The 57,671-nt window shown below is 54.7% G+C and carries 40 protein-coding genes, 5 tRNA genes and 3 rRNA genes (1 of these 48 running past the window's edge); 14 read left to right on the top strand and 34 right to left on the bottom strand.

From position 1 onward, the window contains the following. Together F4555_RS00245 and F4555_RS00240 are read right to left on the bottom strand one after the other, a co-directional pair. On the bottom strand, nt 1-1,079 hold the 5' portion of the coding sequence (locus F4555_RS00245; RefSeq protein WP_004013250.1) for a selenium-binding protein SBP56-related protein. It extends 376 nt beyond the left edge of the window; the window shows 1,079 of its 1,455 coding nt (coding positions 1-1,079); the start codon lies at nt 1,077-1,079; its stop codon lies beyond the left edge, outside the window. Between the two features lie 15 nt (nt 1,080-1,094). Beyond that, the gene (locus F4555_RS00240; RefSeq protein WP_004013251.1) at nt 1,095-2,225 is read right to left on the bottom strand and encodes a cysteine peptidase family C39 domain-containing protein; all 1,131 of its coding nucleotides are present in this window, start codon (nt 2,223-2,225) and stop codon (nt 1,095-1,097) included. 507 nt (nt 2,226-2,732) lie between these two features. On the opposite strand from F4555_RS00240, the gene F4555_RS00235 reads away from it, so the two are divergent. The 5 genes from F4555_RS00235 to dhaM all read left to right on the top strand — a co-directional run bounded on the left by F4555_RS00235 (nt 2,733) and on the right by dhaM (nt 7,401). Then, the gene (locus F4555_RS00235) at nt 2,733-3,821 is read left to right on the top strand and encodes a sensor histidine kinase (protein ID WP_260399976.1); all 1,089 of its coding nucleotides are present in this window, start codon (nt 2,733-2,735) and stop codon (nt 3,819-3,821) included. 3 nt (nt 3,822-3,824) lie between these two features. Further along, on the top strand, nt 3,825-4,499 hold the full coding sequence (locus F4555_RS00230) for a response regulator transcription factor (protein ID WP_115325613.1): 675 nt from the start codon (nt 3,825-3,827) through the stop codon (nt 4,497-4,499). Between the two features lie 263 nt (nt 4,500-4,762). Then, nucleotides 4,763-5,755, top strand: coding sequence for a dihydroxyacetone kinase subunit DhaK (dhaK, locus tag F4555_RS00225; protein ID WP_115325614.1), 993 nt, complete (start codon nt 4,763-4,765; stop codon nt 5,753-5,755). A 4-nt stretch (nt 5,756-5,759) separates the two neighbouring features. Continuing rightward, nucleotides 5,760-6,383 carry a dihydroxyacetone kinase subunit DhaL gene (dhaL, locus tag F4555_RS00220; RefSeq protein ID WP_004013255.1) on the top strand — a complete coding sequence of 208 codons (624 nt, stop codon included), beginning with the start codon at nt 5,760-5,762 and terminating at the stop codon, nt 6,381-6,383. An 88-nt stretch (nt 6,384-6,471) separates the two neighbouring features. Continuing rightward, nucleotides 6,472-7,401, top strand: a complete 930-nt coding sequence (gene dhaM, locus F4555_RS00215) for a dihydroxyacetone kinase phosphoryl donor subunit DhaM (protein WP_115325615.1) — start codon at nt 6,472-6,474, stop codon at nt 7,399-7,401. Nucleotides 7,402-7,576: 175 nt separating this feature from the next. Here dhaM and F4555_RS00210 read toward each other — a convergent pair whose 3' ends face one another. Beyond that, the gene (locus F4555_RS00210; RefSeq protein ID WP_004013257.1) at nt 7,577-7,951 is read right to left on the bottom strand and encodes a hypothetical protein; all 375 of its coding nucleotides are present in this window, start codon (nt 7,949-7,951) and stop codon (nt 7,577-7,579) included. A gap of 740 nt (nt 7,952-8,691) precedes the next feature. Between F4555_RS00210 and F4555_RS00200 the strand changes: the two genes are divergently transcribed. Next, nucleotides 8,692-10,191, top strand: a complete 1,500-nt coding sequence (locus F4555_RS00200; protein WP_004014003.1) for an alpha/beta hydrolase — start codon at nt 8,692-8,694, stop codon at nt 10,189-10,191. Nucleotides 10,192-10,516: 325 nt separating this feature from the next. Here F4555_RS00200 and ppdK read toward each other — a convergent pair whose 3' ends face one another. The 11 genes from ppdK to F4555_RS00145 all read right to left on the bottom strand — a co-directional run bounded on the left by ppdK (nt 10,517) and on the right by F4555_RS00145 (nt 26,474). Continuing rightward, nucleotides 10,517-13,258 (bottom strand): pyruvate, phosphate dikinase, encoded by a 2,742-nt coding sequence (gene ppdK / locus F4555_RS00195; RefSeq protein WP_004013260.1) that lies wholly within the window; start codon nt 13,256-13,258, stop codon nt 10,517-10,519. Between the two features lie 174 nt (nt 13,259-13,432). Then, on the bottom strand, nt 13,433-15,262 hold the full coding sequence (locus tag F4555_RS00190; RefSeq protein WP_115325616.1) for a hypothetical protein: 1,830 nt from the start codon (nt 15,260-15,262) through the stop codon (nt 13,433-13,435). A gap of 104 nt (nt 15,263-15,366) precedes the next feature. Then, complete coding sequence (locus F4555_RS00185; protein WP_004013262.1) at nt 15,367-15,861, bottom strand: RNA polymerase sigma factor; 495 nt, start codon at nt 15,859-15,861, stop codon at nt 15,367-15,369. 161 nt (nt 15,862-16,022) lie between these two features. Continuing rightward, on the bottom strand, nt 16,023-18,770 hold the full coding sequence (locus F4555_RS00180) for an ATP-dependent Clp protease ATP-binding subunit (protein WP_004013263.1): 2,748 nt from the start codon (nt 18,768-18,770) through the stop codon (nt 16,023-16,025). Between the two features lie 81 nt (nt 18,771-18,851). Then, nucleotides 18,852-19,337 carry a D-aminoacyl-tRNA deacylase gene (dtd, locus tag F4555_RS00175; protein WP_004013265.1) on the bottom strand — a complete coding sequence of 162 codons (486 nt, stop codon included), beginning with the start codon at nt 19,335-19,337 and terminating at the stop codon, nt 18,852-18,854. A 60-nt stretch (nt 19,338-19,397) separates the two neighbouring features. Beyond that, nucleotides 19,398-19,754 carry a DUF2516 family protein gene (locus F4555_RS00170; protein WP_004015855.1) on the bottom strand — a complete coding sequence of 119 codons (357 nt, stop codon included), beginning with the start codon at nt 19,752-19,754 and terminating at the stop codon, nt 19,398-19,400. After that, complete coding sequence (gene ygfZ, locus F4555_RS00165; protein WP_004014000.1) at nt 19,751-20,998, bottom strand: CAF17-like 4Fe-4S cluster assembly/insertion protein YgfZ; 1,248 nt, start codon at nt 20,996-20,998, stop codon at nt 19,751-19,753. Before ygfZ ends, F4555_RS00170 begins: the two co-directional genes overlap by 4 nt. 57 nt (nt 20,999-21,055) lie before the next feature. Continuing rightward, nucleotides 21,056-22,093 (bottom strand): beta-carotene 15,15'-monooxygenase, encoded by a 1,038-nt coding sequence (locus F4555_RS00160; RefSeq protein WP_255312827.1) that lies wholly within the window; start codon nt 22,091-22,093, stop codon nt 21,056-21,058. A 258-nt stretch (nt 22,094-22,351) separates the two neighbouring features. Beyond that, nucleotides 22,352-23,371, bottom strand: coding sequence for an NUDIX hydrolase (locus tag F4555_RS00155; protein ID WP_004013269.1), 1,020 nt, complete (start codon nt 23,369-23,371; stop codon nt 22,352-22,354). Beyond that, the gene (locus F4555_RS00150; RefSeq protein WP_114989925.1) at nt 23,368-25,839 is read right to left on the bottom strand and encodes an RNA degradosome polyphosphate kinase; all 2,472 of its coding nucleotides are present in this window, start codon (nt 25,837-25,839) and stop codon (nt 23,368-23,370) included. Before F4555_RS00150 ends, F4555_RS00155 begins: the two co-directional genes overlap by 4 nt. Continuing rightward, entirely contained in the window at nt 25,839-26,474 is a 636-nt protein-coding gene (locus tag F4555_RS00145) for a hypothetical protein (RefSeq protein ID WP_004013271.1), read from the bottom strand. The genes F4555_RS00150 and F4555_RS00145 overlap by 1 nt, the downstream gene beginning before the upstream one ends. 159 nt (nt 26,475-26,633) lie before the next feature. Between F4555_RS00145 and F4555_RS00140 the strand changes: the two genes are divergently transcribed. Further along, nucleotides 26,634-26,706 (top strand) — tRNA-Lys (locus tag F4555_RS00140). 206 nt (nt 26,707-26,912) lie between these two features. After that, on the top strand, nt 26,913-27,527 hold the full coding sequence (locus F4555_RS00135) for an isochorismatase family protein (RefSeq protein ID WP_004013272.1): 615 nt from the start codon (nt 26,913-26,915) through the stop codon (nt 27,525-27,527). A 71-nt stretch (nt 27,528-27,598) separates the two neighbouring features. Here the strand turns inward: F4555_RS00135 and F4555_RS00130 are convergent. From F4555_RS00130 to F4555_RS00120, 3 genes are all read right to left on the bottom strand, one after another. Continuing rightward, nucleotides 27,599-27,674 (bottom strand) — tRNA-Phe (locus F4555_RS00130). 30 nt (nt 27,675-27,704) lie between these two features. After that, nucleotides 27,705-27,778, bottom strand: a tRNA-Asp gene (locus tag F4555_RS00125). A gap of 28 nt (nt 27,779-27,806) precedes the next feature. Then, nucleotides 27,807-27,879, bottom strand: a tRNA-Glu gene (locus F4555_RS00120). A gap of 146 nt (nt 27,880-28,025) precedes the next feature. Here F4555_RS00120 and F4555_RS00115 point away from each other — a divergent pair. Both F4555_RS00115 and F4555_RS00110 read left to right on the top strand, forming a co-directional pair. Continuing rightward, complete coding sequence (locus F4555_RS00115; protein ID WP_004013999.1) at nt 28,026-29,639, top strand: mechanosensitive ion channel family protein; 1,614 nt, start codon at nt 28,026-28,028, stop codon at nt 29,637-29,639. After that, entirely contained in the window at nt 29,636-30,739 is a 1,104-nt protein-coding gene (locus F4555_RS00110) for an endonuclease/exonuclease/phosphatase family protein (RefSeq protein WP_004018293.1), read from the top strand. Before F4555_RS00115 ends, F4555_RS00110 begins: the two co-directional genes overlap by 4 nt. Before the next feature lie 62 nt (nt 30,740-30,801). Here F4555_RS00110 and eno read toward each other — a convergent pair whose 3' ends face one another. From eno to F4555_RS00085, 5 genes are all read right to left on the bottom strand, one after another. Beyond that, nucleotides 30,802-32,082: a phosphopyruvate hydratase gene (gene eno, locus F4555_RS00105; RefSeq protein ID WP_004013277.1), complete on the bottom strand. Its 1,281-nt coding sequence runs from the start codon at nt 32,080-32,082 to the stop codon at nt 30,802-30,804. Nucleotides 32,083-32,256: 174 nt separating this feature from the next. Beyond that, entirely contained in the window at nt 32,257-32,805 is a 549-nt protein-coding gene (locus F4555_RS00100) for a hypothetical protein (protein ID WP_004013997.1), read from the bottom strand. A gap of 56 nt (nt 32,806-32,861) precedes the next feature. Beyond that, the gene (mfd, locus tag F4555_RS00095; protein ID WP_004013279.1) at nt 32,862-36,380 is read right to left on the bottom strand and encodes a transcription-repair coupling factor; all 3,519 of its coding nucleotides are present in this window, start codon (nt 36,378-36,380) and stop codon (nt 32,862-32,864) included. A 54-nt stretch (nt 36,381-36,434) separates the two neighbouring features. Further along, on the bottom strand, nt 36,435-37,058 hold the full coding sequence (gene pth / locus F4555_RS00090; RefSeq protein ID WP_004013280.1) for an aminoacyl-tRNA hydrolase: 624 nt from the start codon (nt 37,056-37,058) through the stop codon (nt 36,435-36,437). A gap of 78 nt (nt 37,059-37,136) precedes the next feature. Then, nucleotides 37,137-37,763, bottom strand: a complete 627-nt coding sequence (locus F4555_RS00085) for a 50S ribosomal protein L25/general stress protein Ctc (RefSeq protein ID WP_004013281.1) — start codon at nt 37,761-37,763, stop codon at nt 37,137-37,139. A 266-nt stretch (nt 37,764-38,029) separates the two neighbouring features. Here F4555_RS00085 and F4555_RS00080 point away from each other — a divergent pair, with 266 nt between their 5' ends. Further along, nucleotides 38,030-38,776 carry a nitroreductase family protein gene (locus F4555_RS00080; protein ID WP_004013282.1) on the top strand — a complete coding sequence of 249 codons (747 nt, stop codon included), beginning with the start codon at nt 38,030-38,032 and terminating at the stop codon, nt 38,774-38,776. A 32-nt stretch (nt 38,777-38,808) separates the two neighbouring features. Here the strand turns inward: F4555_RS00080 and F4555_RS00075 are convergent, their stop codons facing one another. The 3 genes from F4555_RS00075 to F4555_RS00065 all read right to left on the bottom strand — a co-directional run bounded on the left by F4555_RS00075 (nt 38,809) and on the right by F4555_RS00065 (nt 41,501). Next, nucleotides 38,809-39,780 (bottom strand): ribose-phosphate diphosphokinase, encoded by a 972-nt coding sequence (locus F4555_RS00075; RefSeq protein WP_004013283.1) that lies wholly within the window; start codon nt 39,778-39,780, stop codon nt 38,809-38,811. A gap of 42 nt (nt 39,781-39,822) precedes the next feature. Next, nucleotides 39,823-41,325, bottom strand: a complete 1,503-nt coding sequence (gene glmU / locus F4555_RS00070) for a bifunctional UDP-N-acetylglucosamine diphosphorylase/glucosamine-1-phosphate N-acetyltransferase GlmU (protein ID WP_004013284.1) — start codon at nt 41,323-41,325, stop codon at nt 39,823-39,825. A 105-nt stretch (nt 41,326-41,430) separates the two neighbouring features. Beyond that, nucleotides 41,431-41,501 (bottom strand) — tRNA-Gln (locus F4555_RS00065). Between the two features lie 146 nt (nt 41,502-41,647). On the opposite strand from F4555_RS00065, the gene F4555_RS00060 reads away from it, so the two are divergent. Next, nucleotides 41,648-42,169 (top strand): MarR family winged helix-turn-helix transcriptional regulator, encoded by a 522-nt coding sequence (locus F4555_RS00060; protein WP_004013285.1) that lies wholly within the window; start codon nt 41,648-41,650, stop codon nt 42,167-42,169. On the opposite strand, the gene F4555_RS00055 is transcribed toward F4555_RS00060, so the two are convergent. From F4555_RS00055 to F4555_RS00030, 6 genes are all read right to left on the bottom strand, one after another. Continuing rightward, nucleotides 42,163-43,182 carry a 4-(cytidine 5'-diphospho)-2-C-methyl-D-erythritol kinase gene (locus tag F4555_RS00055; RefSeq protein WP_217490407.1) on the bottom strand — a complete coding sequence of 340 codons (1,020 nt, stop codon included), beginning with the start codon at nt 43,180-43,182 and terminating at the stop codon, nt 42,163-42,165. The genes F4555_RS00060 and F4555_RS00055 overlap by 7 nt on opposite strands. 11 nt (nt 43,183-43,193) lie before the next feature. Then, nucleotides 43,194-44,105 (bottom strand): 16S rRNA (adenine(1518)-N(6)/adenine(1519)-N(6))-dimethyltransferase RsmA, encoded by a 912-nt coding sequence (gene rsmA / locus F4555_RS00050; protein WP_004018296.1) that lies wholly within the window; start codon nt 44,103-44,105, stop codon nt 43,194-43,196. A 22-nt stretch (nt 44,106-44,127) separates the two neighbouring features. After that, nucleotides 44,128-45,300 carry a resuscitation-promoting factor gene (locus tag F4555_RS00045; protein WP_115325618.1) on the bottom strand — a complete coding sequence of 391 codons (1,173 nt, stop codon included), beginning with the start codon at nt 45,298-45,300 and terminating at the stop codon, nt 44,128-44,130. Between the two features lie 83 nt (nt 45,301-45,383). Then, complete coding sequence (locus F4555_RS00040) at nt 45,384-46,364, bottom strand: TatD family hydrolase (protein ID WP_004013289.1); 981 nt, start codon at nt 46,362-46,364, stop codon at nt 45,384-45,386. A gap of 7 nt (nt 46,365-46,371) precedes the next feature. Continuing rightward, on the bottom strand, nt 46,372-48,186 hold the full coding sequence (metG, locus tag F4555_RS00035; protein ID WP_004018295.1) for a methionine--tRNA ligase: 1,815 nt from the start codon (nt 48,184-48,186) through the stop codon (nt 46,372-46,374). Between the two features lie 15 nt (nt 48,187-48,201). Continuing rightward, complete coding sequence (locus tag F4555_RS00030) at nt 48,202-49,980, bottom strand: dolichyl-phosphate-mannose--protein mannosyltransferase (RefSeq protein ID WP_376698550.1); 1,779 nt, start codon at nt 49,978-49,980, stop codon at nt 48,202-48,204. A gap of 74 nt (nt 49,981-50,054) precedes the next feature. Here F4555_RS00030 and rsmI point away from each other — a divergent pair, with 74 nt between their 5' ends. Both rsmI and F4555_RS00020 read left to right on the top strand, forming a co-directional pair. After that, complete coding sequence (rsmI, locus tag F4555_RS00025; RefSeq protein ID WP_004013292.1) at nt 50,055-50,927, top strand: 16S rRNA (cytidine(1402)-2'-O)-methyltransferase; 873 nt, start codon at nt 50,055-50,057, stop codon at nt 50,925-50,927. 74 nt (nt 50,928-51,001) lie between these two features. Beyond that, nucleotides 51,002-51,847: a Sir2 family NAD-dependent protein deacetylase gene (locus tag F4555_RS00020; RefSeq protein ID WP_004013293.1), complete on the top strand. Its 846-nt coding sequence runs from the start codon at nt 51,002-51,004 to the stop codon at nt 51,845-51,847. Nucleotides 51,848-52,171: 324 nt separating this feature from the next. On the opposite strand, the gene rrf is transcribed toward F4555_RS00020, so the two are convergent. From rrf to F4555_RS00005, 3 genes are all read right to left on the bottom strand, one after another. Then, nucleotides 52,172-52,288 (bottom strand): 5S ribosomal RNA (rrf, locus tag F4555_RS00015). Between the two features lie 233 nt (nt 52,289-52,521). Beyond that, nucleotides 52,522-55,644: ribosomal RNA gene (locus F4555_RS00010) — 23S ribosomal RNA — on the bottom strand. 272 nt (nt 55,645-55,916) lie between these two features. After that, nucleotides 55,917-57,454, bottom strand: a 16S ribosomal RNA gene (locus F4555_RS00005). Together the 16S, 23S and 5S rRNA genes form the textbook arrangement of a ribosomal RNA operon. Between the last annotated feature and the right edge of the window lie 217 nt (nt 57,455-57,671).

Below are 57,671 nucleotides of genomic sequence, written 5' to 3'. Positions count from 1 at the left end.
TTAGGATTCCCTTCTCCCCAAGTTACATACTTGCCGTTACCGTAGATAAACGCTATCGTCGGCGTAATGGAATGGTCTAGAGCTTTGATGACCTTATTTTTGGGAAAATCAGTGAAACTAGTTTGCCGAAACTCTACAGCATGATTCCGTATGGTTTTGGGAGTGTCTCCTTTGCAAGCAAATTCTTTACACCCCCATTGTCCGACAAACACCATGTCGCCGGATTTTTGCCACACAAAATCGTATGCACTCGGAGAATCCGTAATCAGGGTCTCACTCTTTACCGGATTCTGGCTCATATCCAGATGCAACAGCGAAAACGTCCCCTCTGGGTATCCTTCCTTATCGGTATTAACGGAATACCAACATAAAAGCTGTCTACCGTGAACCGAATGGGGATTGCATTCTAATGCGGTTTGGCCACTATTTTCCTCATAGAGAATTTGAGGCCTGCAATTGTTTATATCCTGGCAGGCTTTGATACGCCACGGTGTCCACATGCTGTCATCACCATTCCCACGCTCTACATTCATGGCTTCCGCCCAGCCAATGCCCTTAGCACCGTACGGAAAAATATGAATGATACTCCAGGCAGCGTCACCGGTATCCACAATTTTCCGAATCTGGTCACGCTCCGGTTCCACCAAAACCAAATCAGTAGGCAGCGGCTCATTCGCACCGGCAGAATACGGGTGACAATCCTGCAGACACGTTGCCAGATAAATCCCAGCCGAAGTCGCTAGCAAAGCCTCCGCCCGGTAAGTGGGAAGCGTCATCTGGATATGCTGTTTTACTCGTAACGAAGGCACATCATGGCGATGTTTTTCTACCAAGTGACGAGAAAAGAAACGTGGCTGGGAGAGCTTCTTGTCGAACCACTCAGTTTCGAAGCGTTCGGAAAGCGGCTGGGACGCATCACGCGCCACATCCTCATCTGGCTCCGCTATCTTGGAAGCCTGCTTTGAGTCGCCCGCCTGCCCCTTTCCTGAAGCCGACTCGACCGAGTTAACGGGAACACACCCCGCTAAGGCCGCACCTACCACCAGAACCAACGCCGAAATCTGCTTCCGTAAACTCATCTCCCAGCCCCATCTCTACTTCGTGGAATATACAACATACCCTGGATTACTTGTGACCATCTTGTACACGTTCCCAGCAGGTTCCCAGTGAAATGGTCCTTCAGGATTATCCACATTCTGTTTACCATAGACCTCCCCGACCAGAATCTTGTTATTGTTGTAGTTAACACCGATTCCCACATCATAATGTCCCCTGGACCCGCTACTACCTCTCCAATAAGAGAGCTTCCTTGTAGGGACACCGTCAAGGATCACGGCTTTGCCCCAATGTTGGTTAATCGCGGTGTGAATAGTACTTATCAAGTCAGACACGCTTGATGGTGTTTTATAAGTCCAATGCCCATATCCATTAAATTGCACTTCATTAAGATAGTCAATAACTTGATAAAGGTAAGTGCTACCTCCATGCGTTATTCCCCATTTAGATGCTAATCCAGACTGCGGGATGTTCCAACTTCCTTTTGTAAAACCGTGGACTAGATTTCTCGTAGACGCTGGCCCGCACCACCAGTCACGCTGTTGTTCTTGGAAATCAGAAATAGCTGTAGTTATCACACCAGGGTTGGATACTCTAGTGGATTCTAGGATTTTTGTTCTGGTAAGTCCGTTGTGATAGCCAATCAAAGAGAGCATACTGGGATTATCATCGAAAAATAACTCTCCTTCCCAAGGACAATTCTGAATCCCGTTGATATCAGGGTCGCATGGTTGATTCGTTAAAGAGGCTCTTATTTTCGCATCACGCGCTTTGTTCTCGGCTATCATTTCTCGCCATTCCCGCAGCATTTGTGGCTTTAACCTATCCAGCTCAGCTTGCGCTTCCGTTTCGGTAAGAGTTGCTTTGCTGTCCATTACTGAACGAGCTTCTCGAAGTTCTGCCGCCTGTGGCAAGTTGTTAAATTGCGGCGACATCTTAGCCATTTCTTCTAACTCATCAACATAGTAGCGGTACAGCTCTGTCGCACTTGCATCGGGAGCCGGTGGCGGAGGTACATTATCTTGCCTAGTTCCCGCGATGCTGTAGCTTTTAGGCTGCTGAGAACTGGAATCCTGATTTGAATCGCCATACGCCACGACACCGGCACTGCTTATCACTAGCGTAGCTACAACCGCGTAGGCACACGCCAAACCCACCTGTTTTCGCATAACATTCTCCCTTGAATCATACCAAGCTTCCTAGAGCTGGATTACTGTGATGCCGGCTGGCACCGGCAGCGAATTTTTCGATGACACTCTTAGTGAATCACACCCCCAACCGTCGTCGCTACCGTCATGTGTCGGTATTTTTATACCGACACATGACGGTACCCAGCGTCCGTTCGCTCCGTTAGAATGCAGGTAAGCCCTCGATTTTTTGACGAAAGAACTAGTTACCATGAGATTTACAGCCCTTGCCAGCATGATTTTAATGGCAGCGACCATCTGTTTTTCGGGTGCGACTGAAGTGAAGCCACAGTTCACTAGTAGTCCCACACATGCAACCGTCCTACCTACGATACTACAATGCATACTCAATCCGACATTACCGGAATGCCGTGGAAAGTAACCAGGCTAAGGGCTACGTGAATGCTAAGCTTCACTGACAGATTCTTCCCACGTTTTTCTTTAGACACCAAGAATTTAGCTCTACTCTACCTGTCTACAGCTGGTTTTATGATACTGTTTGATTTCGGTTCTGGGGTGGTCTCTAGCCAAGGGTTGCCGGATTCTAAATTCTTAGTGGCTCTGTTCTTGTTGGCGTTGACGCTTCCACTGTGCGCAATACATCCCCCTCTTTTTGAGCTGCTTTACATCACCATCTTCCTCACCAGCGCGTATATTGGGTTACAGCAGTCCTTGACTTCACCTGTAGTCGGGGCATACGTTCTGGTCGGGGTGTGGCTGGTGCGGTCTTGGATAATACCGGGGTTGTTACTACTGGTATTGACTGAGGCCAGCCTGGTTGTAGTGTCCCCGTATCCGGGGCTACAGGCAATTGGGGCTCTGTTCGGTTCTGGGATAACCATTGCCCTGAGCCTAGCCATCCGCTACTTGCGGCTAAAAACCGCTAAAGCCAACACGCTAGCAGAGCACAACCGCAAGCAAGCCGAGCAAGCACGCCTAGAGGCAGAGCAGGCAAGGCGGGAAGCACGACACGCCAGCAGTCTGGTACGTAAACAGTTGGCTGCCCAGTTGCATGACACAATCGCCAAGGACTTGGTGCATCTCGCTATCGATGCCCAACAGCTAAGCCTACAAGGCACAGCTAGCGCGACCGAGCTTACTGCGCTAGCCGAGCGGGCTATCGCCACCTCGAAACGCATCAAACCTACCATTCTGCAACTCGATACCGAATCCGGGAGAGCCAACATCACCGAAACCGTATCCCTGGTAACCAAAATGCTCTCTACCAGGAACATCACCCTACAAAACGACGTGAGTGAAAACCTCGACCCACAGGTTACCCGCCAGCAAGCCCTCCTGGCCTGCCTAGTCATCCGCGAGGCCGCCACGAATATCCTAAAATACGCCCCCACCGACACCACCGCCAGCCTGGAAGTAACCCGAGAACCGGACGGAGCCATCACCATCACGACCAGCAACACTATCGGTGATTCGCCTGCAAACATAGGAACCACCGGGGGCTTTGGCCTAGCCAACCTCGAACACCAAATTACCCTTCATGGAGGCGAACTAGAATACAGTCATACCCCCGCCCGCTGGATACTGTGGGCTACAATCCCCACCGGAGGAAAGGAGTAGCTAATGAGTGAGGACATCCGCGTACTCATAGCCGACGACGACCCGATAATCCATGACAGCTTCGCTAGGCTCCTTGACAGCCAGGACGGCATCAAAGTCGAAGCCACCGCCCCCAACGGAGCCGAAGCCCTCACCAAGATGACCCGGAGTATCGACGTGGCACTCATCGACGTAGACATGCCCATCTTGGATGGCATCGAGGCCGCGAAACTCATCCGCAAAAGCTACCCCCAAACCACCATCATCATGCTCACCGCTTTTGAACACGAGGATTCCTTGGCCCAAGCCCTCGCAGCGGGAGTCCAAGGCTTCCTCACCAAAAACACCACGCCAGCTGAGGTGGCTGAATATATCAAAAAGGCTCTGTCCGGACAGACCGTCTATGACTCGCGACCCACGGATATCCTCACCCAGTCTTACACCGAAAAATCCCTGACCCAAACCCAATATCAAGACTTCATCGACGCGGTGGACACCCTGCCTGGACGCTTTAAATCGGTATTCACCCAGCTACTCGACGCCAAAACCAACAAAGAAATCGCCCAAGAACTACACATGTCCCCCACCACCGTCCGTTCCTATGTCTCTGAAATACTTGCCCACACTGGATGCAAAAGCCGCGGGCAACTGGCCATCACCGCCGCCCGCACTGGATTCAACATCCCGTATGACGACTAGCACCTCATGAACCCCAGAAACCCCCGCCGCACCGGCCGATGTACCGGAGTCGGGACAAAATGCACAAAATACGCCCAAAAACCGAGCTTTTAAGCAAATTCTCCCGATTCCGGTACGCCCCAGCCACCAGCACCCCCAAAAAAATTCCCGCAGACCAAAACCCCAAGACAAAATCCCGTTTTGCCGCTAATCTAAAGAAGGGGCAAGACCCACTCTCCGTTCCGGAGAGGAATCAACGAAGATACTCTAAATAAGGGGGACAAATGAAGAAACTAATCAACGGTGTTGAAGACGTCATCACGGATACTTTACGTGGGGTAGCCGCAGCCGACCCGCGTGTTGAAGTGGACGCAGACTTGAAGGTCATCTATCGCAAGGCGATGAAGTCCGGCAAGGTCGGCCTGGTGTCCGGCGGCGGTTCGGGTCATGAGCCGCTGCACGGGGGCTATGTCGGACACGGTATGTTGGACGCGGCCGCAGCCGGCGAGGTATTCACTTCCCCCACCCCGGAGCAAGTCCTGCTGGCCACCCAAAAGGCCGACCAAGGCGCGGGTGTGTTGCATATTGTCAAGAACTATACCGGCGATGTGATGAACTTCGATATGGCTGCCGAAATGGCCGACGCCGAGGACATCAAGGTGAAGTCCATTGTGGTCGCCGATGATGTGGCGGTGCAAGACTCGCTTTACACGGCCGGGAGGCGCGGAGTTGGCCTGACGGTGTTGGTTGAAAAAATCGTGGGCGCGGCCGCCGAAGCGGGTCGTGACCTGGATGGTTGCCTGGCGGTGGCACAGAAAGTCTGTGACCGGGGTCGTTCCATGGGTATGGCGTTGACCAGTTGCACGGTTCCCGCTGTGGGGCATCCGACCTTTGACCTGCCCGCTGACGAGATGGAAATCGGCATCGGGATTCACGGCGAGCCGGGACGCGAACGCGTCAAGCTGGAGGATGCCAAGTCGATTGCCCGACGCCTGGTAGAGCCGATTCTTGAGGACTACGATTTCAGCGACGACCCGGTGATTGTGTTGATGAACGGCATGGGCGGCACGCCCCTGTCAGAATTATATTTGATGTACGCCGAGGTCAAAGCCCTGTTGGACACGAAGGGTATCGAAGTGGCACGCGTGTTGGTGGGTAACTATATAACCAGCCTGGACATGGCGGGCTGCTCGGTAACTTTGCTGTCGGCAGATACGGAGTTGTTGGAACTGTTTGATGCTCCGGTGGACACCGCCGGGTTGCGTTGGGGGATGTAAGTTCATGAGTAGCTTCTCTATAGACACCGCGAAAGCCTGGATGCAGGCCTATGCCCAGGTGTTAGAAGAAAACAAGGAATATCTCACCGAGTTGGACTCGGCTATTGGGGACGCGGATCACGGCACCAATATGGCACGCGGCATGAACGCGGCGGTGGAACCCGCGAATCTCGACCAGCCAGATTTGGCTACTTTATTCAAAAAGGTCGGCCTGGCTTTGGTTTCCAAGGTCGGCGGCACAGCTGGTCCGCTCTATGGCACATTCTTTATGCGGGCTGCCAAGGAAACTGGGGATGCGGGAAGCCTGGACGCTGCCGGTTTGTCGCGCGTGTTGCACGCCGGATTGCAAGGGGTGTTGGATCGCGGCAAGGCCGAGCTACAGGACAAAACCATGGTCGATGCTATGACCCCTGCCCTGGAGGCTTTCGATGCGGCGGCGGCCACAGGGTTGACGGCGGCCGCCACCGCTGCCGGAAAAGCCGCCCGCGCTGGTGCCGAGGCCACCACGCCACTGCTGGCACGTAAAGGGCGTGCGTCCTATCTGGGTGAACGCTCGGTGGGACACCAAGATCCGGGGGCTACTTCCAGCGCGTATCTCTTCGAGACGCTTGCGAAAGTCGTAAGCTAAACCAGAACCGTTTCGGGGTGTCCGCTGGTGGTTCCGGTGGGCACCCCGGTATTTAGCGCCAAATCATAACTGTTAGCAAGGAGGAATAATGACTCAGGTCGGTCTGGTGGTTGTCTCGCATTCCCGCGCCTTGGCCGAGGCCGCCGTGGAGCTGGCTCTCATTATGGTGCACGGGGATAAACCGCCGCTAGAAATCGCCGCTGGCACGGATGATGGTGGTTTCGGTACAGACGCGGTGGCGGTGATGGAGGCCATAATGTCTGCTAACCAAGGCGATGGGGTCGCGGTGTTTACCGACTTGGGTTCCGCGTTGACCTCCACGGATATGGCTCTGGAAATGCTAGCGGACATGGGAGAAGAAATCGAGGTGCGCGTGTTGCCAGCGCCTTTTGTCGAGGGGCTGACTGCCGCCGTGGTTCGGGCGGCTCTCGGGTCAGACCTCGACACGATAGAGTCCGAGGCGGTAAACAGCTTGGCTCCAAAGTTGGAACACTTGGGGGTAGCGGAGCCACCGGTTGCGGGAGCGTTGCCAGGCGCGGCGTCATTAGGCGCCAGCGATTCGGAAGCCCCTCATGAAACCCCACCTGACGCCCAACAGCTTGTCCAAGTGGTGAACCGGGACGGGCTGCACGCCCGCCCCGCTGCGGCTGTGGCTTCCCTGGCGCAAACTTTCCCTGGTGAAGTCATGCTGGATAAATCCGGGCGCCGTGCCAACGCTAAGAGTCCCATCAGTATCGCCACTCTCGCGGTGGCTTGCGGGGATAATGTCCAGGTTTTGGGCTACGGGGAACAAGCCGAGGCGGCCGTGACAGCCATAACCAAGCTAATCGCCAGCGGTTTTGGCGAGGAACGCGGCAAAATCCCCCTCCCAGACACCACCTCTAATTCCACCCCGGACACGACCCCGGCGGCTGTCCCGGCCGCAGAACCCGACTCAAAGCCAGGAACAAAAACTCCAACCCCGCCACGCCCCGTCTGGCACGCCCCTTGGGAAACCCCCACAGCCCTAAAACAATAAAATCAGCGACAAAACCCAAGGTCAAAGACCATCGACCCGCGCTGCCTCCAGGGTATTGCCAGAGTCCGGTGCCCTGCCGACGCGAATATCTCGACCAGGAACTTCAAGGTCGGGAGCTAGGCGTGGTTAAAACCTGGGGAAAATCCGCACCACCTCGAAATTCATACTGAATTCTTCATAAGGATTGTATTTTCTTTGCTGAAATCAAATATGCTATTCCCAGCGCCACGGAAATAATCAGAAAACCAACCGCATAATAAACGTAGGTAATAGTTGCAGGGCTTGTGCCCCATACTACAATCACACCTAAGAACAATCCCCAAGAAATTCGGGAAAGGTGCAACAACAGGGCTTGTTTTCGCCAAGCAGTATAAAGATAAGCCAAGAACATAAAGAACCCTGCAACAATCGCGAAAATACGACCCGCCAAATCCGCGTGGGCACAGGCCAAAACCAGCAAAGCAAATGATACGATAGTTATAAACCCTGCTGCAGACCCATCCAGAAATTCCCGATCCCCAGGCTGTAGAATATCTTTTTTCTTACTCATGCCATTCACACCCTTTCTCTCATTGGGGCTTTACCGTATACGTGTATCCGCCATTGGGTCCGAAAGAAGGCAGAAATTCGGCCACAATCACCACACCGCTCCCGCCAGCGGCAGCATATGCCACTTCTCCCATGGACATTGTTATCAGCTTAACTACAGCTAACAGTTTGCTTATCTCGGCATTATTAATTTTCGAGGTAACTTGACTAGAACTGTACTTTGATAGCAGCTGCGGGGAGGCTTGAGCACTTATGGGACATGTTTGGCTAAAGCAAAGACTCAGAACCAACGTTGACACAAAAGCGGTTTTCTTCAGCGAAATCATTCCAATTATCCTCCGTGTTGTTATCGTTAGGGGACTTGGACACCCGCGACGCAAGACCGCCTACAAGTTGGATAAAATGTACCATACGGTGTTGTGACTGTCAACACTTTGATGTGTATTTTATGCATGTTGAGGTTGAAATAAGGCTGACCTCGCTTTATTGGTATTTATTTTGTCAGGTCATTTTCAATAAGAGAGATTATGCGCCATATCTGCATGTAAACGAGTGTACTTCGAAGTTCCGACGAAGAACACGGAGAGATACCCGCGTCCGCCCACACGTATCCTCCCCTGTCCCAGATGCGCCGGGCTCAAACCCAATCCGCCCCCCGCCACCCCCGTCTGGCACGCCCCTTGGGAATCTTAAAGCCGCTATTCCCCCAAAACACACCCTGGATTCGGTAAAATCAGGGGCGTGCAATATCATCCTGACTTTCTCGGTGCTGGGTTCGAGGCCGCCCGCCTAGACTTGGAACCAGACCAGTTTTCCGCGCGTAGTATCACCCTGACCCGATATCTGCCAGCCAAAGACCCCAAGGCCGCACTACCAGACCGGGTCGTGCCAGACAATCTCGTGGTGGGGGGCGCCCCAAACACTGATTCTTTTACAGTCCTGCCACCGGAGGCTTCCCCCCAACAGCCCGGGGAACCCGGCACTTGCTATCACGAGTCCAGCACTCGCAAGGGCGAGCTACCGCCACCCTTGGCCAAGCCCCTGACGCAAGCCCAGCAGCAAGACCCAGCATGTCTCCGCGAATACCTGAGCCGGGAACTGGACGGCCGGGATTTGCACACCGCCACCAAATGGCAGCTGGCGTCCAGCGACCCGAAATTTGTGCTGGTTTATGTCCACGGTTGGAATGATTACTTCTACCAATCGCACCTGGCGCGGATGTTCAACCACCTGGGTGGGGCGTTTTACGCGCTTGACCTGCACCGTTATGGGCGTAACACGCCCCAGTGGCAGGGCAAGCCGTGGAATGGTTACACCGAAGATTTCACGAATTACGACCCGGAGCTAAATTGGGCGGTGGCTCATGCCCGCGAGGAGCATCCCGGTTTGCCGCTGCTGGTCATGGGACATTCTATGGGTGGGCTGGTGGTTTCGGGTTGGGCGGCGCGCCACCACAATGATTTCGATGGCCTTATTTTCAACTCGCCGTGGCTGGTTCACGATGTCAGTGGTGTCCCAGCCGGCGAGCAGTTACGGCGGCTTTTCGCGGATTATGGGCGGGCGAAACGCTTTGCTTTGCCCCAAGGCCCCGACATGGTTTATTCGGATTCCTTGGTGGGCTACCGGGCTATCGGCTCGCCGCTGCCGCGTCGCTTGGTGCCTTTCCAAAATGATCCGAGCGTGGCGGGGTGGATAATCAACCCCAAGTGGCGGATTTTGACGGGTGCCCCGATGGTGACGGGCTGGATTTCGGCGGTGTTCCAAGCCCATCGCTGGCTTGTCACCGAGGCTACGTTCCCGGATAAACCGGTGTTGTGTCTCAGCGGGAATCACCGCTTGGATTCCCGCTACCAGGCCGAAGTCACGCGAGTGGATGCTATCATGAAGCAGCGTCGTGATTTACGACGCACCCAGCATGGTGACTCTCCGTGGCGGCGTTTCTGGCAGGATAACGCCGCTTGGCTTCAAGACCCCTTCCGCACTGCGCGTTCTGTCCCCGGCGTGGATTCCGGCCAGCCGTACGCCTCAGCTTTGGTGGGTTGGACCGAGGCGGCACGCCACACCGACACGGTTTTGAACGGGGAGCTGATTGGGCAACGCGCCCGGGAATTGTTCGGGGATAATCTCACGTTCCGGTTGCTGTCGGGTTACCACGACTTGACTTTGTCCCAGCCGCTGGAACGGGCACAGTTCTTTGCGGGAATCTCGGATTGGTTGGCCGCCTCCGGTATCCTCGACTGAGGTTTCCCGTCAAAGGGTGGCGTTTCGGGTACCAGTCGGGGTGCTTGACTGGGTAGCTGCGCCGCGACCGTCGCTCCCGGCGGATTTCGGGTTTCCTTTCGGCTTCATGAGGTGCCAGCCAAAATTGTCGGCATCTCACCGGTTCTGTCTGCGCAATTCTAAACTTTTTGTGCCACTTAGTTTATCGGCTCTTTTTCGGCAAGAAAGCTTGCGCGCTGTGCCTACAAGGAAAAGGCATGCTACTGGGGCTTAGGCACTTCGCTTAGAATTGGTTTCCCCGCGGGCACCGCCCGCGGGGAAACCAATTAACTCCTCATGAAACCGATTAAACCGACTTCAAGAAATCATCCGTCGAGGAATCACCCCCGGCTTTTTCGGCCACCGCCGCGCGACCTGCCTCGAGGCGAGCCACCGGCACCCGGAAAGGCGAGCAGGACACATAGTTCACGCCTACCCGGTGGAAGAACTGAATCGAGAGCGGATCGCCGCCGTGCTCCCCACAGATACCCATGGACAGATCCGGCTTCGTGGAGCGACCCCGCGCCACGCCTTCGGCGATAACTCGGCCGACCCCGTGCACGTCGATGGATTCAAAGGGGGATACTCCAAAGATTCCGGCCTCGACATACTGGGGGAAGAACACGCCTTCCACGTCATCACGGCTGAACCCCCAGGTGGTTTGGGTCAGGTCGTTGGTACCAAAGCTAAAGAAATCGGCTTCTTTCGCTATGGTTTCGGCGGTCATCGCGGCGCGCGGCAGCTCAATCATGCAGCCGACCGGAACCTCGAATTGCACTCCGTATTCGGCCTGCACCGACTTGATGACTTCTTCGGCCTCATCACGCACAATCTGGAGCTCGCGGGTGGAACCAATCAGCGGCACCATAATCTCGGGATGCGGATTCTTGCCTTCCTTCTTCAGCTCGCAGGCCGCTTGTACCAGGGCGCGCATCTGCATCTGGAACAGACCCGGCAGGTAGATGCCCAAACGTACCCCGCGCAAGCCCAACATCGGGTTGGCTTCGTGCATGCGGCGCACCGCTTGCAGCATCTTCGTATCGGCCTCGGGCAGTTCCTGGCCTTGGGCACGTGCCACGGCTTCCTTTACTTCCAGACCCAACAAATCCGGCAGGAATTCGTGCAGCGGCGGGTCAATCAAACGCACCGTCATGTGTTTGCCGTCCATGATTTGCAGCATTTCTTTAAAGTCACCCTTCTGCAGGGGCTCCAAAGCGTCCAAGGCTGCCTGGCGCTCCGTCGAGCCTTCCGGCGAGAGGATTAGTCGTTCCACCAAGGGGCGGCGATCGCCGAGGAACATGTGCTCGGTGCGGCACAGCCCAATGCCTTCCGCGCCGAAAGATAACGCCCGTCGGGTGTCTTGAGGGTTGTCAGCATTAGTGCGCACTAACAGTTTACGTACCCGATCAGCGTGGGTCATGGCGCGATCTACGGCTTTAATCAAGTCGATGTCATCCTCGTCGGCTGCCATTTTCAAGGCGGCCTCTAGGCCGTGGGACAGATAGGTGGTAACCGGGGAATCCATCACTGGGACTTTACCGAGGAATACTTCCCCGGTAGAACCGTCGATGGAAATCTCGTCGCCTTCACGCAGTACCTTGTCGCCCACGGTTGCGGTCTTCTCCACCGCGTCCACGGCAATGTTTTCCGCACCTACCACAGCGGTTTTGCCCATGCCACGCGCCACCACTGCTGCGTGCGAGGTTTTCCCGCCCCGAGAGGTCAACACGCCATTAGCTGCCACCATGCCGCGTAGGTCATCGGGATTGGTTTCCCGGCGCACCAAAATACAGGGAACCCCAGCTTTTTCCGAGGCTTCGGCCGCGTCATTATCGAAGACAATTTTGCCAAAGGCAGCGCCGGGCGAAGCCGCCATGCCCTTGGTGAATACCGCCGGTTTGGCCGAAGCATCGAACATGGGGAACATCAGGTTTTGTAACTGTTCGCCGGTGACACGGGTCAAAGCTTCATCGGTGGTAATCAGGCCTTCATCAACCAGCTGCGAGGCGATACGGAAAGCCGCCCCTGCGGTGCGTTTGCCAACCCGGACTTGCAGCATCCACAGTTTGCCACGCTCGATAGTGAATTCGATATCACACATGTCCTGGTAGTGGGTTTCCAGGCGACGCATAATGCCGAGTAGTTCGTCATAGGATTTTTTGTCGTGTTTCTCCAGGTCTGTCAGGGCTTCAGTGTTGCGGATACCCGCCACCACGTCTTCGCCTTGGGCATTCATTAGGATGTCGCCGTAAACCCCGGGGCGTCCCGAGGAGGGGTCGCGGGTAAAGCACACCCCGGTACCGGAGTCTTCACCCATATTGCCAAACACCATGGTCACAATGTTGACGGCAGTGCCCAGTTCGTGGGGGATGCGTTCACGCCGGCGGTAAATCCGGGCGCGTTCCGAATTCCAAGAGCGGAATACGGCCTCGATGGCCATATCCAGCTGGACGCGCGGCTCTTGTGGGAAGGGTGTGCCGGTTTCTCGTTGGACAATGGCTTTGAATTGTTCGGTCAGTTCTTTCAAGTCCTCAGTGGTCAAATCGGTATCAGCCTTGGTGCCGCGCTGATGCTTCATCGAGTCGAGCGCGTCCGAGAATAAATCCCCATCGATGTCTTGCACGGTTTTACCAAACATTTGAATCAAACGGCGGTACGAATCCCAAGCAAAGCGTTCATTGCCGGACTTAGCGGCCAATCCCAGCACGGATTTATCGTTCAATCCCACATTCAAAACGGTTTCCATCATGCCAGGCATCGAGAATTTCGCCCCGGAACGTACCGAAACCAACAGCGGATCCTCGGGGGCTCCCAGCCTCCGTCCCACATTTGCTTCAACTTCCCGTAAAGCCTTGGTGACTTGGACGGTCATCTCTTCGGGAACCGTACCGTCGCGCAAATATGCCCGGCAAGCATCAGTGGTGATGGTGAATCCGGGAGGAACTGGCAATCCCAGGTTGTTCATTTCGGCCAGGTTTGCGCCCTTGCCACCCAAAAGATCTTTCTGATCTTTATTGCCTTCCTCGAATCGGTAAACATATTTAGGCATAAATTAAGCCTCCATTATCGTCGTGTTTTGTGCGCCAAACGCGCCGCTCCCATCCTAACAATTTTTGGCGCTCTCGCCTATACGATACAAAAAGCTCTTTACGCAATCTTTACTTTGTGGTTCTGTCTGGCTCTAACGAATCCCGTTAGCCCCTCTATGCCCGACTCGGATTGCCTACTGTGTTTGCTTTCCGACACTCGTTACGGCCAGCACTGTCCACACTCGCCCCTGAGTGTCAACCAGGTGATAAACCGGCATGGAGACGATACTGCCGTCTTTTTGCTTTACAGGCGCATTAGCTAGCTTTGCTTCCACCAATTCGATTTTGCCGACAATTTTTGCTGGGGCTTTACCCAGCGGGTCGAATACGTCTATCGGACCGAATTTCGGGTCGTTTAGTCGTTCCACTGCTTGTTTTTCAGAGATAACCTGATAGTCCCCTACTTTGGTTTCTCTACCAAGATTGGCTCGAATCGAGGCCAGTCCTTTGGAGGAAACCACGGCTCTCCAGGTTTGAGTCTGGGTTTGTCCCGGCATTTTAACGGGCACATCAACAGTGGTCAGGCCGTCTTTTTGGACTGCCCCGACCTGAGTGCTCACCACGGTAGCGCCTAAGGATTTGGCCACCTTGTTAACTTCTTCCATAGCCTGTTGCGCGGAGGGGGCTTCCCCGGCCACTTTCATCACGCAGTTGGCGGGACTCGGAGAGGGCGACTGGGTCACCTGTGATTCCGCTATATCGGTCTGGTCTGGAGTGGTAAGGTTTTCTGCGGTTTCATGAGGTGCTGGCTCGCTCGGCGGTTCTGTGTCCGAATTCCGGCGGGTCAAAACCCGCAGTTCACCAATCTCAACGGCTTCATCTCTCGGGGCTATACCCGGGTAATAGTTGTAAACCTGGGTCTCGCCAGAAGCCACGCCAGGAGCCTCGGTTTCTTTCCCCGGTTTATCCGGATTAGTGGAAGTCCCGTGAGTGACAGTACTGTTAGGATTCGCCATACCGGGACGCACTGCCGGGGGCACGGCCTCGGTGGGGGTTTCTGTTGGCGTCACCTGCGGTTGCTTCGGAGTCGGTTTTACTTCCGGCAGTTCCGGGCGTGGCACCGGTTCCCCCTTGGGAGGTATTTTCGGGTTGGTCGGGCGATTCGATGGCGACGTATTTCCCCCGGAATTCCCGGATGGTTGTGTTGAAGAGCTGGGTTTCGGACTTTCGTTGCGCCTGCCCAGTTCCACATTTCCATCCCCGGGGGTTACCGGCACGCACTCCATCCGCAAAGCGGCGGGATTACTGAAGTCTAACGAGGTTAACTCACCCACGGTCACGGTCAGAACGGCTCCGCTGGTGTCTTTCACGATGAATCCGGATTCGTTCTTTTTAACCGCACCTTTAATTCCCAGAGAATCAGCTACTTTCTGGATTTTCCCAGAGGAAACCTCCGCGCCTTGGCTCAACCGGTAGACCGGAGCCTTGGTCGTGGCGGTCGAGAAATCTTCGGCCGCTACAAAGTCGACTTCACCGACTTCGGAAAGTCGTTCGGCCGCTCCCGGAATCGCGGGACGCAGTTTCGCTGCTTCCAAGCGAGGTGAACTTTGGTAGGTTGGTCGTCCGGAATCCTCGGGGTGTGAAACTGTGGTGTCCCCTTGACCGAGTGTTGCCCAGCCGGTTAATCCCACTGCGGCAACGGTGGCTGCAGCACTTAACCCCCACCACCACGAGTGTTTCGAGGCACCGGCGCGCGGATGTAGCGCCACCACATTATCGGAGGCAACAGTTTCAGCTTCAACTACCCCCGCGTTCGCTGCTGGCGTAAATTCTAAACCTTGTGCTGACATTTTCGCAGCTATCTTCGCGCGCAAAGCCGTTATATCAATTTCGAGATTCTGGGCAGGGTCAAGCTCACTTAGGGCATGAAGTCCCTCGGTGTGGCTCTCGCGGTGTTCCACGTCCCTGTCCTTTCTTGCTATCTCTAGGTTTTCTCGGTTCGGCTTGGGCGTTGGCGGATTCATGAGGTGCTAGCCGTAATATGCTCAAAACTTCTAGTACCCAGCTCTCCTGTTTCTCAAGCCTTGCAATTAGTATCTGTAAGCAACACGGCGTTTCTTACAGGCGATTAAGTATTCCGTGCTATCGCCTCCTCCAGTCGTTTCCGCGCCCGTGACAGTGCCACATCAGCGGCGTTTCGAGACACTCCCAGATAATCCGCCAGGGCTTGTCCGGTCAGCCCTTCCCAGGCAACAGCGAGAATGATTTCTCGGTCGCGCTCGGAGAGTTCTGCCAGCACGGTGCGCATCCCCTGGTTTTCCATCACCAAGCTCGCTGGGTCATTGCTATCCACCGAGTCCAGGCTCTCCGTAGCATCCCCCAGCGGCAAAGATTTCTTTTTCCTAAACCAGTTGGATAGAGTCAACCCGGCGGTCTTGTACAGCCAAGGCAGCTCTGCGCCGTCAGGGACTTCATCTCTTTTGCGCCACAGCACCACAAAAGTTTCTGCCGCTAAATCTTCGGCTTCCGCGTAAGCACCACGCCGGTACAAGAATTTGACTATGGCCTTACCATGTTCAGAGAATACCGACTCGAACCACTGTTCATCATGCGCGGCGGTCATCTAGAGAAATCCTCCGTAAACAGGTACCAGGGGTCGAAAGGCTCAAATCCAAAGCCTACCTACATTTCTAGGTATTTTACCGTTTTATGACCTAGCTGCTCAATCGTTTGGAGCTAGATTCTCCAAACGATTGAGCGCCTGCGTTCACTCAAGTCCGATGCCTAGCTTGGTTCACCAGTACTTCCCGGCATTCCACCGCTACCACTATTGTCCTCAGAGGTGTCCCCAGCGTTTTCCGGCTGGGATTGGGGACTCGCCGGACTCCCCACTGTCACCGCTTGAGAGTCTTCAGCTTGTTGCGCGGCGAGTTCAGCTTCCCGAATGGTGGCGGCAGTTACATCCTCAAGTCGGTGACGCTTCGAGGCACGCCCTTCGGGCAAGCCGTCTTGACCAGTGAAAGTGAAGGTGGCGGCATCGTCGAATTCCCAGTCGATACCGTTTACCTTGTCCTCCGAAGCATGTTTGATAAACTTCGGATCCACATCGGCAAGCACCGTCTGTCCTTCGTGCAGCTCGTTGAACAGGATTTTTTCGGACAACACGTCTTCGATTTCGCGTTGCACTGCCCGACGCAAGGGGCGCGCCCCCAGAGTCTTATCAAATCCCTTGTACGCCAACAAAGCTCGAGCCTCCGGGGTCAGTTTGATAGCCATGCCTTGTTCCAGCATCCGATCATCGAGTTTCTTAATCATCAAATCGACAATCTTGAGGATTTCCTCCTTTTGCAGCTGCGGGAACACTACGACTTCATCTACGCGGTTCAAGAATTCGGGGCGGAAATGCTGTTTGAGTTCTTCTTGTACTTTGCCTTTCATCCGCTGGTAGTCGGTGGCCAGCTCCCCGCTAGCTTGGAAACCGGTCAACACCCCCTTGTTGATGTCGCGGGTACCCAAGTTCGTGGTCATGATGATAATCGTGTTCTTGAAATCCACCAAGCGCCCTTGGGAATCGGTAAGGTGGCCTTCCTCCAACACCTGCAGCAGCGAGTTGAAAATATCGGGGTGAGCCTTTTCTACTTCGTCAAACAACACCACGCTAAAGGGTTTACGGCGCACCTTTTCTGTCAGCTGCCCGCCTTCATCGTAACCTACGTACCCAGGCGGGGAGCCAAACAAACGTGACGCGGTGTGCTTCTCGGAGAATTCAGACATATCGAGTTGAATCAAAGCATTTTCGTCCCCGAACAGGAACTCTGCCAGCGCCTTGGCCAGCTCGGTCTTACCTACCCCGGTGGGGCCTGCGAATATAAACGAACCGCCGGGACGCTTGGGGTCTTTCAGACCGGCACGAGTACGGCGAATCGACTGGGACACAGCTTTCACCGCTTCGTTTTGACCAATAATCCGCTTATGCAGTTCGTCTTCCATGCGCAACAGCTTCGATGACTCCGCTTGGGTCAGCTTAAACACGGGAATTCCGGTGGCCATCGCCAAGACTTCAGCAATCTGCTCCGCATCGACCACTAACTTGGTTTTATCTTCACCCGAACGCCACTGTTCTTCTTTTTCGGCGCGTTCCGAAGCCAGCTTCTTTTCTTCGTCGCGCAGGCTCGCGGCTTTCTCGAAGTCCTGAGCATCGATAGCAGCCTCTTTCGCACGTCGGGTTTTCGCAATTTTCTCGTCTACTTCTTTGAGTTCCGGGGGGGCAGTCATTCGCTGAATACGCAGGCGTGCCCCCGCCTCGTCAATCAGATCGATAGCTTTGTCCGGCAAGAACCGGTCGGAAATATAGCGGTCGGCCAACTGCGCGGCACTAGCAACTGCCGCGTCGGTAATCATCACCCGGTGGTGGGATTCATACCGGTCGCGCAGCCCCTTCAAGATTGCCACGGTTTCTTCCACGCTGGGTTCCTCGACTCTAACAGGCTGAAAGCGCCGTTCCAAAGCAGAGTCTTTCTCAATGTACTTGCGGTATTCTTCCAGGGTGGTTGCTCCGATGGTTTGCAGTTCCCCGCGCGCCAGTATCGGTTTCAAGATGGACGCCGCATCTATAGCACCTTCAGCCGCGCCGGCACCTACCAAAGTGTGAATCTCGTCAATAAACAGGATAATGTCACCGCGAGTACGGATTTCTTTCAGAACTTTTTTCAACCGTTCTTCGAAATCACCGCGGTACCGCGAACCCGCGACTAATGAACCCATGTCCAAAGAATAAAGCTGCTTGTCCTTCAGGGTTTCGGGTACATCCCCACGCACAATGCTTTGAGCCAGACCTTCAACTACAGCGGTTTTGCCGACCCCGGGTTCACCCACCAAAACCGGATTGTTCTTGGTGCGACGCGACAGAATCTGCATCACCCGCTCCATCTCTTTGGTGCGCCCAATAACGGGGTCAAGTTTGTTTTCTTGCGCTGCCTGGGTCAAGTTGCGCCCAAATTGATCCAGCAGCGCCGAGTTGCCGCCCCGGGGGTTGTCGGCACGACCCCCGCCAACGCCAACCACGTCACGGTCACTACCCGGCGCATTTCCTCCCTGGAATCCACTGAGCAATTCGATAACAGTTTGGCGCACGGTGTTCAAATCCGCCCCCAGGTTCACCAACACCTGCGAGGCCACCCCGTCACCCTCGCGCAGCAAACCCAGCAGAATATGTTCGGTGCCAATATAGTTGTGCCCCAGCTGTAAGGCTTCACGCATCGAGTATTCCAAAACTTTTCGTGCCCTCGGAGTAAAGGGAATGTGCCCGGTGGTGGGTTGTTCGCCTTCCCCAATAATCTCAATGACTTGGGCACGCACAGCCTCGAGGGAAATCCCCATGGTTTCCAAGGCACGCGCGGCTATCCCGTCACCCTCATGAATCAAGCCCAACAGTAAATGTTCGGTGCCAATATAGTTTTGGTTCAAGCGCCTGGCTTCGTCTTGCGCCAACACCACCACGCGACGCGCCCGATCCGTAAATCTTTCAAACATTGGTTCCCCTCGTTTCTCTCACTTACACTCTAAGCCACCGCGCGGTGCTTTGCCGGCCTTGTTCACTACTGGCGGAGCGCTCTAAAACTCCAACAGTATGGTAAAAGGACCGTCATTGGTAAAGCTAAGCTGCATATCCGCCCCGAATACACCTCGTTCCACGCGCATCCCCATGCTTTCCAGCGCGACGCAGACCTCTTCTACCAGTGGGGCTGCGGTTTCCCCTGGAGCGGCACGAACCCATGAGGGGCGGTTACCTTTGCGGGCATCTCCGTAGAGCGTAAACTGACTGACGACCAGTACTGGCAGCCCCAAATCCAGGGCGGAAACTTCTTTGCCGCGCGCCTCGGCCAGTTTTTCCGAACCGGCCACATCCGTGTCATAGGCTCCCGGACCATCAAAAATTCGCAAATTAGCTACTTTACGTGCCACGGTCTGAGCCTCTTTCGGGGTATCTGTCGGGGTGACGCCCACCAATACCACCAGTCCTGGCCCTTCAAAACTGCCAGAAACCTTCCCTTCTACACTGCAACTCGCGCCTTGGGCACGTTGCACCACCGCTCGCATCTTGCCTCCTGTACTGCACTAATTCCCAATCCGAACGAGTGATTCCCCGCCCAATCCACTTTACCAGGGGGTGGGAGGCCGATTATTCGTGCCTCTCCCACCTCGGCGTTTTTGCCGCCAATACGTCACGGCGGGACGCACATCGGCTAAGTACACCCCCGGAATTATCAACGCTGTTAAAGCCCCAAACAATCCCACAGGACCAGCGGGAGTGAGTGCCAGAAAAGAAATCACTACAGCCAAACCATTCAGCAAGGCCCAAAAGTTACGGGTTCGTTTCCCTTCCGAAATAAAAGCTTGCTCCGGGGTGGTCAGCGTGTGATACAAGGCATAGCCAGACAGCACCATCACCACCGCTACCAAGGCAAACACCAGCCACATTTGCACATAGTTGATGATTCCGAACAGGCTTATCATTGCTTGTTTCCTTTCATTCCGATACCAATCCCCCGCTTGCCCTGCGGGGTAGTGCCTTTCCCGAAATTCCCTAAACCACCCAGTTTCCGTCCGTTCCCCCCGCGATGTGCCCGCATCCCTAGACCGGTGGCAAGCTTGGTGGCATCGAAACGTTTCGGGTTGTCCCCGCTGGGGTTCACGATTATGGTTTGCGCCGCGCGCACGGGATTTCCCTCCGGCCCAATCAATTCCAGCAGCGCCTCGGGGTCGGTTTGCCGTTTCACCACGCCCAGAGCAATCTGACCGTCAGTGGGGTGATACGCCACCGAGGTCAAATTCCCCACCGGTTCTCCCGTCGTAGCGAGTCGCAACTCAGTTCCTATCCGAGGCAACTCCTCGCTTGTCCCGTCTAAATCCAGAAACACCAGCCGGCGGGGTGGCCTCCCCCGGTTCACCAGTTTCGCGACGGTTTCTTGGCCGGTATAGCAGCCTTTATTCAAGGACACCGCGCTGCGCAGCCAATCGAGTTCGTGGGGCAGCATTCCAGGCATCCCTTCGCGTCCCAGTCGGGGTCGCCACCGGGCAATCCTCACGGCTTCCCATACCCCTAAATCCGCTTCTACCAGGTGGTTTGCCGCAGCCTGAGCTTCGAAGGTGGGGATGTTTTCCGGGGGTATCACGGCGAGGATTCTTTTTTCGGGTTCATGAGGTGCCAGCCCGGGATGCGATGCTTCGGGAAGAGTATAGACCGTGGTCTCTCCTACGGGTCGCGGCCAGGGGTCAATCCACACCACCTTCGCGAGTTCACCCAGACTGGCACCTAATGAACCCGCCAACACCACCGCCCCAGTGTCGCGCAATCCTAGCGAGGAACCCAGAAACCCGAGCACCACAAATTCTTGGCTACAATCAGTAATTTCCACCTTGCTTCGGAACCGCATTGCGTCCAGGAAAACCCGGGTAGCCTCGGGTACTTCCGTTAAAATCCAGGTATTATGGCCGTCATCAACCAGGTAAAAAGCCAGTTCAATGCGCCCTTGCACATCTAGAACCAGGGCTTCGCTACCAACCCCTGGGGCGAGCCCAGCCAGCTTCTGGGTGGTAACGGTTTCCAGCCAGGATAACCTCGAATCACCGCTGACTCGTATCACTCCCAGGGGTACCCGCACAAAACCTGAACCGGTCAGGAGCTCATGGCCGCCACGATAGCCCGCCGACACTGGTAACCCTGGCCAGTCACGGTTTACTTGCGGATAAATTTCCACCTGTTCTCCCTTTTGTTTCCTAGAGTTTTCCCGTTTCTGTCCGACGATTTACTGATTTCAAGGCAAAACCGAGCCTTCCCCCACCAGCAGTCGAGCCAGTACATACACCGGAATCCCGGCCGCTAAAACCGGGATTAATGCCTGCGAGAAAACCGCACTGATAGTGGCCGGAGCCATGTCGGCACTAAACATCACCGTCAGCGACGCAAACATCAAACCGATTACGAGTCCCAGTACCACCCCAGAGGCTATAGCTGCAGGCAAGGCAGACAGGTGTTCCCCGGTGAAAATCATAAGATTTTCACGCATAACACTATACCAAACCATGATGAGTATCCCCGCGATAGCTCCGAAGAGCATAGAAAATGCCAGGGTGGTTCCCGCACGCGCTTTGACACTCCAGTTGGCGCTAATCCCCATTCCGGCGCATCCGCCCAACAAGGTTAAAGCGGCAGGAACCAGCAAGAAAAACCACATCGCATCCTTTTCCAGGACAATCCACGCCCCGCTGGTAGAGACCACCAGTAAACCCGCCACATTTCCCGACACAGATAACAGCAAATCGTGGCGGGGATAACGCCACATTTCAACTCCAAAAGCCGCCACTATCCCCAGCCCCACTATTTCAGTCACTATCGAAAAATCCCCGAAAGTCCTCGCGGCAAGTACCACGAGGATTCCCACCCCTCCAACCAGAGCCGCCGTAGCAGTGGGAGCCGGCAGGCGAATCAGGCGAGCCCACCCGAAAGCAAAACTCACCACTCCAATGGCAGTTGCTACCGTCAAGATTTCGCGGGGCAACAAAAACAGTACCGCCAATAACAGGCACGCCACAGCAGTGACGATTTCAGGGTGGGCACACAACACTCGACCCACGAGACTCTCAGGAACTTTCGGCAGCTTCTCCAGATGCGCTTGGGCGTGAACGCTGCGTCGGTCGCGCCGTTTAATTACCATCGTGTCGGTCATAGCTGGGCTTTGTGGACTTGGTTTCACCACATTTCGTGACGCTGATTCAGAACTTTGCTGATTGTCATACCCCGTTGCATCCGGACGGGGCACGGCCGACGGTTGGAACGGGGTTGCAGCATTCATGTTCAGATTATTTCACACAATCGTTGGGGTTTCACCTTTGGCGAAACGCTGGAGAGCCGGTTCTAAAAACTTCGCAGGCTCCAGTTACCTGGAGCCTGCGCGACATCAGCACCGCAAAGCGCCTGTCGGCGCGAAGGCCGCTCGTAGCGGCAGTTAATGGAGCCCGGGGCTTTCGCGACACCGATGTCTTGATTAAAAGATACCCCACTGTGGAGTGTTTCGCCAGTGCTTTGAAAAATAAATTAAAAACTGTGGGGTTTAACCTGACAATTCTTGTTCTAAAGGCGCTAGCGGTAAATACCGTTCCATTCCCAGTAACTTTGCTTCGCCTGCCTGCGAGTACCCAAAGTGCGACACCATGATTTCAGCCAAACCCAGTGGACTCCAATTGGCTTCCCTTTTACCCCGAAAGCTCTCGCCAGCTGTCTGTTGTATTTGGGCTACGAGAGACTCTAAAACGGGACGGTGACTGCAAATCACAACCCCGCTACTCATGAGCCCTTGGGAAACACAAGCTGACAGTAAAGCCTGCGCCGTTTCCGGATGCGACGCAAAGCCCGCCTCGCTAAGTGCCGCCGTATATTCAGCGGCGATTCCAGTCGCCTCCAGGTATGGTTCCACGCTAAGAGCGGCGCGTTTCCATGGCGAGGTCACTACCCGAGACACTCCGAAAGCCGCCAACACGGGCACCATGTCTCGAGCTTGTCGGCATCCCTTTTTCCGCAACGGTCGCAGGGCATCATCGCCCGCCCAGTCCTCGCGAGCCTTAGCCTTGGCGTGACGAAACAGTACCACCGGCGCACTGCAGCCCCACCCGGCAGCTAGCAACTGCCCGGCGCGCCGAGCTAAACCCCGATCAAACTCTTGGGTCAATAGCTGCGCGGCCTGGTCAATTCCTACCCAACGCACTTCGTCGATTTCTTTTTTAGAAGCCGGATGGACGTGGGGACGAGCCCGCAGAGCGGGCGTGTCACGCGGAGCGGCCAGCCAGTAGGTAACCTGCTTGTCGATGCCGTCCACCGGATAGTTAGTCACTGCCAGGCGCGAACCCAGGCACACCTGATAGCCAGTTTCTTCTGCTATCTCGCGTACGGCCGCAGCCGGAAGCATCTCATCGGATTCAAGTTTGCCTTTCGGGAAGGACCAATCGTCGTATTTCGGACGGTGCACCACCAGAATCTCGAAACCTACAGGTTCGGGAGCCGGACGCCACACAATCCCTCCGGCTGCGTAAATTCCATAGCGGCGTGTACACCGGGGGTGGGACGAATCTGTCATGGACAGTTTCTCCCTACCACGCGTGACGAAGTCTGTGCCATCAGGGTTTCTTGAATGTCTTCGAGGCGGTTGCCGGCATCGTCGGCAGTAACACGCACCCACTGCTGGTCGGGCATGAGCCGCCAGGAAGATGTCAGGTCAGACACACCTTTACGCACCACTTCTATCAGGTATTTGACCTGCTCCGGGTTGATTATACGTACCAAGGCTTCCACGCGACGATCGAGGTTGCGGTGCATCAAATCTGCCGAACCAATCCACACCTGCGGATTGCCATCATTAGCGAAGGCATAAACCCGAGAGTGTTCCAGAAAACGCCCCAAAATTGACACGACGCGGATGTTTTCGGAAAGTCCCGGGATTCCCGGTTTCAGCGAACAAATCCCGCGAACCTGGACATCGACTGGCACTCCGGCCTGCGAGGCGCGATAGAGCGCATCGGTCATGCGCTCATCCACTATTGAATTCGCTTTGAACAGAATCCAGGCGGGTTTACCAGCCTGGTGGTTGGCAATTTCTTGTTCTATCCCGGCCAGTAGTCCGTCACGGATGGAACGTGGTGCCACCAGCAAACGGTGGAAAGTCGAACGTGGCGCATAGCCAGAGAGCTGGTTGAATAAACGGGTCAAGTCTTGGGCCACATCGCGGTTCACTGTCAACAAACCAAGATCTTCATAGCCACGCGCGGTTTTGGGATGATAGTTGCCGGTGCCCACATGACAGTAACGTTTCAAACCGTCGGGTTCTTGACGCACCACCAGGCACAGTTTGCAGTGGGTTTTCAGCCCTACCATGCCATAGACCACGTGTACCCCGTAGCGTTCCATTTTGCGAGCCCAGCTAATGTTCGCGGCCTCATCAAAACGCGCTTTTATTTCCACAATCGCCACGACTTGTTTTCCGGCGCGCGCCGCATCAATTAGGGCCTGAACAATTGGGGAATCCCCCGAGGTTCGATACAGGGTTTGCTTGATAGCCAACACATTGGGGTCATTGGCAGCTTGCACCACGAACTGTTGCACCGAGGTAGCAAAAGAGTCATAGGGCAGGTGAATCAGTACGTCGTGCTCACGAATCGCCGCGAACAAATCCTGGGATTTAGCGGATTCTTTCTCGGCCAAACCCGCTGGAGTCACCGGAACATAGGGGGGATACTTCAGTTCGGGAATATCCAAATTATGAAGATCGTTGAGCCCACGTAAGTCCAAAGGGCCGGCCAAACGAAACACATCCGAGGCACCTATCTCGAGATTTTCGGTCAAGAAATCCAAGATATAAGCTGGCATTTTCTCGGTTACTTCCAGGCGTACCGCCGGTCCAAACCGACGTTTAGCCAGTTCGGATTCCATCGCGGTCAAGATGTTTTCCGCATCGTCTTCTTCTACTTCCAAGTCTTCGTTGCGGGTAACCCTGAAAGGATGAGATTCCACTATTTCCATCCCCGGGAACAGGTGGTCAAGATGGGCAGCAATAATCTGCTCCATGGGTACAAAATTGACAGCCTCTCCACTCAGAATTCGCTCTGACGGGTCATTTTCCACGCCCTGTTCGCTTAACGGTACAAAACGCGGCAACTGCGCTGGTACCTTCAGGCGAGCAAAGTGATCCTTGCCGGAGCTAGGATTTCGCACCAGAATCGCTAGGTTCAGAGCCAAACCGGAGATAAAAGGAAAAGGGTGAGCCGGATCTATAGCCAGAGGCGACAGAATCGGGAACACCTGGTTGCGAAAATACCGGTGCAGGGCGTTTTTCTGAGTGTCGTTGAGTGCCTCCCAGTCGGTAATCACCAATCCGGCCTTATCGAGTTCCGGACGGATAGTTTCTTGAAAGTAGTGATACACATTTCCGGTCATCTCATGGGAACGACGGCTGATCTCGCCTTCTAGCTGCCTCGGGGTTAACCCCGAGGATGACACGGTGGCAAATCCGGCGGCGATACGACGTTTCAGTCCGGCGACTCGCACCATATAGAACTCGTCGAGGTTGGAACAGTAAATCGTTAAAAACCAAGCACGTTCCAACAGCTTTAGCTGCTCGTCTTGCGCTTGTTCGAAAACCCGTTGATTGAAAGCCAACCAGCTTAGCTCTCTATCAGCGAAACGTCCCTTGGGGAGTCTCGGCATTCCTTTGGCGGTCAGTCCCGGTTCAGTTTGCAGCTGCAGGGGCGGATGGTCTTGAACTTTGGTTGAAATGTTCCCTCGACTGCTGGTCAAGGCATCCGTGCTGGCTATTGCCACAGACTGGGGCGGACTTTTTACTGATTCGTTTTGTTCTGGTTCCACAAAATCGGCATCATCGTATTCCTGGGATCCCGCAAAAACAGAGGCATCTTTAGGGAACATCTCTTCTGCCTTAGCACCTTCGAAAGGGAATTTACGTTCCTCCTCGCCCCGGGTACCAGCCGGGGCTTCCGACAGCCCGGGCGGGGTGGCAAGTTCCGTTTCGGGATTGTCGTGATTTTCACTCATTAGCGCAAACGTCCTTCCCGGTAGAGGGTGGCGGAGTCAAAGAGTTCCTGAGCGGTGTTCATCAGGGCGTCGTCTCGCATCGTGACGGGATTAGCCAGGGGATTGGTGGGGTCTTCTTTCATCCACACTTCTTCACTGGCGGCCAACACTCGTAACACGGCTTGGGATTCTTCCAAGAAATCTGCAAAATCACCGGTGAAATCTCCAGTCATAATAGTGCCCAGACGTTTGTGCCACCCCAGAAAATCCAAGGTGCGCGCCCCCTGAACATCAATGAATTGAGAGAGTTTCGGGCTGGTCAAGCCCTGTTGGAAACGCCTGGACACGCCTTGGGGAAAACGTTTTATCCATTCATCTATCAACAGTAGCCGCCACAGGGTACCCGGCAAGGTTTCCGCCGGGGAATGCGACCACAGTTCCGCCAGGTCGTCAATCCCGTGGGTTTTCAGATAGCTCAACAGGCGCTCGCGGGTTTCCGCATCGGGGTCAGACCATTCTTCCCGGGGTGCTTTAATCAAAATACGTGCAGAGGTGTGCGCGGATTCACTAGACAGGGCGGGGTCTTCCTCACCTTCCAAATATTCCAGGGTCTCAGGGTCAATGATTGCGGGTCGGCGGGGTTTTCTCGTCTCCATAGGTCTTTCCTCCTGTGTCTAAAGCCTGGTTCAATTATGCGAGATTTTACTCAGATATGGGTGATTTTAGCTGCCCAAGAAATCTCAACCTGCATTTTTTACCCCCAAAATTTTGCCTCCAGTTTTGTTCCGCCAAACTTTCCGCTATAATCTTTCTTCGGGCCTATAGCTCAGTTGGTAGAGCAGCGGACTTTTAATCCGTGGGTCGGGGGTTCGAGCCCCCCTGGGCCTACTAAATGGATAAAATCACAGGTCAAAGCATTTCAAGGTCACGAAAACGGGGAAACACCCCAAACCTAAAGAACAACTAGATAAGCGACACTTAGCCTGCGGTTATGCTGAAATGCGTGCAAGTCCCCGGTTTCCCTTGTCTGAACCTACAATTCTTTTTCCCGAAACACCTATAATGGTGGCGAGCGAGAAACGGGAGGAATACCAATGGAAGAGAAATCCAGGAAACGTGCTTTACTGATTGTGGACGTACAGCCGACTTTTTGTGAAGGGGGAGCTCTCGCTTGTAAAGGCGGCAACGCCGTAGCCGAGAGAATCGCAGATTTCGTTACCGAAAATCAAGACGAATACGTTTTGCTCGTCACCACGCAAGATTGGCATATTAATCCGGGTTCTCACTTTTCCGATGACCCAGATTTCGTTGATTCCTGGCCTCCTCACGGGGTGGCGGGCACCCCTGAGGCCGAAGTTCACGATGCCATCGCCGCCTTACCAATCGATGAATCCGTGAAAAAAGGCCAATACGCGGCGGCTTACTCCGGATTTGAAGGGATTAACAAAGATGGTGCCACTTTGGAGGAAATTCTGCGCGCCGCCGAAATCACCGAAGTGGACATCGTGGGGATTGCGGAATCGCACTGTGTCAAGGACACGGCCTTGGATGCCATTGATTTAGGGTGGCCGACCCGGGTATTTTCTGATTTGACAATCCCGGTATCCGAGGAACTCGGCCAGGCTGCCCGCGAGGAAATGCGCGCGGCCGGTATTGACCAAATCCCCAGCGACGAGGCCTTTACAGAAATCCAACCGCTCCAGAAATAACCTGTAACCCAGGTTAGATGCCATCCAAAAACCGTCAGGTTAACCTAAAAAGTCCCGCCAGGCGGGACTTTTGGTGGCTCCGACCGGCGTCGATCCGGTGACCTAACGATTTTCAGTCGTTCGCTCTGCCAACTGAGCTACAGAGCCAGCAGTTCGAGCGATTTACACTCAAACCTGCGACCCTGACGGGACTTGAACCCGCGACCTCCGCCGTGACAGGGCGGCGCGCTAACCAACTGCGCTACAGGGCCTAACGCTTGCAGTCTTTACAGACTGCGGTACTCCCAACGGGATTTGAACCCGTGTTGCCGCCGTGAAAGGGCGGAGTCCTAGGCCGCTAGACGATAGGAGCGTCGCCTAACCTTTCGGATTAGGACTTGAAATAGTTTAAGGCATAAATCCCTTTTACGCAAAATCGAGTCCAGAGCCCACCCGTTACACAGCGCGCCCCGGGGCTTTCAAAGTCCTTTTCCCCCGGAAAACTGCTAGGTTTTAGGTATGTGTTTTTGGCCCGTTTCCCCATTGTTTCCCGGAGGATTAACTACTAGTGGAGACACTCCCAAAGTACCTCCACAGCCAAATCCCACCCCCACCACCCCAGTTGACCAGGTAATCGAGGCCTCCATAGACGTGGTGGCTGCACTTATATCCTGTTCAACCGGGGCGTTCATCATGCTGGTATCCACCCAATTAACGTGGTTTTTCTTACGACGGCTGGGTAGACTACATCCTTTCATCAAATACTTCGAACGCCGTTCACGTATTTCGGGCAGTATCGCGGCTTTCTTGCTGGGAGTGCATCTGGGCTGGTTGTGGTCGATGCACGGGGTTCCTGGCGCGTGGATAGATTTGGTGGGTCACACCCTGTTGATTATCACAATTCTGGGAGTTACCTGGTGGTTAATGCGCCTGTGCGCGGTACTCGAAGACCTCACCCGAACGCATCGCGAGAATGACAAAAAACCCAGCCGTCTCCTGACCCAAGCCCAGGTATTGCATCGGGTACTCCAGGCTTTTTTCGCGGTGACCGGGGCGAGCGTAATCGCGCTTTCTTTCCCCCAGGCGCGCGTTGCAATGGGCTCGGTCTTGGCTTCGGCGGGGATTATCTCACTGATTGCTGGTATCGCCGCCCAGGGGTTATTGGCGAACATGTTCGCCGGAGTCCAGATTGCTTTTTCAGACTCGATTCGAGTCGGTGATTTGGTGGTGGTTCATGGCGAGTCGGGCACCATCGAGGAAATCACCTTGACCTATGTGGTGGTGTTGATGTGGGATGGGCGGCGCCTAATCTTGCCGTCCAAAAAGTTCACCGAAGATGCCTTTGAGAACTGGACAAAACGCGATGCCCAGCTACTGGGTACGGTCGAAATTCACGCGGATTGGCGTCTACCAGTGCCGTCTTTACGTAACGAGGTAGATCGTCTCTTGAATGACACTGATTTGTGGGATGGCCGCACTGCAAACGTCCAGGTGACAGATTCTTCGGCGGATGGCATGGTGGTTCGGGTTGCGGTCAGCGCCCCAAATTCGGGGGACTTATGGGATTTGCGTTGTTACCTGCGTGAACACTTAATTGATTGGATTCAAGCGGAGGCTCCCTATGCGCTCCCACGACAGCGTTTGGAACCCCAGCAGGTTGAAACGGTGTCTTTACCGGCGGATAAAATTGCGATGGAACGTCAGCTGCGATACTCGGTTATCGCCGAGAATCACGCGCAAAACGCACGTCGTCGCGAAGAGGCCGCCGAGGCACGCAAGGAAGCTGCTTATGCCACGGATCCTTATGGTGAGCCAATTCTCGAACAGTATGCTCGCAAATTGCTGGATAAGCGACGTTCTTGGCGCGCCAAAGCGCGGGATTTGGATCTCTCTACAGCCGAGACTGATGAATGTACCGATGATAGTGCCGCCGCCTTTGACGCCTCTGACTTGGCGCAAACGAAGGTATTCTCCCCCACCACCACGATTTCCACGGAACGTTTTTATTCGGGTTCCCCGGATGCCGAAAAGCGCCGCGAAAAACTCACCGGCGCAAGTCGCGATTCTAAATCTACGTCGAATTCCGAACTAGCGTCTCATGAATCCGAAACTTCATCCAAGGACGCGCCGTGACTAACCCAAAGTCTAACCCCGGAAACCGCAAGAAGCTCCCCGCCGCTTTACGCATGAAGCTGCGCCGGTTCCCGCTACCCGAACAAGTAACTCCCACCCCGCTAGCGTCAACGGATTACCTACGGATTGTTACTTTCAATCTGCACCACGGCAAGCCCCCGAGTGGATGGCCAGATGCGGATTTAGGGGGGTTGGTGGCACCTGCAAAGCAGCACAGCACCCCTCGTCAGTGGTGGGCTCACTTTCTGGCCAGTATGTTTGGACCGAGCACCGCTTCGGCGCGAGCCGTAAACGCGGCTGGCGCCTTAGAGGACACAGCAGCGGTGTTGCGAGAGCTACGCCCGGATATTATTTGTCTGCAAGAAGTCGACAAGGGACAGCGTCGTTCCGGCTACTTACCGGAAGCCGAGTTCCTGGCTAATGCGATAGGCATGCCATATTGGCGCATGACAGCGGCTTTTGCGGGTGCCATGTCCGGACTGCGCCGTCGGCCGGTGCATACGAATATTACCCGCGAGAACGGCTACGGTATCGCAATGCTCTCGCGCTGGCCGGTGAAATCTTGGCATGTGAAACGTCTGGGACGCGCCCGGTGGAGTTTACAGTGGGGTTCGGGGTTTTGGCGCGGATTTTCCAAGGGGTTTCTGACGGGTTTGAAGTCCCTACCGGCGGCGATGCCTGGGGTGCGCCTGATTCCCGGTGAAATGCGTGTTTTGCAAGCCGCCCTGATTTTGACGCCTTTCGGTACCATCGCAGTGGGGAACACCCATCTAGACACCCATCGGGGTACGGCACAAAGTCAGTTGCGTCGAGCCTGGCGTTCCGTGTTGGAATTATCGCGGCATTCAGGAGTGTTGACGGGGGATTTCAACTTGTATGCGGATGATGCCGCAGCCGCTTTAGGTCTTCTAGATCAGACAATGCGTCCCTCTTGGCACGGAGCGACCCAATCTTTTCCAGTCAAGGTTCCCCAAAAAACTTTTAATCAGTTGCTAGCGGCGGGCTGGGTGCCGGTAGCCGCACCCCGGGCGCTGCGGCTACCGGTTTCTAATCACTTGGCGGTGGTCTATGACCTCAAACCTCGCCCGGTGACCCACTAGGCAAAAATGAACCGCCAGGTAATCCTGGCGGCTCATTTTTATGATTGCGTACAACTACCAATCTAGGCCGAGAAACGCGGGAAGGCATCTCGACCGGCATAAACTGCGGCTTCTTCGAGGAAGTCCTCGATGCGAAGCAGCTCATTGTACTTGGCGACGCGCTCGGTACGAGCCGGAGCCCCGGTTTTGATTTGCCCAGCGTTGGTAGCCACTGCCAGGTGTGCAATGGTGGTGTCTTCGGTTTCACCGGAACGGTGCGAGGTCATGGAATGGTAGCGGGCGCGGTGCGCCATCTCTACGGCGTCCAGGGTTTCAGTCAGCGAACCAATCTGGTTTACCTTCACCAACAGGGCATTGGCCACGTGGTTGTCGATACCTCGTTTGAGGCGCTCCGGGTTGGTGACAAACAGGTCGTCGCCCACCAGCTGCACCTTGTCGCCAATTTCGGCGGTCAGTTGCTTCCATGCTTCCCATTCTTCTTCCGAGAGGGGATCCTCGATGGAAACAATCGGGTATTTGGCAATGAGTTTCTCGTAGTATTTCACCATAAAGTCGGTGTCGCGGCCTTCACCTTCGAACTGGTACTTGCCGTCCTTAAAGAACTCAGAGGAGGCCACGTCTAGTGCCAAAGCGACATCTTTGCCGGGCTGGTAGCCGGCCTTAGAGATAGCGTCCACAATCAAGTCGAGAGCCTCGGCATTGGAATCGAGGTTGGGGGCGAAACCGCCTTCATCACCCAGACCAGTCGCCAAGCCCTTGTCTTTCAGCACGCCTTTGAGGGCGTGATAGACCTCGGCGCCCATCCGCAGCGCTTCTTTGAAGGAAGCGGCTCCGAGAGGCGCAATCATGAATTCTTGGATGTCCACATTGGAATCCGCGTGCGAACCACCATTCAAAATGTTCATCATCGGAACCGGCAGGACATGCGCATTGGGACCGCCCAGATAGGCGAAGAGCTGCTGGTCGAGAGAGGCCGCGCTGGCATGAGCCGCCACGAGCGATACTCCCAGGATGGCGTTGGCACCGAGCTTGCCCTTGTTGGGGGTACCGTCGAGATTAATCATGGCCTGGTCAATGGCACGTTGATCCAAGGAATCCATGCCAATGATTTCGGGCGCAATAGTCTCGTTCACAGCGGCGACAGCCTTTTGTACGCCTTTCCCAAGGTAACGAGACTTATCCCCGTCACGCAGTTCCACCGCCTCGAATTGTCCGGTAGAAGCCCCGGAAGGAACCGAGGCGCGGGCAAAGGTGCCGTCTTCCAACTCCATTTCTACTTCCACCGTGGGGTTGCCACGGGAATCGAGGATTTCACGACCATAGATGCTTTCAATGATTGCCAATTTAACTCCTAGCTGTCAGGATTCTTCACAGGCCAGAATTTTCTCCGACCCGGTTCTATTCTCGTGCATTTTTCCGGTTTTGACCAGCAGTAACCAATCAAAATCACGTACTTCTCACCATATTCCTCACAGCCCAGCCTTTTTTGGCCGAAAGTCCCAAGATTTATCGATGCTTTACTCTTGGGGAGTTTCCATGCGCGGCTGAGCCTGCCGTTGTTGAATCTGTTGCTCTAGAATACTCAGTCCGTATTGTTCTCGAGCCGAGCGCTCCACCCCGGGATTCCCTAAGGAGTTGAAAATCGTGTTCAAAAAGGCAGCGGTTTTCGGGTTGGTGACGGGCAGTCCCAGGTTTTGGGCTACTGCCGGATTGGCTGCCGCCTGGCATAGGCTCAGGGTCAGCACGTTTTTGGTCTGGACGGACAGTTCGGTTCCCGCCGGTATTTCAAAGTCTTTCACCGGGATATCTTCCCACGTTGGGCAGTGTTTCAAAGCTTCTTTGCCCCCATGTTTCAAGGCCAGCAGGGACTGCAGTACGGTGGCCCGATCCACCAGTGAAATCTGAGCCAGCTCGGCAGAGACTTGCCCCAGCTCCGCTTCGGTGATTTCTCCAGCCTGGCTCACGGCCGCCACTCCCGGTTTGGCCTCGCAGCCACTCAGAGTCATCCCTAATGCTGCTATCGCGACCCCGGTCGCTACTGCTTGAAATACCCGTTTGTGTTTCACTGTGTCTCCTTGCCTCTAACCTTTGTTTCTAGCTATTGACATCTCGGCCAATTTTATCAAAAAGGCTTTATTATCGCCGAAATAACCCCGCTAACCCAATCCATCAGTTCCACATCTACCACGGGAGTTTCCGACAGCCCCTCGCGTTTTACTGGTTTGGGGATGAACAGTTCACGAGTCGCCAGTTTGATTATGGCTCCGGGATGCAATCGCTTCAGCCTAGCTAATTGGGAATCGGCCAGTTCAACTGGCGTGAAACGAATAAACTTCCCCCGCACCCCAATCTCGCGCAGCCCGTATTTCCGCGCCAAATTTCGCAGTTTAGCCAGCTCTCCTAACCGCTGTACGGAACTGGGTGGCCGCCCGTAGCGGTCATCCATCTCGTCGAGCAGCTGATCAATTTCTTCGTCCAAGGTGGCGTTGGACAGGCGGGTATAGGCATCGAGGCGCAGCGATTGGGCTTCGAGATAATCTTCGGGAATATAGGCATCGACGGGAATCTCCAGGTTCACAGCAGTATCCTCGGCTGGTTCTTCCCCGTTATAGGCAGCGACAGCTTCACCAACCATGCGCACATACAGGTCGAATCCTATAGAGGCGATATGCCCGGATTGTTCGCCGCCAAGTAAATTGCCTGCCCCCCGAATCTCCAAGTCTTTTTGGGCAATGGCCATTCCTGCCCCGAGGCTCGTATTCGAGCCGATGGTTTTCAACCGCTCAAAAGCCGTTTCGCTCAAGGTATCTCCGCCAGGATAAAGGAAATACGCATAGCCGCGTTCTCGCCCGCGTCCCACGCGTCCCCGTAACTGATGCAGTTGCGACAGTCCCATCCGCTCCGCCCGGTCGATAATAATCGTATTCGCGTTTGTAACGTCCAGTCCATTTTCCACGATGGTGGTGGACACCAACACGTCGAATTCTTGGTTCCAGAAATCCATCATGACTTGTTCCAGCTGGGTTTCGGGCATCTGGCCGTGCCCTACCCGAATGCGAGCCTCCGGTACCAGTGACTGCAAATGCTTGGCCACCCGGGCAATGTCTTGTACTCGGTTGTGAACATAAAACACTTGACCGTCACGTAACATTTCGCGTCTAATGGCCGCCGCAACTTGTCGGTCTGAATACGCCCCCACATAGGTCAAAACGGGGTGACGTTCTTCGGGTGGGGTAGTCAGAGTGGACAAGCCACGAATCCCGGTAATCGCCATCTCCAGGGTGCGTGGAATCGGCGTGGCGCTCATAGCCAACACGTCCACATTGGTGCGCAGCGCTTTCAAAGCTTCTTTGTGCTCCACTCCGAAGCGTTGCTCTTCGTCTATAACCACCAGACCTAGGTCTTTGAAGCGAACTTTTCCCGACAAAAGCGCGTGGGTGCCTACAACTACCTCGATTTTCCCGTCCGCCAAATCTGCTTTGATACGTGTGGCTTCTTTGACGGTGGTGAAGCGTGATAGTGCTGCCACCGTAATCGGGAAGGCAGCGAAGCGGTTTTGAAATGTCTCCAAATGCTGGCTGACCAGCAGTGTGGTCGGGGCAAGCACCGCGACTTGTTTCCCGTCTTGCACGGCTTTAAAGGCTGCGCGCACCGCGATTTCGGTTTTCCCGTACCCCACGTCTCCGCACAGCAGCCGATCCATGGGCACCGGTTTTTCCATATCGGCTTTGACTTCATCGATGGTGGTCAACTGGTCGGGGGTTTCGACATACTCAAAGGAATCCTCCAACTCGCGCTGCCAGGGTGTGTCGGGGCTAAATGCGTGGCCTTTACTGGATTGACGCACCGCATAAAGTCGCACCAGCTCCCGGGCGATATCTTTGACGGCTTTCCGGGCTTTCTGTTTGGCTTTGTTCCAATCCGTTCCCCCCATCTTGGACAGCGTCGGGGTTTCCCCTCCCACGTATTTCGACAGCATATCGAGGGAATCAGTGGGAACCCACAGTAAATCTTTGGATCCTTGGCGTTGGGAAGGGGCATATTCCAACACCACGTATTCGCGCGAGGTGGCTTTATTCCCTTTTCCGATAGTGCGTTTTTCCAGTTTCACGAACCGTCCGATACCGTGTTGGGCGTGTACCACGTATTCGCCGGGGCTGAGGCTGAGCGGATCGATGGTTTTACGCCGCCGCGTGGGCAGTTTTACTTTCTGCTCGTGGTGGCGCGCTTGGCGTTTCCCCAAGGCCTCGGCTTCGCTAATCACCAGCAGTTTCGCCTCTGCCAGCGCAAATCCTTCTGTAATCGGCGCAACGGTGACCCAGGTTTTCCCACTGCGTTCGGGTTCGGCATCAAGGTCAGCGCTAACTTGAGCGGGGATGTCATTTTCTGCTAACAGCCTGTGGAGACGTTGCACCATTCCGTTGCTGGTGGCGGCAATCACCACGGTCCAGTGTTCTCGCGCTCGTTCCCGGATTGTACTGATTATTCCAGTTGCTCCGGTGGTGGGGAGTGGTACGGTTTCGGCTCCGCTGGTAGTGGCGGATTCATGAGTCGCAAATGGGGATATTCGCAAGGTTTTCATTCCTGCCTTGGCTTCGGATACACGCAGGGCATCCAAGTCGAGGAAAGAGGCGGTGTTTATCTCAAGGGGAATCTCGGATCCATCAGCGGCGGCCGACCAGGAAGCGGCTAAAAATTCCGCCGTGGTCTCGCCCAGTTCCACGGCGCGCGCCTCGAGTCGGGGTAAATCGGTGGCGACCAGTCTCGCGCCGGGTGGCAGTAGTTCGAAGAGTGGCTTCATCTCGGCCCCCAGTAAAGCACCGAGTGATTCTAAACCTTCGGAGTATATTCCTTGCGCCGCTAGGTTAAGAATCTCGGCAGCCTGGGGCAGTTGTGCAGCTAGACTGGCGGCGTGAACACGTGCGGTTTCGTCGAGGAGGAACTCGCGACACGCTGGAGCAGTGACCGATTGGAACTCTTGGTTAAAAGTGCGCTGATCGGAAACCGCAAAGGGACGGATGGAATCGATTTCATCCCCAAAAAGTTCGATGCGCACCGGGTGAGGGCTAACCGCAGAAAACACATCCACGATTCCGCCACGCAAAGAGTACTGACCTCGAGTCACAACTAATTCGGTACGTTCATAGCCCAAAGCCGCGAGGTCTCGAGACATCTCGTCGCGGCCGTAAGCCTTTCCGACCTGGGCTTTAAACAGTGGATAGCTAAGAATTTTTGTGTTGACCGGAGCCAACGCGGCGCGCATGGGTACCACCAGGAATTTGATGGGATTGTGTTCGGCGCTTTCCCCCACCTCCGAGTTTGTACCTTCTGTTCCAAAAGCTTCCGGGTGGGTGAGTCGATGCAGTGCCCAGATGCGACGTGCCATCGTGTCGGTGCGGGGCGAGAGTCTTTCATGGGGCAGGGTTTCCCAATCTGGGAAAACTTCTACCCCCCGAGTCCAACAGGATAAATCCCGAGCTAATTCTTCGGCTCCTCGTCCGCTAGGTGTCAAGATTACAGTTAAAGCAAGCGGAGGTAGTCCGGCTATAAGCGGGGCATAAAACCCGCTGGGTGCCACTATTTCCGAAGCCGCTTGATATGCCTGGCTCGGTATGAGGTCTAATAGCCCCCTTAAACTCATGGCTTCACCCTACTGTGTTTTCGATTTTTTCTTAAAGTAATCCCGGGCATTTCTTCAGGGATTGCCTAGGTGCAACCGCGCTTGTGCCTTAGCTAAGCCACTTTCGGCAACATCGTTGATACATTGTACCGCTCGGTCAAAAAATTCCTCAAGGTTAGCTTTTTCGGATTTCGGAAATCGTCCCAACACCCAGTTCACCACGTCCCCGCCTAGCTCGCGGCTAGGGGGGCGCCCCACCCCGATACGCAGCCGCGCAAAGTCTTTAGTTCCCAGCGTTTGCTGGATGGATTTCAGCCCGTTATGCCCTCCGTTCGAGCCCCCCACTTTAAGTTTGGCACAACGAAAGTTGAGGTCGATATCGTCGTGTACCACCACAAGATGTGCCGTGTCTATCTGATAGAACTTCAACAGCTGCCCCACCACCGGTCCGGAGGTATTCATATAGGTACCGGTATGTGCCACGATAACTTGCGGCGCGTCGATGCCGTATCCCAGGCGAATATCGGCCACTTTCGCCATGGCACCCCCGCGTCCCAGACTCTGGTTGCGATATTTTCCTCCGACACTTTCAACGAAACGGTCAGTGACCATATATCCGCAGTTGTGGCGAGTCTGGGCATATTCGATTCCAGGGTTGCCCAATCCGACCACGAGCCACGCGCCCTTCCCGTCTTCCATACGGGAAGGGTCTAAACGCGGCTCGTGTTTTGGGCTCATTTTGTATCAACTGGTACAGTTTTAGCCAAGCGTATCGCCCTACTCGGCTTCCCCAGCTCCCTCAGTTGCAGCGGCGTCTTCAGCCCCAGCGGCTTCTTCTCCACTGGATTCAGGAACCGCAACCTCTTGTGGGACAGCCACCGAGAGTACCACGGTTTCGCCATCGGTAACTGCCTCGACACCGGCGGGTAGTTTCATCTCAGAGACCAGCAATACCTCGCCGTCCTGCATGCCGTCTACATTCACCTCGATGGTTTCGGGGATATCTACCACTGGTGCCAGGACTTCGACGTGGAGTAAATCCAGGTTCGCTACGGTGCCCACGGCGGGTTCTCCGACTATCACCACAGGAACCTCCACATTGACTTTTTCGTCGGCCTTCACCAACAGCAGGTCGAGGTGCATGAGGCTACGCTTCACGGGATGGCGCTGAATGTCTTTAACCAAAACCATAGCCGGCTTCTTCAAGCCCTCCAAGGATATAACCGCGTTGGGGTTGTCCTTTACCAGCAAAAACGTGTCGTGGTATGGCAAAACGACATGTACCGGATCTGCCCCGTGGCCATAAACCACGGCGGGAATCTGGTCGTTCATGCGAGCGCGACGAGCGAAGCCCTTGCCAAACTCGGTGCGTTCACTTACTTTCAAGATGTGCTTTTCAGCCATTAGTCCTCCTCTAGGGGTTTACTTCTGTGTTTTCCCGGCTGGACCGCTGTCAAGCAACCAAAGCGTCCCATGCCCGAGGGCATTAAAAAAACCCGTCAATGCGGGCGAGACGTCCCTAGTTGAACCAGGGGCCGCGTCGATAACGGGTGTGATTCCAATCTGTTTGGAGCCAACCCCTCGCCGAGGCAACCCCACAAATATAGCAGTTGCGAGGATTTTCCTCAAAATATGTGGCGCAAACACCCGCAAAATGCCATACTCATCCTATGAATGAAACCGTTGAAACTCTACTTAGCCACCGTACTATCCGTAAGTTTGAAAACAAACCTGTTCCGGAAGATCTGATGCACACCCTTTTCGAGGTGGCGATGCGTACCGCCACCTCTCGGGCAACCCAAAATGCCTCGATTATCCGGGTAAAAGATCAAGCCAAACGCCAACGCTTAGCTGAAATTGGCGACCAGCCTTACCAGGCCAAAGCTCCGGAATACCTGGTGTTTATTGCGGATTGTGCCCGCGCTGCAGCGGTTTTACAAGACCTTGGTCATGACCCGGCCACGGCTGGCAGCCTGGACTATTTCCGTGAGGGCTTCACCGATGCGGTGCTGATGTGCCAAAGCGTGGCCAGCGCAGCAGAGTCCCTGGGGTTGGGAACCACCATGCTGGGCAGCATTCTGAATCAGCCGGCTGAAACCATTGCTGTCCTGAATCTACCTCAATACACTTTCCCGGTTTTGGGTCTAGTCTTGGGCTACCCCAATCAGAGCCCCGAACTCAAACCTCGCATTCCCCAAGATTTACGGGTTATGACCGATACCTACCAGGCTCCGGTTTCCTGGATAGATGCTTTAGCCCCCTATGACCAGGAAATGCACCGATACTACGACCTGCGTTCGACCAATCAACGTGAAGACACCTTCACGAACCAGATTGTGAAAAAGATGGGGGAATTTAGCCACAAGGATTCCCTACTAACGGCGGCGCTAGCCGCCCAGGGTTTCCATCTGGGCTAACGCTTTCACCCGAACTAGCACCTCATGATGTCCTACTCAAACAACGCTGCAACGGATCCTTCCTCAAAAACTTGCCGGATGGCGCGCGCCAACAGGGGGGCGATAGGCAAGACTACGAGCTGTGGAAAACGCTTCGCGGCGGGAATTGGCACAGTGTCGGTGACGATAATCTCTCGCGCCCCGCATTCACTCAAACGCTTCGTGGCCGGGTCAGACAGCACTCCGTGCGTGGCAGCCACCAAAACATCCTTTGCCCCAGCCGCTTTGAGCACCCCCACGGCTTCCGCGATGGTGCCACCGGTGTCAATCAAATCGTCTACCAACACGCAGGTGCGTCCTTCGACCTCACCGACGACCCGGTTGGCCACCGCCACATTGGGGCGGGTGGTATCTCGAGTTTTGTGGATAAAGGCCAGCGGATTGCCCCCCAGTCGATTAGCCCACTTTTCGGCCACCCGGATACGCCCGGCATCGGGGGAAACCACGGTCACTTTATTCAACTCCACCCGGGTGCGCACATAGTCAATGAGCACCGGCATGGCCATCAGATGATCCACCGGGCCCACAAAGAAACCCTGTTCCTGCGAGGCGTGCATGTCCACGCTCATCAGACGCGAGGCTCCCGCAGTTTTATACAAATCCGCCATAAGACGCGCCGAGATTGGTTCACGCCCCTGGTGTTTCTTGTCTTGCCGGGAATAGGGATAGAGCGGAGCCACCACGGTGATGCGTTTAGCTGAGGCTCGTTTCAGAGCATCAACCATAATCAGTTGTTCCATAAACCACTTATTCACGTCCCCGGAAATGGATTGGATGCAAAACACATCGCAACCGCGTACGGACTCGTTATATCGCACATAAATTTCCCCGGAAGCAAAGTCATAGATGGTGGTGGGGAGTACCTCGGTATCGAGGGCTTTCGCCACGTCCTCGGCCAGTTGGTGGTGGGAACGTCCCGAGACTATTACCAGTCGTTTCCGTGGCGTTTCGAACAAATCTGCCATCTCTATTCCTGTCTTTATCCTTGCTTGTGATGTAGTTGTAATTTATTTGTCCCCAGAATTAGAATCTGGGGCAAGACTCTCGGCGGTAGATTCAGCTTCGAGCGAATTTGTACCGACTGTTCCAATCTTTTCGGTGACAGCACGAGCCGCATCCGTATCGGGGCGATGTTCAACCACCCAATCGGGAATAATCCGCATGTCAAGCTGGTTTACCGCCAAGGCACCGGCAGGAATATCGTGACGCACAATAGTCCCCCCACCAGTATAGACACCATCGCCAATATGCACCGGAGCGATAAAAACATTGTCCGCCCCAGTGCGACAATACGAGCCCACCGTGGAATGGTGCTTGTTTACCCCATCGTAATTGGCGAAAATCGTGGCAGCCCCAATATTGGTGGCTTCACCGATAGTAGCATCCCCCACATAGGACAGATGCGGAATCTTAGTGCCACGTCCAACTTCAATATTTTTGGTTTCGCAAAACCCGCCCACTTTGGTTTCCGGTCCCAGTCGGGTACCTGGCCGTAGATAAGTGAAAGGCCCAATATTGGCTCTATCCCCAATTTCGGCTGAAATCGCGTGTACCCGACAGACTTCCGCCCCGTCTCCCACGCTCACATCAATCAAGGTGGAATCCGGTCCAATTCGGCAATCCTCGCCAATAACCGTGTTTTTCCGCAATTGTGTATTGGGGTAAATCGTCGTATCCATCCCTATGCTGGCATCGGCGTCTATCCAGGTGGAGGCCGGATCAATAATCGTCACGCCGTGCAACATCCAATACCTAGTGCGGCGGCGATTGTATTCGGCGCGCAGTTGTGCGAGCTGCGCCCGGTCATTACACCCCTCAGCCTGTGCTGTGTCAGCCAGCACCACAGAGGAGACTCTTCTCCCGTTCTCACGTGCTACTTTCAGCGTGTCAGTCAGGTAAATCTCGCCCTGGTTATTACTAGCGGATAGTTTCGGCAAAGCCTCCGCCAGGAATTCGGTATCGAAAGCATAAATCCCCGCATTGACTTCTTTAATCTGCTTCTGGGCATAAGTAGCATCCTTTTCTTCGACAATGCCCGCTACTTGCCCGGCAATACGTTGAATCCGACCGTAGCCGAAAGGATTCGCTATCTTCGTGGTCAGCAAGCACAGAGCCGAGCCCTCATCCTCACAGGTTTCCGCCAGCGATAGTACGGTAGAGGACTCCATTAGGGGCACATCTGCCGAGGTCACCACCAGGGTGCCTTCCTGCCCTTGCCCGATTTCTTCGAGTTTTTGCAGCGCACACCACACGGCTCTTCCGGTACCAGGTATTTCGTCTTGGTCGGCAATAATTATATCGGGACAGACCTGTTTCGCTTCGGCTGCTACCGCGTCACGTTGATGTCGCACTACCAGCACGATGCGTTCTGGCTTAATTTCTTGAGCGGTGTGTATGGCGTGCGACAACAAGGTTCGCCCTGCAAAAGAGTGTAAAACCTTTGCTTTCTTTGATTTCATGCGAGTTCCTTGACCCGCCGCCAAGATAACGATGGTGCTGATTTGAGTCAAAATGCCCTCCGTTCAAAGCTTGTGGTGCCTCCGGGTATGACCCGGCGCTCGGACAAAACTATCCTACCGCCTCTGGAGACGACACTGTACTCGGGATACAAAAAGTTCCGCCCCCAGGATTCGAACCCAGACTAAAGGTACCAAAAACCTCTGTGCTGCCATTACACCAGGGCGGAAAGCGAGATGAAATCCTAGATTTCATCCACGGCTTCCTATTTTGCCATTTTTCTGTTTTATTCCCAAGTCCACAGTCTAGTTTGAACTAAAGAATCTCTATCTCAAGATATCATGGGAGGAAAGTGCTACCTGAAAGCGACTAACTATGAAATCTGTTGATAAAAACGCACCGTACTCCGATGAAGTCGACGAGATTCTCAGCGCCTGGAAGAATCTTATCCCCGAGGCCGACTTAGCGCCTCTATCAGTGTTTTCGCGCTTAACACGCCTCTCACGACACCTGGATGTGGCCAGACGGGCGGCTTTTTCCCGAGTAAATCTAGAGCCTTGGTCTTTCGATGTGCTCTCAGCGCTACGCCGAGCCGGCGAGCCTTTCGCCTTGACTCCCGGAGCGTTGATGCAGCTTTCCCTGGTGTCTTCGGGGACAATGACGAATCGAATTGACCGTCTCGAGGAACGCGGTCTGGTTACCCGCCTGCGCCATCCCGATGATCGCCGTGCCGTCTTGGTGGCTCTAACCGATGCTGGTCAACAGTCTGCCGACGCGGCGATTACCGAGTTGCTCGCGATTGAGCGGACTTGGCTGGGAGATATGTCAGAGGATGACATAACACAGCTTGCTGATTTATTGCGGAGTTTGCAGTATTCTTTCGACAATCCTCAATAATCTGGTCCGGTGGTTTTTATCACCGTCTTCACGAGGGGATTGTCTTGAAGTTCCGCGTAAACCTGCGCGGCTGCTAATGCATCCGCGCACAGACAGGCCACCGTGGGTCCCGACCCCGAAATGATTGCCGCCAAGGCTCCGGCTTGCACAGCGGCCGTTTTCACAGCCTGCAGTTCCGGGCGCAGGCGCAACGCCGCCGCTTCCAGTTCATTGTACAGTTCAGCGGCAAACACCCGTGCTGGGGCTTCAAAATTCATTAAGAATTCCTTTGGCAATGAGTCTGGCAGGACGGGGAGCTTCGCTCCGGACAAAGCCCGCTGCCGGTCAAGTTCCCCAAACACTTGGGGGGTAGAGAGCCCAGCACTCGCAATCGCCAGAATCCAAAACCGTTTTGTACCGTTCGGTAAAGGCTCTAGGATGTCCCCGAAGCGGGTTCCCACCGAGTTGCCTCCCAGCAACAAAGCGGGCACATCTGCCCCAAGACGTGCTGCCACTTCTAGCTGGCGCTCCTGACTCAAACCTAGTTGATAGAGTCGGTTCACCCCTACTATTGTCCCGGCGGCATCCGCCGATCCCCCGGCCAATCCCCCGGCAATCGGAATCTTTTTGTCAACCAAAACCTGGGTGGGGGGAAAATCCACCCCGCTGGTTTCGCGCAGTAACCGCAGGGTTTTATACACCAGGTTCCCCGGCCCATCCAGATGTTCTTCCGAGCCTAACCCTGACTCTAGCCGGGTCTTTACCGCATCAATTCCCTCATCTTGGATTGTGTTTCCTCCCGATTGTGTACCACTTATCCCAAGGGGCTGAATTGTGAGGGTCTCCCCCAGGCTCAAGCACTGAAACACCGTTAACAGCTGGTGGCGAGGGGCATCAGAATCGGCTAAAACCGACCCGACACGCAAATAAAGATTCACCTTACCAGGAGAAAACACGCTAACACTGTCGGGTTCCTGCGCCACAATTCGTGCTCCTCGCACCTTATCTGTGCAGTTGTTTTGTTTTGATTTCATGAGGTGCTGGCTCATTTCCCCACCATTTCCGTGGATTCCACCCGAGCTAAATACGCAAAATCCGCCACCCCCAGATTCTCGGCGCGAAGCCCCGGGTCTATCCCGGCTTTTTCCAGTAATCCGGCCGCCGTATCTGGCGAACCACAGAGCCTCGCCAGGGATTGACGCAGGGTTTTGCGGCGCATCCCGAAGGCCGCCGTAATGAACTCAAAGCTACGCTGCCGCAGGGCTTCCATCTCGCTGGCATTCAAGGATTCAACACCCGGGAAAAGACGCGGTGACTCACGGCGGAATTCCACTACGGTGGAATCCACATTGGGGATGGGCATGAATACCTGCCGGGACACCCCAAAGGCACGTCGGGCGCACCCCCACCAGGCAAGTTTCACACTGGGAGCCCCATATGCCGAATCCCCCACTCTGGCAACCAGGCGGTCAGCTACTTCGGCTTGTACCATCACCTGGGCACGGTTAATTTCGGGCATAACTTCTAGGATATGCAACAGTATAGGCGTGGCCACGTTATAAGGCAGATTGGCTACCAAGGCCACCGGTGGCGGCCAGCCAGTATCTGTCATTACTCGCGACGTGGAATCCAGGTGCAGCGCATCAGCACAGCTTACGTACAGATTTTCGACTAGCCCCTCATGAACCCGCACAGTGGTGGGCAAAGCGGCAGCTAGACGGGAATCTATCTCTACCGCGATAACCCGTGCCCCAGTCTCTAGCAAAGCCAGAGTCAGGGAACCCAGACCAGGACCGATTTCCAGCACCACCTCGGCGGAGCTTAGCGATGCCCCAGCAGCGATGCGGCGCACCGTGCCGGGGTCGGTCACAAAGTTTTGTCCCCGTTTCTTAGAGGGTTTAATGTCTAGCGCCAGGCACAGCTCACGAATGTCTCGAGTCCCCAGCAGTTCAGTCACAAGCTCAAGTTTAGCTTGGGTCTTAGCGTAACCCGAGCTTTCGGGTACAAGCCGGCCATTGTCCCCACCCGGAGCGAGCCTGGAGAATCTTGGCGCGATGGGTTTGTTCTTCGGCACTGGCATCGCTGGGCAGACCGCTGCCACCCACGGAAAGCCAGGTAGAGAGAGTGAACTGGTACATGCCATAGAAACCGTTGCCAGTATTAGTGCCGGGACGTCCCCCGGACTCACAAAAAGCCAGTTTGGACCACACGTCATCGCCCACCGGAATCGCGGCGGCAGCGGGACGTTCTTTGGTTCCCACCGTAACTTTCTGGCTGACAGGCTGCGCCAGGATTTTCTCGCTTTGCACGGTTTCCGACTGCACTTGGCCATCAACAGAGCGCACGAGTTTCACGATTTCTTTCTCTCCGTTCTCGCCTTTTTGGGTCACGGTTTTATCTCCCTGATATTTGGAGTCGTCCTTAGTGGTTTCGGTCTGGAAGGGAATCGGCTCCTTGAGGCTAACCTGTTCCTCAGTGACCCGCTGGACTTGAATCAAGGGCAGGTTCTGGGGCGAGAACTTGACGGTCAGGATATCTTTTTCCCCCACGTTAAGCTTTGCCCGCTGCAAAATATCCGCGCTATTTTCACCGGTAAGTGCGCTAATCTCCTGGGTGTTTCCATCCGCAACCAGTTGCAGTTTATCTCCCGGCGCGAACAAAGGCAGGGGATTGCCGTGATGGTCTTTACCCGCCGTAGCCTTAAACACAACCTCTTTATCAGGCCAATTGGCCTTAATTGCAGCCGCTGCGCTGAGTTCAGTGGTGGCAGCACTGGCTTCCTGCCCGTTCAAATCCACGGTAACCTCGCGGGAAGATTGAATCTTGATGGTCATCCCGTTTTTCAGGGCAGCAGCGCGGCTAGGCTCAACTTTGTCTTGTTCGTCAAGGGAAATCTTATTTTCCTTCAAGGCATCAGCCACGGTCGCACCCCACGAGTACAGAATCTTGGTTTTCCCGTCCAAGTTCAGGTTCACTGACTTACGCGCGAGGGCAAAGGCGGTGCCAATCCCGGCAGCGACCACCGCAATCATCAGCGAAGCCGCCAGCATCACAACCAAGAGGTGCTGGGAACGCGATGCCACCGCGTCAGCAGAGAGGTGGCGCGGAGCACGAGGAGTAATTTTACGTATCAACTTAGTCATCTTTCGCATCGGTGAAATGTTACCAAAACGTTATAAAATTATCCAAATCGTTATCTATTTTGCCACATTAGTTAACAGCTGTCACTACTTTCTCACTTTTCGGAGTTTTTTAAGCCAATTCCATAGACTTCCCCGGCATTTTCACAGATTTGACAGCGCAGGGTATCCGAATCCACCCCCGCAAGTTGCGCTAAGAAATCCGCTGTGTGCCCGACTAAATAAGACGCGTTGGGTCGGCCCCGGTAGGGCTGCGGGGTCAAATATGGCGCATCGGTTTCCACCAAACATAGCTCGCGGGGCATCACCAAGACCGCCTCCTGTAAGTCACGGTTGGCAGGATAGGTAACATTGCCGGCGAAACTGGCGTACCACCCGTTCGCAGACAGAATTTCTGCCAACTCCCGGTCGCCCGAAAAACAGTGAAACACGGTGCGGCGCGGAGCCCCCACCCGGAGCAATAATTCCACGCAGTCCGCATGCGCCTCGCGGTCGTGAATCTGCAGGGGCAAATCCAGGGATTTGGCCAACTCTATATGCGCCGCAAAGGACTGTTTTTGGGCATCTTTCCCAACCTCAGCGGTGCGGAAATAGTCCAGGCCGGTCTCACCGATTGCCACGACTTTGTCTATGCGACGCGCGGCTTGTTCCACTGCAGTCAAGGCATCTGCCAGGGGAACTTCCTGCCAAGCCTCGCGGATTTGAGCGACGTTATCTGGCCCGGTTTCGAGAATACCCTCGTGGTGCGGCGCTTCATTGGGATGTATCGCCACCGCGAAGAACACCGAATCGAAAATCGGAAGTGCGAATCTTTCGCGCTGTTCGTCCAGGGTTTGTACCTCTACCAGGGAACACTGCGAAACCACCATCGCCTCCACCCCGGCCATGCGGGCACGGCGAACCTGCTCCTCGGCGCTAAGCCGTACTCCCGAGGTATCCGAAATAAACTCTCCCGGAAGGAGTGGCAAATGGGTGTGGTTGTCGACCAACGCTGCCCGACCAAACGTTCCCCCCTCAGCGGGGGCGAGTTCCGGCCGGGGAACCGGGGGCCACAAACGCGGCTTGTGTTTACTCACAAGCGGTCTATTTGCCCAGCAAATCCGCGTAGCGGACGATTTCTTCGTCCACCACGGATTCGTCCAGCTTTTCGAAAACCGGCACCGGCTTCGCCACTTTTCGACCGACCGTTACCGGGTGACGCTCCCAGGTGGGGGTGTCCGTGTAATCTCCGGTGATAATCGGATAGGTGCGCGGCGAGCCGTCGTCGTTCGAAACATCCAAATCCACGACTTCTTCAATTCGGGGCATCGGAGCGATATTACCCTCTCCACCCAACACCCGGTCGATGGTATTGCAAGAAGTTGGCAAGAACGGAGACATCATGCAATTCAAATCGGTGACTACCTGAGCCAGGACATGCAAAATTGTCCCTAAACGATTACGCTGCGATTCGTCTTTTAGCTTAAAAGGCTCGGTCTGTGCCACGTATCGGTTCGCCTCGCCCACCAAACGCATTACTTCACCCAGGGCGGCTTTCTGGTGGTGCGCCTCTATCAGCCCACCCACTGTGTCAAAACCAGTGGCGACCATATCCAATAATTCTTGGTCAATGCCCTCTAACTTCCCAGCGGGAGGAATCTCGCCAAATCGCTTGGATATCATCGCAGCAGTGCGGTTTACCAGGTTGCCCCAAGCGGCCACCAATTCCCCATTAGTGCGACGCACAAACTCAGCCCAGGTGAAATCTGCATCCTGATTTTCTGGTCCAGCCGCCGAAATGAAATATCGCAACGCGTCGACCTGGTAGCGTTCCAGCATGTCGCGCACGTAAATCACGATGCCCTTAGAGGTAGCGAATTTCTTGCCTTCCATGGTCAAGAACTCCGAGGACACCACTTCGGTGGGCAGATTCAAATGCCCCAAGTTCCCCGGGTCTCCCCCTCGGCTACCTTCTCCGTTATATCCCAACAGCTCGGCGGGCCAAATCTGGGAGTGGAACACAATATTGTCCTTACCCATGAAATAGTAAGACAGCGCCTCGGGGGAGTTCCACCACTTGCGCCATGCTTCGGGGTCTCCGCTGCGGCGAGCCCATTCAATCGAGGCCGACAGGTACCCGACCACGGCATCAAACCACACATAAAGCCGTTTGGGTTGATCTTCCCAACCGGGGATGGGAATCCCCCAGTCAATATCGCGAGTCATGGCGCGAGGCTTAATTTCCTTCAAGAAGTTCTTCGAAAACTTAATCACATTGGGTCGCCAGGTTCCGGTGGCTTCCCGCTCGTCGAGCCACTTAGTCAAGGCTTCAGCCAAAGCCGGCAAATCCAAGAAGTAATGTTCGGTTTCCACGAATTTCGGGGTTTCTCCGTTGATTTTGGAACGCGGCTTAACCAAATCCGTAGGATCGAGCTGATTGCCGCAGGCATCACATTGATCGCCACGCGCCCCTTCAGCTCCACAAATCGGACAGGTACCTTCGATATATCGATCGGGCAAGGTTCGCCCGGTAGAAGGTGATATCGCTGCCCGAGTAGTCTGTACCAACATGTAGCCATTGTCGCGTACCACCTCAAACATGGCACGCACGGTCTGGTAGTGATTACCTGTGGTGGTGCGGGTAAACAAATCATAGGAAAGCCCCAGTTGCACCAGGTCTTCTACAATCAGCCGGTTGTTTTTGTCGGCAAGTTGGCGCGGAGTCAAGCCTTCTTTTTCCGCTTCGACCAGAATAGGCGTACCGTGCTCATCCGTCCCGGAAACCATCAACACCTCATGGCCTTTCATGCGCATGTAGCGCGAAAACACATCCGAAGGAATTCCGAAACCAGCTACGTGTCCAATGTGGCGCGGCCCATTAGCGTAAGGCCAGGCCACGGCTGAGAGTATATGTGTCATAGCTCAATCCTATGCCTAAATCCACGAACTAAGCCACATCCGCCAATAAAACTGGTGTTGCGGCATGGTCATCCCCGTCCAGATGGGAAAGAAATACACTGCCACCAGAAAAATCAGCGCCACTATAAACAATCCCAAATAAATCTGTACCTGGTTCACGGGGAAAGAACGAGGCACCAAATTGTACCGACCAACCCAATTCTTGTCGCTGCAGATACGCCACTGTCCCATCATGACTCCCAGCGTATAAATCACCGCCAACACCACGAAGGGGGAAATCACCACGGTGTAAAAAGTGAAAATAGTACGGTTGGAGTAAATCATCCACGGGCCGAAAGTCGCGAAGTATCCGGCCAATACCAGCCCCGCGCGCCAATCCAGGAACACAAGGCTGCCCATTATCACCACCACTAAGGCCAGGGCTCCAAACCACCACAATAGCGGGTTACCCAGCGAGGTCACGGTTTGGATACACTGGTCTTTTCCACAATTTCCCGCGACTTTCTGGTAGTAAAAAGAAGTCGGACGCAGCTGCAACAGCCACCCCCACGGGCTGGCCTTATAGGGGTGATCCGAAACCAAGGTGGTGTGAAAATTCAGAATCTGGCGGTGGTATTCTAGCCAGTCGCGCCACCCGCTGCCCCCGGTGTGCCCCCAACCGTTAGGGTTTAGGAACCACCCCAACCACGAGCCCACGTAAACTACCGCTGTGATTGGCACCAGGTTTAAAAAGGCCGGGATTCCCCCAGTCAGAACCGAGGAGCTAATCCAGTAAGGTTCTGTGGCCCAGCGGGCGGAGAGCTCGCGGATGAACACGAAAATCCCGAATACTGCCACCACGTAGAGTCCCGACCATTTCACAGAAGTTGCCAATCCCCAGGCTATTCCAGCAGCGAATAGCCACGGGCGCCACCAAAATACGGGTCCAAGCAGGCTCCCCTTCCTTTGGGTTTTTTCGGTTTCTTGGGGGGACTTCCTGAAAGACCTAGGTAAGGGCGAGAAAGACCATGTTTTTTTGGTTTCTTGGGGGATTGCTACAGCTAGCGACCGGTACCGCGCCGGGTTAGCGGCCGCCGGTACTTTCTCGGGTTGATTCGATGTCATCAGATTGGCGGCTTGGGTTGGTGCGATTTCATGAGGTGCCAGCCGCAAATCCGGACGCTTTGCCCGCAATCCCAGCGTACGGCGGGTCTCATCAGCCCTCAGCAGCGCCGTCAACAGTTTCGGCCGGTAGCTCAGCTGGTCTCGAACCAGGAATACGACCCCCAACAGGATGAACAACTCCAACAATATATCCAGTATGGCCGTGCGAGACAGGGCAATCTGGACTCCATCCAATGCCATTAACACACTAGCCAAGGTGGCCATTTTCCCATTTCCAAACAGATGCCACACAATACGCCCTACCAGGAAAACGCAAATACTACCGGCCAGGCACACGGCCAGACGCCACCCCCAGGGATTATTTCCTAGCAGCTCAATTCCAAGGCCTATCAGCCATTTCCCGACACTGGGATGCACTACGAAGGCTCCTTCGGTAGGCAGGGTCAAATGTCCACTAATGAAAATATCGTCGTATTCTTTGGGCCACTGTACTTCGTAACCGCGTTTAATCAACCCATAGGCATCCTTGACATAATAGGTTTCATCGAAAACCAGGGTCTTGATGGCACCCAGTCGCCACAATCGTGACGCAAACGCCACCAGCATCACTACTAGCGGTCCGTAGCACCCCCACCGTGCCGCCGGAGATTTCGGAAGAGGCAACGCCCCAAACTCAGCACGCAGGAACATCGGGGGGTGCTTCATTTTCACTCTTCAAGTCTAGTCAGAAATTTGGGGCAGTATGCTAATTCGTGGAAAATGAAATGATGAATTTTCCCAGTCCTTTCGAAACAGTGTCTTTGGTTTTAGCGGCTACACCGATTGGTAATCTCGGTGATGCTTCGCCGCGTCTTGTCCAAGCCCTGCTTGAAGCCGAGGTTCTGGCCTGCGAAGACACTCGACGCTTACGGGACTTAGCCAGGCGCTTAGAATTGAACTTGTCCGGGCAACTTTTGGCCTACCACGAGCACAATGAGGTCGCAGTTACCGAGGATTTACTGACGGCAGCACGCCAGGGAACCAAAGTACTACAGGTAACCGATGCGGGAATGCCGGGGATTTCCGACCCCGGGTTCTGTCTTGCGCGCGCGGCCACTAGAGCCGCCGTGCCTTACACCGTCCTACCTGGCCCCTCGGCACCGCTCCTGGCTTTAGTAGCTTCGGGACTCCCCACCGACAGTTTTCGTTTTTGTGGGTTTCTGCCTCGTAAAATCACTTCTTTGTACCAAACGTTACAATCCCTATCCGCCGATACTTCCACCCTGATTTTTCTGGAATCTCCACGCCGAGTCCTCGCTACTCTCGTGGCTTTCCTAGAGATTTTCGGCGCGAACCGCCCGGCTGTGCTCGCCCGGGAGCTCACCAAAATTCATGAGGAGCTATTGGGTTCTACCCTCGGTGAAATCCACGCTAATTTGGCTTCAAGGGATGAAATCCGGGGAGAAATCGTTTTGGTGGTGTCCGGTGCGCCGGCACATGAGACTGCGGAAATCACTCCCGAGATTCTCGAAAAACTTGACCAGCTGGTACAAAATGGCATGCGTGCTAAGGATGGAGCGAAACTACTCTCGCAGTGGTTCAAAGTTGGAGCCAAGGCGCTCTACGAAACTCACATAACTCGCCGACACGATTCATGACCATATTCCAGATGGCACCTCATGAAGCCACCGAAATCGCCACTGCCAAGACGCACTCGGGCTAAACTGAAGCTATGGAGCCCTTGGACGCGCACACCGAAACCCAATTGGAAACCCTCGCCGAATGGATGCGTGGACGCAAGACCGTGCTGGTAACCGGCGCGGGTATGTCCACCGACACCGGAATCCCAGACTACCGCGGCCAGGGCAACACCACGATTCCTTCAGTGGAATATGACCAGTTCGTCTCCGACCCGGTATGGCAGCGCTGGGTGTGGGCACGCAACCATCAGACCTGGCAGACCATGCTGAAACTCGACCCTGCCCCGGCGCATCTGGCTCAAGCACGTCTGGAACGCGCGGGTCTGTTGACCGGAATTGCGACCCAAAACGTAGACGGTCTCGATTTCAAGGGCGGATGCAAAACTGTCTTCGAGATGCACGGCACCTTCTTGAAGGTCGAGTGCGTGGATTGCGGAGCAGTTACTGACCGAGCCCCCCTGCACGAACGACTCACAGCAGCGAATCCGGACTACCCTTTGGATCTTGACCCGGCACATGTAGCGATTTTGGCTCAAGCCGATCGCGAGGCCGCGTTGGCTTGCAACTTTCACACAGTGCCCTGCGAGACTTGTGGGGGTTTGTTGAAGCCGGCAGTAGTGTTTTTTGGTCAGCTGTTGCCTGAAACAACCATGAATCGCGCCCGCGCGGCCGCAGCGGAAGCTGATGTGGTGCTAGTGGTGGGCAGCTCACTGGTGGTAGGCACTGCCTCTTTCGTAATGCAGGCAGGCTTAATTTATGGTGCCCCACTAGTAATTATCAATCGTGGTCGTACCCAGTACGACCACATGGCCGATTTGCGTATCGAAGGCGGGGCCAGTGAATGTTTGACCCGGTTGGCGGATTTGCTGGGGGCTTAGCCTACGGGTGGGGGCACTACGCTACCGGCAACATAACGCCGAAGCCACGAACTATTTCTGGGCGACAACGGCGCACTCGAGACGAGCTTTTTATTCGTTTTCGTACCCACCTGCATGAAACCTGACTTTCCCTGCCTGTACCAACAAAACAACACTAATTGCCCAACCAAAAAGTCAAGTCAAAACGGCTTTTATCCTTATCTTGAAATACCAACTAAAAACCAAGAAAAAGCAACGCTAAATGGCCACTACACCAAATTATTGTCACGCATTCTTAAATATGTTTGTACCTCGGCTATGCCGAGGTACAAACATTAAGTTTTAGTGCGGCGGTTTCCTACTCTCCCACAACCCCTCGGTTGCAGTACCATCGGCGCGGGTAGGCTTAGCTTCCGGGTTCGGGATGGATCCGGGCGTTTCCCTACTGCTATGACCGCCGCCACACTGGCGGGCTGTATATCAACCTGTGATACTGTCTCTATCAACAGGTCAGACTCACACCATAGCCCCGACATGCCATTGTTTTCCCTTGTTCCCTACAAGAAAAACAACGGCACACGACACAGGCTGGTGGGCTGGTTTTCGTATAGCGGTAGCGAGTATAAGTAACACAATAAATCACTATCTTGTTTCAGCGTGTCCCAGAATAGGCTCTGTCCCCTGGACACTATGTTTTGTTGTTGTTATCGGCCGATTAGTACCGGTAGGCTCCACATGTCACCATGCTTCCACGTCCGGCCTATCTACCCCGTCATCTACAGGGGGCCTCACCACCACAAGGATGAGGGAGTTATCATCTTGGAGCAGGCTTCCCGCTTAGATGCTTTCAGCGGTTATCCCTCCCGAACGTAGCAAACCAGCCATGCTCTTGGCAGAACAACTGGCACACCAGAGGTTCGTCCGTCCCGGTCCTCTCGTACTAGGGACAGGCCTCCTCAAAACTCCAACGCACGCAGCGGATAGGGACCGAACTGTCTCACGACGTTCTGAACCCAGCTCGCGTACCGCTTTAATGGGCGAACAGCCCAACCCTTGGGACCAACTCCAGCCCCAGGATGCGACGAGCCGACATCGAGGTGCCAAACCATGCCGTCGATATGGACTCTTGGGCAAGATCAGCCTGTTATCCCCGGGGTACCTTTTATCCGTTGAGCGACCACGCTTCCTCAAGCCATGGCCGGATCACTAGTTCCTACTTTCGTACCTGCTCGACCTGTCAGTCTCACAGTCAAGCCCTCTTGTGCACTTACACTCAACACCTGATTGCCAACCAGGCTGAGAGAACCTTTGAGCGCCTCCGTTACCGTTTAGGAGGCAACCGCCCCAGTTAAACTACCCACCAGGCACTGTCCCTGACCCCGATCAGGGGTCTAAGTTAGGAACCCACTTACAACAGAGTGGTATTTCAACAATGACTCCACCAACACTAGCGTGCCAGCTTCACAGTCTCCCACCTATCCTACACAATCGCAAGCGAGCACCAATACCAAGCTATAGTAAAGGTCCCGGGGTCTTTCCGTCCTGCTGCGCGAAACGAGCATCTTTACTCGTAATGCAATTTCACCGGGCTCACGGTCGAGACAGCAGGGAAGTCGTTACGCCATTCGTGCAGGTCGGAACTTACCCGACAAGGAATTTCGCTACCTTAGGATGGTTATAGTTACCACCGCCGTTTACTGGGGCTTAAATTCACCGCTTCACCAAAAAAGGCTAACAGTTCCTCTTAACCTTCCAGCACCGGGCAGGCGTCAGTGCATATACAGCGCCTCACGGCTTAGCATGCACCTGTGTTTTTGATAAACAGTCGCTTCCCCCTATTCACTGCGACCACAACCAACTCAAAACCGTAAAAGCCATCACCAGTCATGGTCCCCCTTCTCCCGAAGTTACGGGGGCATTTTGCCGAGTTCCTTAACCATGATTAACCCGTCCGCTTTAGTATTCTCTACCTGACTACCAGTGTCGGTTTAGGGTACGGGCGGCTAAAACCTAACGCCGAGGCTTTTCTCGGCAGCACAGGCACACTGAACTTCAACCATAAACAGTCTCACCATCAAGCCTCACCTTCGCCATTCAAGACAGCCCCCCGGATTTCCCTAAGGGACAGGCCACACTCTTAGACGCGCCAAGCCATAAGACACGCGCCAGCTACCTCACTGCGTCACCCCTGTTAACACGCTTGACTACTAAACCACGGGACCCCAACAACACCAACCCAAACAAATCCGAAAACCTGTCTAGGAAAAACATCATTGGTTAGCACACGGCTCCTCGCCACTGACGGTTTTTCGCCGGTACCGGAATATCAACCGGTCACCCATCGACTACGCCTGTCGGCCTCGCCTTAGGACCCGACTCACCCAGAGCGGACAAACCTAGCCCTGGAACCCTTAGTCATCCAGCGGGAAAGATTCTCACTTTCCACTCGCTACTCATGCCTGCATTCTCACTCCCACCAAATCCACCAGACCTCACAGCCTGACTTCAACTCTGGCAGGACGCTCCCCTACCCAACAACACCACTAACAACACTCAATGCTGCCGTGTACACGTGTCGATGCCGCGACTTCGGCGGTACGCTTAAGCCCCGCTACATTATCGGCGCGGAACCACTTGACCAGTGAGCTATTACGCACTCTTTCAAGGATGGCTGCTTCTAAGCCAACCTCCTGGTTGTCTACGCGACTCCACATCCTTTCCCACTCAGCGCACGCTTAGGGGCCTTAGTCGACGATCTGGGCTGTTTCCCTCTCGACCACGGAGCTTATCCCCCGCAGTCTCACTGCCACGCTTAACTTAACCGGCATTCGGAGTTTGGCAGACCTCAGTAACCAACAAGGCCCATCAGTCAACCAGTAGCTCTACCACCAGCAAGAAACACGCAACGCTGCACCTAAATGCATTTCGGGGAGAACCAGCTATCACGGAGTTTGATTAGCCTTTCACCCCTACACTCAGCTCATCCCCCCGGTTTTCAACCCAGGTGGGTTCGGTCCTCCACACGCTTCTACACGTGCTTCAACCTGGCCAAGCGTAGATCACCCCGCTTCGGGTCTATATCATGCGACTCAACGCCCTATTCAGACTCGGACTTTCCCTACGGCTACCCCACCACGGGTTAACCTCGCCACACAACATAACTCGCAGGCTCATTCTTCAATAGGCACGCCATCACCCCACAAGGCTCTGACGGATCGTAAGCGCCCGGTTTCAGGTACTATTTCACTCCCCTCCCGGGGTACTTTTCACCATTCCCTCACGGTACTAATACACTATCGGTCACCAGGAAGTATTCAGGCTTACAAAGAGGTCTTTGCAGATTCAAGACAGATTACACGAGTCCGTCCCTACTCGGGGACACGCACCAACCCAAACGCATTCCAACCACCTACGGGGCTATCACCCTCTACGGCCTGCCATCCCAGACAGTTCAACTCAAAACACGCCAAAAGCCCTGCTCCCATGCGGAAAGCAGCATGCGACCCCACAACACCCCACCAGCAACGCCCGCACGCTTGACACCAGTAGAGTTTAGCCATAAATCCGCTTTCGCTCGCCACTACTCACGGAATATCTTCTCCTGCAGGTACTAAGATGTTTCACTTCCCCACGTTCCCCCCAACCCCCTATCAATTCAGAGATTGGTGACCAGCAACAAAACTGGCCGGGTTCCCCCATTCAGGCACCCTCGGATCAAAGCCCGCTCGACAACTCCCCGAGGAATATCGCAGTCCACCACGCCTTTCATCGGCCCCTGGTACCAAGGCATCCACCGAACGCCCCAAAAAACAACCAACAAACAGTTACACCAGAAGAACAAACACTAAAACAAGAACAAAAAAACTTGCATCACAGATACTCGCACCACTATACAAAAACCAACCAACCAACCAAACCAACCACAACAAGACAAAAACCCCACTGCAGCCAGCCGGCCAGGCATGTAAGCCCAAACCCCGATAGCGCCCCCACCCAAAACAGGCAGAACATGTAATCCATCCACACGCATATCCATAAACCAGACAACACCAAAACAAAACAAAACAGTCCAGTCAACGATGCTCCCTAGAAAGGAGGTGATCCAGCCGCACCTTCCGGTACGGCTACCTTGTTACGACTTCGTCCCAATCGCCAATCCCACCTTCGACCGCTCCCCCCAAAAAGGCTAGGCCACGGGCTTCGGGTGTTACCAACTTTCGTGACGTGACGGGCGGTGTGTACAAGGCCCGAGAACGTATTCACCGCAGCAATGCTGATCTGCGATTACTAGCGACTCCAACTTCATGGGGTCGAGTTGCAGACCCCAATCCGAACCGAGACCAGCTTTAAGAGATTAGCCCCACCTCACGGTATCGCAACCCTCTGTACTGGCCATTGTAGCATGCGTGAAGCCCAAGACATAAGGGGCATGATGATTTGACGTCATCCCCACCCTCCTCCGAGTTAACCCCGGCAGTCCCTCACGAGTCCCCACCATAACGTGCTGGCAACATGAGGCAAGGGTTGCGCTCGTTGCGGGACTTAACCCAACATCTCACGACACGAGCTGACGACAACCATGCACCACCTGTACACCACCCCGAAGGCCACACCATCTCTGGCATGTCGCAGTGTATGTCAAGCCTTGGTAAGGTTCTTCGCGTTGCATCGAATTAATCCGCATGCTCCGCCGCTTGTGCGGGCCCCCGTCAATTCCTTTGAGTTTTAGCCTTGCGGCCGTACTCCCCAGGCGGGGAACTTAATGCGTTAGCTACGGCGCAGAAACACAGGATAGCATCCCCACACCTAGTTCCCAACGTTTACAGCGTGGACTACCAGGGTATCTAATCCTGTTCGCTCCCCACGCTTTCGCTCCTCAGCGTCAGTAACGGCCCAGTGACCTGCCTTCGCCATCGGTGTTCCTCCTGATATCTGCGCATTCCACCGCTACACCAGGAATTCCAGTCACCCCTACCGCACTCAAGCCCGCCCGTACCCACCGCAGACCAACAGTTAAGCTGCTGGCTTTCACGACAGACGCGACGAACCACCTACGAGCTCTTTACGCCCAATAAATCCGGACAACGCTCGCGCCCTACGTATTACCGCGGCTGCTGGCACGTAGTTAGCCGGCGCTTCTTCCCCCGCTACCATCAACACACCCAAAAGCATGCCTTTTTCACGAGAAAAAGGAGTTCACAACCCGAAGGCCTACACCCTCCACGCGGCGTCGCTGCATCAAACTTCCGTCCATTGTGCAATATTCCCCACTGCTGCCTCCCGTAGGAGTCTGGGCCGTATCTCAGTCCCAGTGCGACCGACCACCCTCTCAGGCCGGCTACCCGTCAAAGCCTTGGTAAGCCATCACCCCACCAACAAGCTGATAGGCCGCGAGCCCACCCCATTCCAGAAAAAACCTTTCCAAACCACACCATGCGATGCAGCCTGAATATCCAGTATTAGCAGCCGTTTCCAGCCGTTATCCCAAAGAAAAGGACAGGTTACTCACGTGTTACTCGCCCGTTCGCCACTAATCCACCACAGCAAGCTGCGGCTTCATCGTTCGACTTGCATGTGTTAAGCACGCCGCCAGCGTTCGTCCTGAGCCAGGATCAAACTCTCCAACAAAAAACCAAAAACAACCCCAACCAAAAAAGCCAGAGCCACAAGATTTCAAGCCAGAAAAAAACCTGACAAAACCCCGTTATTCACAAACAGAAAACGAGACAAAAACACTAACAAACCCCACCCAAAACAGGGCAGGAAAAAAACAAAACGCGTAAACAAAAAACAAAACACTATCGAGACCAAAACCAACAAACCCACTCACAGACTCTCATCTGTC

It is taken from the genome of Mobiluncus mulieris (assembly GCF_014204735.1).
Taxonomy (GTDB): domain Bacteria; phylum Actinomycetota; class Actinomycetes; order Actinomycetales; family Actinomycetaceae; genus Mobiluncus; species Mobiluncus mulieris.
The sequence above is the reverse complement of the archived record's forward strand: the minus strand, read 5'-3'. Positions and strand labels throughout refer to the sequence as shown.

Bases quoted from the DNA above. Each gene is read 5' to 3' on its own strand.
- F4555_RS00240 (WP_004013251.1), bottom strand. From the start codon at position 2,225: ATGCGAAAACAGGTGGGTTTGGCGTGTGCCTACGCGGTTGTAGCTACG.
- F4555_RS00235 (WP_260399976.1), top strand. From the start codon at position 2,733: ATGATACTGTTTGATTTCGGTTCTGGGGTGGTCTCTAGCCAAGGGTTG.
- F4555_RS00230 (WP_115325613.1), top strand. From the start codon at position 3,825: ATGAGTGAGGACATCCGCGTACTCATAGCCGACGACGACCCGATAATC.
- dhaK (WP_115325614.1), top strand. From the start codon at position 4,763: ATGAAGAAACTAATCAACGGTGTTGAAGACGTCATCACGGATACTTTA.
- dhaL (WP_004013255.1), top strand. From the start codon at position 5,760: ATGAGTAGCTTCTCTATAGACACCGCGAAAGCCTGGATGCAGGCCTAT.
- dhaM (WP_115325615.1), top strand. From the start codon at position 6,472: ATGACTCAGGTCGGTCTGGTGGTTGTCTCGCATTCCCGCGCCTTGGCC.
- F4555_RS00210 (WP_004013257.1), bottom strand. From the start codon at position 7,951: ATGAGTAAGAAAAAAGATATTCTACAGCCTGGGGATCGGGAATTTCTG.
- ppdK (WP_004013260.1), bottom strand. From the start codon at position 13,258: ATGCCTAAATATGTTTACCGATTCGAGGAAGGCAATAAAGATCAGAAA.
- F4555_RS00190 (WP_115325616.1), bottom strand. From the start codon at position 15,262: ATGAATCCGCCAACGCCCAAGCCGAACCGAGAAAACCTAGAGATAGCA.
- F4555_RS00185 (WP_004013262.1), bottom strand. From the start codon at position 15,861: ATGACCGCCGCGCATGATGAACAGTGGTTCGAGTCGGTATTCTCTGAA.
- F4555_RS00180 (WP_004013263.1), bottom strand. From the start codon at position 18,770: ATGTTTGAAAGATTTACGGATCGGGCGCGTCGCGTGGTGGTGTTGGCG.
- dtd (WP_004013265.1), bottom strand. From the start codon at position 19,337: ATGCGAGCGGTGGTGCAACGTGCCCAAGGCGCGAGTTGCAGTGTAGAA.
- F4555_RS00170 (WP_004015855.1), bottom strand. From the start codon at position 19,754: ATGATAAGCCTGTTCGGAATCATCAACTATGTGCAAATGTGGCTGGTG.
- F4555_RS00160 (WP_255312827.1), bottom strand. From the start codon at position 22,093: ATGAATGCTGCAACCCCGTTCCAACCGTCGGCCGTGCCCCGTCCGGAT.
- F4555_RS00155 (WP_004013269.1), bottom strand. From the start codon at position 23,371: ATGACAGATTCGTCCCACCCCCGGTGTACACGCCGCTATGGAATTTAC.
- F4555_RS00150 (WP_114989925.1), bottom strand. From the start codon at position 25,839: ATGAGTGAAAATCACGACAATCCCGAAACGGAACTTGCCACCCCGCCC.
- F4555_RS00145 (WP_004013271.1), bottom strand. From the start codon at position 26,474: ATGGAGACGAGAAAACCCCGCCGACCCGCAATCATTGACCCTGAGACC.
- F4555_RS00135 (WP_004013272.1), top strand. From the start codon at position 26,913: ATGGAAGAGAAATCCAGGAAACGTGCTTTACTGATTGTGGACGTACAG.
- F4555_RS00115 (WP_004013999.1), top strand. From the start codon at position 28,026: ATGTGTTTTTGGCCCGTTTCCCCATTGTTTCCCGGAGGATTAACTACT.
- mfd (WP_004013279.1), bottom strand. From the start codon at position 36,380: ATGAGTTTAAGGGGGCTATTAGACCTCATACCGAGCCAGGCATATCAA.
- pth (WP_004013280.1), bottom strand. From the start codon at position 37,058: ATGGAAGACGGGAAGGGCGCGTGGCTCGTGGTCGGATTGGGCAACCCT.
- F4555_RS00085 (WP_004013281.1), bottom strand. From the start codon at position 37,763: ATGGCTGAAAAGCACATCTTGAAAGTAAGTGAACGCACCGAGTTTGGC.
- F4555_RS00080 (WP_004013282.1), top strand. From the start codon at position 38,030: ATGAATGAAACCGTTGAAACTCTACTTAGCCACCGTACTATCCGTAAG.
- F4555_RS00075 (WP_004013283.1), bottom strand. From the start codon at position 39,780: ATGGCAGATTTGTTCGAAACGCCACGGAAACGACTGGTAATAGTCTCG.
- F4555_RS00060 (WP_004013285.1), top strand. From the start codon at position 41,648: ATGAAATCTGTTGATAAAAACGCACCGTACTCCGATGAAGTCGACGAG.
- F4555_RS00055 (WP_217490407.1), bottom strand. From the start codon at position 43,182: ATGAAATCAAAACAAAACAACTGCACAGATAAGGTGCGAGGAGCACGA.
- F4555_RS00045 (WP_115325618.1), bottom strand. From the start codon at position 45,300: ATGCGAAAGATGACTAAGTTGATACGTAAAATTACTCCTCGTGCTCCG.
- metG (WP_004018295.1), bottom strand. From the start codon at position 48,186: ATGACACATATACTCTCAGCCGTGGCCTGGCCTTACGCTAATGGGCCG.
- F4555_RS00030 (WP_376698550.1), bottom strand. From the start codon at position 49,980: ATGTTCCTGCGTGCTGAGTTTGGGGCGTTGCCTCTTCCGAAATCTCCG.
- rsmI (WP_004013292.1), top strand. From the start codon at position 50,055: ATGATGAATTTTCCCAGTCCTTTCGAAACAGTGTCTTTGGTTTTAGCG.
- F4555_RS00020 (WP_004013293.1), top strand. From the start codon at position 51,002: ATGGAGCCCTTGGACGCGCACACCGAAACCCAATTGGAAACCCTCGCC.